The sequence below is a fragment of the Phytohabitans kaempferiae genome (assembly GCF_042433955.1).
Classification (GTDB): Bacteria; Actinomycetota; Actinomycetes; order Mycobacteriales; family Micromonosporaceae; genus Phytohabitans; species Phytohabitans kaempferiae.
The window spans coordinates 115,344-172,189 of sequence record NZ_JBHLUH010000005.1; the positions used below are offsets into that span (position 1 = coordinate 115,344).

Sequence of the window (56,846 nt, forward strand, 5' to 3'; positions counted from 1 at the left end):
TGATCAGCGTCATCGCCGTCGGCGAGGGCCACCAGCGGGCCGGTGTCGACGACAACGACCGGCCGGCTCACGCCGCGCGCCCGCCGAGCTCCTTGCGGACGATCTCCTTCGCCCGACGACCAAGATCACCATGACCGCTGTGTCCCATCCCCACGAAGCCGGGCAGCTCGCGCTCGGCGGTGCGCTCCGGGAACCGGGCGGCAAGGAGATCGAGCACCTCGGCCGCCTGGGCCTCATCAAGGTGCTCGACCAGGTCGAGGAGCTGCTCCTTGCTCGTCATGTCCACCAGTCTAGGCCGGTCGGAGGCCGCTGGGCGCCCCAGTGACTCAGCCGGTGATGTGTTCGGGGCGGATGGGGACCCGGGCCAGGGCCTGGCCCGTCGCCGCGCGCACCGCCGCCACGATCGCGGGCGTGGAGGAGATCGTCGGGGGCTCGCCCACCCCGCGCAGGCCGTACGGGGCGTGGGGATCGGCCATCTCCAGCACGTCGACCGACATCGGGGGCACGTCGAGGATCGTCGGGATCAGATAGTCGGTGAAGGAGGGGTTGCGTACGACCCCGTCCACGACCTGGATCTCCTCCATCAGCGCCAGGCCCAGCCCCTGTGCCGTACCCCCGTGGATCTGGCCCTCGACGGCGAGTGGGTTGATCGCCCTGCCCACGTCCTGTGCGGTGGCGATCTCCACCACCTTGACCAGCCCAAGCTCCACGTCGACGTCGACCGTGGCCCGGTGCGCCGCGAACGCGTACTGCACGTGCGCGTCGCCCTGCCCCGTCTCCGGATCGATCGGATGCGTGGGGCGGTGCCGCCACTCCACCGTCTCCTCGACCGGCTCGTCGCCGATCGCCTCCACCAGGTCGGCCAGCACCGCGCCGCCCGGCGAGAGCACCTTGCCGCCCGCGATCTCCGCGCCGCCGACCCGGGCGAGCAGCGTGGCCCGTACGGCCTGGCAGGCGGCCCGCACGGCGCCGCCGGTCACGTACGTCTGCCGCGACGCCGACGTCGACCCGGCGCTCCCCACGCCGGTGTCCGCGGTGGCGACCGTGACCCGCTCGACGCCCAGCTCGGTGCGGGCGATCTGCGCCTGTACGGTCACCAGCCCCTGCCCCACCTCGGCCGCCGCGGTGTGCACCAGCACGGCCGGCTCGCCGCCGATCACCTCAAGGCGCACGCGGGCGGTGGAGTAGTCGTCGAAGCCCTCGGAGAAGCCGACGTTCTTGATGCCGATCCCGTAGCCGACGCCGCGCACCACGCCCTCGCCGTGCGTGGTGTTTCCGACGCCGCCGGGCAGCGCGCGCAAGTCCGGAGTGGACGGTGGTGGTGGCGCGGGCCGGTCGCGTACGCGGGCGAGCAGCTCGGCGACCGGCGCCGGCCCATCCACCAACTGGCCGGTGGGCATGCGCGAGCCGGACGTCATCGCGTTGCGGATGCGCAGGTCGAGCGGATGCATTCCGAGCGCGCCGGCGAGCTTGTCCATCTGCGACTCGTACGCGAAGCACGCCTGCACCGCCCCGAAGCCGCGCATCGCCCCGCACGGCGGGTTGTTGGTGTAGTAGACGCTCGCCTCCACGTCCACATTGGGCACCTCGTACGGCCCGACGCCGAGCGTGGCCGCGTTGGCCGCGACGGCGGTGGAACTGGAGGCGTAGGCACCGCCGTCGAGCACGATGCGCGCCCGCACGTACACCAGGTCGCCGTCGCGCGTGGCGCCGTGCTCGTACCACAGCTTCGCCGGATGCCGGTGCACGTGGCCGTAGAAGGACTCCTCCCGGCCGTACACCATCTTGACCGGCCGCCGCGTGCGCAGCGCGAGCAGGCTGGCGTGCACCTGCATCGAGAGGTCTTCGCGGGCGCCGAACGCGCCGCCCACGCCGGCGAGGCTGAGCCGCACCTTTTCCTCGGGCAGGCCGAGGCAGGCGGCGACCTGCTTGCGGTCCACATGCAGCCACTGAGTCGCCACGTAGAGGTCGACCCCGCCGTCCTCGGCCGGTACCGCGAGCCCCGACTCCGGGCCGAGGAAGGCCTGGTCCTGCATGCCCACCTCGTACTCGCCGGTGACCACCACCTCGGCCGTCGCTCGTGGATCGCCGGTGCGCACCGGTACGCGCCGCAGCAGCCGGCCCCGCTCCGGCACGGTGACCGGCGGCAGCTCCGCGTAGTCGACCGCGATGTGCCCGGCCGCCCGCCGCGCCGTCTCCGGATGGTCGGCGGCGACGATCGCGACCGGCTCGCCCTGGTAGCGCACCTCGCCCATGGCGAGCACCGGCTGGTCGGCGATCTCCAGCCCGTACCGCTTGGCGCCCGGCACGTCCTCCTGCGTGAGGACGGCGTAGACCCCCGGCAGCGCGAGGGCCGCGGTCAGGTCGATGCCGCGGATCCGCGCGTGGGGGTACGGGGCACGCAGCGTCGCGCCCCACAGCATGTCCGCGTGCCACAGGTCGGAGGAGAACGCGAACTCGCCCCGCACCTTCAGCGTGCCGTCGGGGCGGCGAGTGCTCGCGCCGACGCCCTCCCGCACCGCGTTGTCCACAGTGGTCATCGGCGGAGCCTCTCGTGCGCGCGTACCCCCCGGCGGGCCAGCTCCCGCTCGTCGGCGGTGCGCAGCTCGCCCCGCTCGACCACGCGCCGGCCGCCGACCAGCAACAGCTCCACAGTGGCCGGCGGGCCGAAGACCAGCGCCGCCACCGGGTCGTCGATGCCGGCGTGGCCCAGGTCGTCGACGCGCCACAGCGCCACGTCGGCGAGCTTGCCCACCTCCAGCGAGCCCAGCTCGCCGGCCCGCCCGAGGCACCGCGCCCCGCCGGTCGTCGCGAGCGACAGCGCCTGGCGGGCGGTGAGCGCGGTCGGCCCGCCGCGCAGCCGCGCCGCGTAGAGCGCCATCCGCAGCTCGGCGCCGAGCTGCCCGCCCTCCTGCGACGCGGAGCCGTCCACGCCGAGACCAACCGGCGCGCCGGCGGCCAGCAGGTCGGGTACGGGCGCGATGCCCGCGCCCAGCCGCGCGTTGGAGCTGGGGCAGTGCGCCACGCCGGTACCCGTCTCGCCGAAGCGGGCCACCGCGCCGGGGTCGAGGTGCACCGCGTGCGCCAGCCACACGTCGTCGCCGAGCCAGCCGAGCCGCTCCGCGTACTCCGCGGGAGTGCAGCCGTGCGTCTCCCGGCAGTACTCCTCCTCCTCGACCGTCTCGGCCAGGTGCGTGTGCAGCCGTACGCCGCGGCGGCGGGCGAGCGCGGCCGACTCGCTCATCAGCTTTCCGGTGACCGAGAAGGGCGAGCAGGGCGCCACCGCGATCCGCACCATCGCGCCGGGCGAGGGGTCGTGATACCGGTCGATCGCCTCCTCGGTGGCCACCAGCGCCGCCTCGGTCTCCTCCACCACCTCGTCGGGAGGCAGCCCACCGGCCGAGCGCCCAAGGTCCATCGAACCCCGGCACGGATGGAAGCGCAGCCCGATCTCGCCCGCCGCGGTCACCTGCGCCGCCATCAGGTCGCCCGCGCCCGCGGGGTACACGTAGTGGTGATCGGTGCTCGTCGTGCAGCCCGACAGGGCCAACCAGCCCAGCCCGGCCGCCGTCGTGGCGGCCACCACCTCGTCGTCCAGGCGTGCCCAGACGGGGTACAGCTCCGTGAGCCAGCCGAAGAGGTTCTCCTGCTGGGCGAGGCCGCGCGTGGCCCACTGGTACAGGTGGTGGTGAGTGTTGACCAGGCCCGGCGTGGCGAGGCAGCCCCGCCCGTCGACCCGCTCTCCCTCGCCCGGGTAGGTGCCCGCCCCCACCGCGACGATCCGGTCCCCGTCGACGGCGACGTGACCGCTGGCGTACTCCGTGCCCTGGCCGTCCACAGTGGCGACCGCGCACCCCTCGACGACGATCATCGGGCCGCCGCCCCGCTCGGCGCCTCGGCCCCGGCGGCCAGCCGCACGGCGTCGAGGATCTTCTCGTATCCGGTGCACCGGCACAGGTTGCCCGCCAGCGCCTCGCGGATGTCCGGGTCGCTGGGCTTCTCCTCGCGCGCCAGCAGGTCGTGCACCGCCACCACGAGCCCGGGCGTGCAGAATCCACACTGGACCGCGCCGGCCTGGAGGAACGCCTCCTGCACGCGCCCGAACGCCAGCCCCTCCACCGTCACCACGTCACGCCCCTCGGCCTGCCCCGCGGCGACGAGGCACGAGCACACCGGCGTGCCGTCGAGGTACACGGTGCACGAACCGCACTCGCCCTGCTCGCAGGCGTTCTTCGAGCCGGGCAGCCCGAGCCGCTCGCGCAGCACGTAGAGCAGGCTCTCGCCGGGCCACACGTCGTCGGCCTGCCGGGCCTCCCCGTTCACGGTGCAGTTGACCCTCATCGCCCCTCCTACCACCTGTGTGGACTCACGACCGCTCGGTTGTCAGGTCGGCCCAGGCCCAGCCGAGCGTGCGGCGGGCGAGCACCGAGAGGGCGTGCCGCCGGTACGCCGCGGTGCCCCGCACGTCGTCGATCGGCGCCGCCGCCTCCGCGACCAGGCGCCCGAACTCCGTCGCCACCGCCGGCGGCACCGGGTCGCGCGACGTCCAGTCCAGGGCCTCGGCCAGGAACGCCTCCGCCGCCGTGGCGCGCACCGGCGTGGGCGCCGCCGAGCCGATCCCGGTGCCCACTGTCCGGCGGGAGGCGTCCAGCGCCAGCGCGAACGAGCAGACCGCGATCACCATCGCGTTGCGAGTGCCGATCTTCGCGAACTGCTCCGCGACGCGCGGCACGCCAGCGCCACCGGGGGTGGTGACCGCGCGGACCCGGACCGCGGCGATCAGCTCGTCCGGCTCCAGGACGCTCCGCTTCGGGCCGGCGAAGAACTCCGCGACCGGCACTCGCCGCACGCCGCGTACCGATGCCAGCTCCACCTCGGCCCCCGCGGCCAGCAGGGGCGGATGAGCGTCGCCCGCCGGGGAGGCCGAGCCCAGATTGCCGCCGACCGTGCCGCGGTTGCGGATCTGCGGAGAGCCCACCGTACGCGCGGCCATCGCCAGCCCGGGGAGCAGGCCGCCAAGCTCGTCGATGATCCGGCTGTACGGCACGCCCGCCCCCACGCGCAGCACCTCGCCGTCGAACGCCCACTCGGTCAGCGGGGCGACCCGTGTGAGGTCGAGTAGCACCGGCGGGCGGCGGCGGTCGAAGTTGAGCTCCACCATCACGTCGGTGCCGCCCGCGATCGGTGTGGCCTCGGGGTGGTCGGCCTTGGCGGCGAGTGCCTCATCCCATGTGGACGGTTGCCGGAAGTCCATCAGAACGCCCCGTCGTACGAAGGTGCGTCGGAGCGCAGCACCGTCCCCTCGATCAGGCCGTACGGCCGGTCGGCGGCGACGAAAACCTCATTCGGATTGTCCAGCCCGAACGGCGCCAGGTCGACCAGCAGGTGGTGCTTGTTGGGGAGGGCCAGCCGCACCTCCACCACCTCGGGGCGCTCCTCCAGCACGCGCCGCCCCATCGCGTAGAGCGTCTGCTGGAGCGAGAGGCTGTACGTCTGCACGAACGCCGCCACCAGCGCCGCCCGCACCCCGGGGTAGGAGTCGGCCCAGTCGGTCGGGGCGGCGAAGCGCCACCGCGCGTCGACGGCGGTGGCGAGGATGCGGTCCCTGGTCTCGGGGAGTGTCGTGTAGCCGTCCTTCGCGTACCCCCAGAACTCCGAGTCGGTCGAGTTCAGCAGCACGAGACCGGCGAGCCCGGACACGACCCACTCCCCGGCGGTGTCCACTGTGACCGTGGTGGTGCGCGTCTCGCCGCCGTCGCGCTGGAAGGAGTGGGGTCCGAGGCGCTGCCACGAATGCTGTTCGATGTGGACACGCGCGCGGTGGATGGTGGGTTGCGAGGCCACGAAGTGGCGGGCCAGCCGCAGCGCGAAGTCTTCCGGCTGGTCGATGCCGTGCTCCTTGGCGAAGGCGTACACGGTGTTCTTCTGCGTGTCGGTGGGGAGCACGCCCGCGTTGTCGCCGGCGAGGTGGGTCGCGTCGAGGTCGCCGGAGAGCGACACGCTCACGTTGAGGTCGCGCAGCTCGTGGCGCTGGCCGTCGCGCACGACGCGCACGACGCGGGTCTCCGCCTTGCCGTACCGGTTGGGTCCCAGCACGATCCCCATGTCCTCAGCTCCCCCGGTAGGTCGTGTAGCCAAAGGGGCTCAACAGCAGCGGTACGTGGTGGTGGCGGCCCGGATCGGCCACCTGGAAGACCACCGACACCTCGGGAAAGAACGCGTCCGGCCCGATGTGGGCAGCCGTGTCGAAGACGAGGCGGTACGCCCCGGCGCCCCACGCCCCGTCCGGCAGCCAGTCGCGCAACCGCCCGTCAGAATCGGTGCGGCCGGCGGCGACGGTCGTCCAGCCGGCACCGTCCCGCCGTTCCAGCCGCACCGGCACTCCTCGCGCGGGCTCGCCCGTCGCGTTGTCGAGTACGTGCGTCGACAGGCTCACGGCACCAACCTCTCCAGCCGCAGCAGCGCGATCTTCCGAAGCTCCTCGCGCACCACCGGACGCTCGGTCGCCTCGTCGTGCGTCAGCCGCTCGCGTGCCACGGCGAGCATCTCGGCCGCGCTCCTGCCGCTCGCGAAGATGAGGAAGACGTGGCCGAAGCGCTCCTCGTACTCCCGGTTGGCCGCCACCAGCGCCGCCGCGAGCGACGGGTCGTCGGCCCCCGCCTGCTCCCGCCGCGACCAGGCCGCCTCCCGGCCCGCGCCGGCCGGGCGCTCGCCGATGCGCGGATGGGCGGAGAGCGCCTGGAGGACGTCCGCCCAGGTCAGGCTCTGCGCCGCGGCGTCACCCGCCGCGTGGAGTGCCATCCGGTCCGGGTACGGCCGGCCGGCCGCGACCGCCTCCGCCCAGGCCGGCGCCGCGCAGCAGGCGAGAAGTAACCGCTCGGCCTCGGCGGAAGGGAGGGCGTTGAAGTCGGCGACGCCCGCCATGCTCTCGCTCATTCGGCCAGTAGACCAGTCCGGCAACCGGACATGAACCGGCTTCGACACCGAAACCGCAACATGGGCGACGTAGGGTTTTCGTAGGTTCCTACAACCGGCCCCGGGAGAGGAGAGCGATGCTGCTGCGCGAGGTGCTCGACCAGCCTCGGCTGAAGCTTGCCCTGCTCACCGGCGCCGAGGGGCGCGACCGCCCGGTCACCCGTGTGTACGTCACCGACCTGCCCGACCCCAGCCGCTACCTGGCCGGCGGCGAGATCGTGCTGACCGGGATGGTGTGGCGCCGGGGGGCGGGCGACTCCGAGGCGTTCGTGGCCGCGTGCGCCGCCGCCAGGGTCACCGCGATCGGTGCGGGCGACGCGATCTTCGGCACCGTGCCGCACGATCTGGTGGCGGCGTGCGCCCGCCACGGCGTCCCGCTCTTCGAGGTGCCGGTCGAGGTGTCGTTCCGGGAGATCGTCGACGCGGTCAACCCGTCCCTGTGGGCGCAGCGGGCCAGCGGGCTCGCCACCGTACTCGGTCGGCAAAGGGGCCTGGTGGCGGCGATGGCCGCGGGCGCCCGGCTGGCCGACCTGCTCCCACCTGTCGCGGCCGACCTTGGCCTGGCCTGCTGGGTCTACTCGCCGACTGGGCGGCCCATCGCTGGCACCGAGGCGGCGCCGCCCGGCGACGTGCTGGCCCGCGCGTTCCTCGCGGCAACCCGGCTCCCCACGACGGTGGCCGGCGGGCGCTACGCGCTGGTGGGCGTAGCGGGGCGGCCGGAGCACCGGCTGGCGTCGTGGTTCGTGGCGTTCGCGGCGGACGCGGAGGCGCCCTCGGGGCTGCCCGACGGCGCCGACGAGCTGGTCAGCCTGGTCGCGCTGGAGCGGGCCCAGCTCGACGAGGTTGTCCGTGTGGAACGCCGCCTCGCCGACGGCCTCGGCCGCCAGCTCGCCAACGGCGCGGGCGTGGCCGACCTGCGGGCGGGCGTGCTGTCGTGCGGGCTGGAGCCGGAGTCGACGTTCGTGGCGTTGGTGGCCGGCCTCTCCGGCCTGCGCACTCCCCCCGACCTCACCGTGGCCGTCCTGGAGGAAGCCCTCCGCGCGGTCTCCCCGCACGCCGCGGTCACACCGCTCGCACCGTCCGGGCCCGATCCGGCCGTGCTCGGCATCGTCGCGGTGCCGCCCGAGGTCGACGTGCCGGCCGTGCTGCGGGCCGCCCTCGACACGCTCGGCCGCGGGCTCGGCTCGGGGCGGCTGGCGGTCGGCGTGAGCGCGCCCGCGGTCGGCGTGGCCGCCCTCCCCGGCGCGGTCGCCGAGGCCCGCCACGCGCACCACTCGGCCCACGGCCGCTCGGCGGTGGTCTGCTCGACCGAGCTGGCCTCACACCAGCTGCTGCTCGCGCGAGTGCCGGCGGAGGCGCGCGAGGCGTTCCGGGAGCGGCTGCTCGGCCCGCTGGTCGCCTACGACGCGGCGCACGACGCCGCCCTGGTCCGCACGCTCGCCGAGTTTCTCGACTGCGGCGGCTCGTGGGCCCGCTGCGCCGAGCGGCTGCACGTCCACGTCAACACGCTGCGCTACCGGATCAGCCGGGTGGAGGCGCTGACCGGCCGCGACCTGACGAGGTTCGAAGACCGGGTCGACTTCTTCCTGGCGCTGCGCGTGACCCGCTAGCACTGACGCTGACCGGCTGACCAGCGGCCTTCGGCCGCTGGTCGGCCGGGGCTGGCGAAGCCGGCAAGGGTTGGTGGTCACCGCACTGGGCGGTGGGGCACGCGGGGGCAGTCACGCCAGCCGAAGACGGGGCCAAGCCACAAGGCGTGGCGTGGCGACCGCCGAGTCGCCACGCCACTCTCCCATCGAGGAGTGCCTGTGGGGCCGGCGCCAAATTGACGCCGATGGATAGCGAGTATCACACCGGGACCGAAACGGCGTCAACACTTTCCGGAAAGATGTCGGTATCTGCGACACGCCGACACGCGGCCACAACACGCCGGCAGACCAGCACAAATACAAGATCGCAACGAAGTATCGGAGGCACGGATTCCGCAAGTATTACGGAATCGCAACGGCCTAACGGTGGATCCGCCCGGTCGTCTCGGAGAGCCGGACCCCTCGCCCGCCCCACCGGCTCGCGATGATCTCGGCGGCGATGCTGACGGCTGTCTCCTCGGGCGTACGCGCGCCCAGGTCGAGCCCGATCGGCGAGGAGAGCCGGGCCAGCGCCTCCTCCCCCACACCGGCCTCGCGGAGCCGGGCGAGGCGGTCGTCGTGAGTGCGACGGGAGCCCATCGCGCCCACGTACGCCAGTGGCATGTCCAGCGCGGCCTGGAGCACCGGCACGTCGAACTTCGGGTCGTGGGTCAGCACGCACACCACCGTGCGCTCGTCGAGCCGCCCGCCCTCGGCCTCGCCGGCGAGGTAGCGGTGGGGCCAGTCGACGACCACCTCGTCCGCCTCGGGGAAGCGCCGCGCCGTCGCGAACACCGGCCGCGCGTCGCACACCGTCACGCGGTAGCCGAGGAACGCGCCGATCCGCGCGACCGCGGCGGCGAAGTCGATGGCACCAAAGACGATCATGCGGGGGCGCGGCGCGTACGCCCGCACCAGCACGCTCAGCCCGCTGCCCCGGCGCTGACCATCGGGTCCATAGTGGAGGATGTCGGTGCGGCCGGCGGCGAGCAGCCCGAGGCCGTCGTCGGTGGCCGCGTCGTCGAGCCGGGCGGAGCCGAGCGTGCCGCCGCGCTCGCCGGGGCCGATCACGAGGTGGCGGCCCAGCCGGTCGGGCGGCCCCTCGATGCAGGTGAGCACCGCGACCGGCACGCCCTTGTCGATCGACTCGGCCACCTCGGCCAGCCGGGGGAAGCTCTCCCGGTCGACCCGCTCCACGAAGAGCTCGATCGTGCCGCCGCAGGTCAGCCCCACCGAGAAGGCGTCGTCGTCGCTCACCCCGTACCTCTGGAGGCGCGGAACCCCGTCGGCGACGACCTCCTCGCAGAGGTCGTAGACCGCGCCCTCGACGCATCCGCCGGAGACGCTGCCCACCGCGGTGCCGCCGGGGCCGACCAGCATGGTGGCGCCCGGCGGCCGGGGCGCGCTCTTCCACGTGGCGACCACCGTCGCCATCCCCACCGGCTCACCCGCCTGCCACCAGCGCAACAGGTCGTCCAGGACGTCACGCATGCGATCCAGTGTGCTCCTCGGGCGTGTCCACGTCACGATCATCTGCCACGTCGTCGCAGGGGACGACCCGCACGGCCGATGCGTGTGCGGCCAGGTAGGGGCGTGCCCCCACGTCGCCGGTGGCCGACGCCGCGACGCCCGCCCAGTGCTCCCGCCCGAGCAGCACCGGATGCCCCCTGCGGGGGCCGTAGCCCGCCATCACCAGCGCGTCGGGCGAGGCCAGCGCCGCGATCCGGCGGACCGCCTCCGCCGTCACCCCAGGAAGATCCACCAGGAGTACGAGCGCCGCGTCCACGCCCAGGTCCCGAGTCGCCCGCAGCCCGCTCCCGAGGGACGAGCCCATCCCGGTCGGCCACTCCGGATTGTCGACCAGGACGGCGGTGCCCAGCCGCGCCTCGGCCCGTACCCGATCGGCGGCGGCACCGAGCACCACCACCACCGGATCGCACCCGCCCTCGCGCAGCGTCTGCGCGGCCCGCTCCACCAGCAGGCGGCCGCCGAGCCGGACGAGCGCCTTCGGCATGCCGTATCGCCGCCCCGCGCCCGCGGCCAGCAGGAGCCCGGCGACGGTCATCGCTCTACTGTATTCCCGTGGAACCGTTCGAGATCGACGTCGACGAGGCTGTCCTCAACGACCTGCGTCACCGCATCCGCGCCACCAGGTGGCCCGAGCCGGCGCCCGGCGAGCCGTGGTCACAGGGCACCGACGACACCTACCTGCGGGACCTGCTCGCCTACTGGGCGGACGGCTACGACTGGCGGGCACGGGAGCGGGAGCTCAACCGCTTCGCCCACTTCCGCACCACGCTCGACGGCGTGCCGATCCACTTCGTACACGCCCGCGCGGCCACCGGCGACGGGCTGCCGCTGATCCTCACCAACGGCTGGCCGAGCACGTTCGCCGAGTTGCTGCCGCTCGTGCCGCTGCTCACCGACCCGGCCGCGCACGGCATCGACGGCCCCGCCTTCGACCTCGTACTCCCCTCGCTGCCCGGCTACGGCTTCTCCGGCCGCCCGCACCGCACCGGCGTCACGTACCGCTACGTGGCCGGCCTGTGGCACCGGCTGATGGGCGAGCTGGGCTACCGGCGCTACGGCGCGGGCGGCAGCGACTTCGGCGCCGGCGTCGCCACGTACATGGGGCTCGACGACCCCGCCCCGCTGATCGGGCTGCACCTGAGCACGCCCGAGATCCCGCCGTACACCGGCCCCGGCTCCCGCCCGCTCAGCGACGCCGAGCGCGCCTACCGGGAGGGGTTCGCGCGGTGGGCCGTGACCGAGCGCGGCTACCAGGAGATCCAGTCGACCAGGCCGCAGACCCTCGCGTACGGCCTCGCCGACTCCCCCGCCGGCCTGGCCGCCTGGATCCTTGAGAAGTGGCGCGCGTGGTCCGACCCGCGCGGAGAGATCTCGCGCGACCTGCTGCTGACCACCGTGACGCTCTACTGGGTCACCGGCACGATCACGTCCTCGATGCGCGACTACTACGACAACCGGTGGTTCCGCGAGCCGCTCGGCATCGACGACTTCGTGAGCGTGCCGACCGGCTTCGCCTCCTTCGCCCACCACCTGGCCGACGAGGGCGACATGCCGCGCGAGTGGCTCGAACGCCTCTTCGCGATCCGCCGCTGGACCGCCATGCCCCGCGGTGGCCACTTCGCCGCCGCCGAGGCGCCCGACCTGCTGGCCGGCGAGATCGCCGCGTTCTTCGGGTCGCTCTGAGCCGGCCGTACCCGCGTGTGAAGCTGAGCCGCGTGGTGGTATGCGGCTTCCTGACCCCGTCCCGCTACGTGGCCGCCCAGCGCGCCGCGTTCACTCCGGACCTGGCGGCGCCCGGCTTCGTGCCGGAGACGGGCGCCGATGTGAAATCCGTCCAAGACGCGGGGCCGGAAGGCCGGGCACGCTCACGTCCGTGACCACAGCCTTTACCGCGACCACCACCATCGAACGGCCCGCGCCCGAGGTCTGGGCCCGGCTGACCGACTGGCCCGCCGCGCCGGCCTGGATGCCGGGGCTGGAGAGCGCGCGAGTGGAGGGTGCGCGGCTGACGTTCCGGGCCCGCGGAAAGGAGCGGACCAGCCGCGTCGAGGTGGTGGAGCCGGGGCGGACGGTGGTGTTGCACTCGGCGCAGGGCGGCGTCACGGCCGCGTACACCTACACGTGCGTGCCGGACGGCGACCGTACGCGGGTCACCGTGACCGTCGACTGCCGCGCTGGCGGCATGTGGCGCCCCTTCGCCGGACTGCTGCGCGCGGCGATCCGCCGGGCCGACAGCGGCCAGCTCACCGCCCTCAAGCGAGTGGTCGAAGCCGCCAGGTAGCGCGCAGCGCACGTAACCGCTGATCGAATCAGCCCCTTTGGCGATCAAATGTCCAGGTCAGGCCGTACTGTGTGGCTATGCTGGTCTGGCCTGGGCGCCGATACCCCTTGGGCGCGACATATGACGGTGTGGGCACCAACTTCGCGATCTATTCGGAGGTGGCGGAGGCGGTCGAGCTGTGTCTCTTCGACGCCGACGGCACCGAGCAGCGGATCGAGCTGCGCGAGGTCGACGCCTTCGTCTGGCACGTCTTCCTGACCGGCGTCGAGCCGGGCCAGCGCTACGGCTTCCGCGTGCACGGGCCGTACGACCCCGGTCGCGGGCTCCGCTGCAACCCCAACAAGCTGCTCCTCGACCCCTACGCGAAGGCGGTCGACGGCGACGTGCGCTGGGATCCGGCGCTCTACGGCTACGACCTGGCGCACCCCGAGCAGATGTCCGATGTAGATTCCGCCAGCTTCATGCCGAAGGCGGTCGTGGTCAATCCGTACTTCGACTGGGGCAACGACCGCCCGCCGCGCACGCCCTACCACGACACGCTCATCTACGAGGCGCACGTCAAGGGGCTGACCTGGCGCCACCCCGGCATCCCGGAGCAGCTGCGCGGCACGTACGCCGGCATCGCGCACCCCGTGATGATCGACCACCTCACCCGGCTCGGCGTGACCGCGATCGAGCTGATGCCGGTGCACCAGTTCATCCACGACCACCACCTGGACGAGCACGGGCTGCGCAACTACTGGGGCTACAACACCATCGGCTACTTCGCGCCCTACCACGGATACTCCGCGATGGGCCACCTCGGCCAGCAGGTGCAGGAGTTTCGCGGCATGGTGCGGGCGCTGCACGCGGCCGGCATCGAGGTCATCCTCGACGTGGTCTACAACCACACCGCCGAGGGCAACCACCTCGGGCCGACGCTCGCCTTCAAGGGCATCGACAACGCCGCGTACTACCGGCTCGCCGAGACCGCCCCGCAGCAGTACCTCGACTACACCGGCTGCGGCAACAGCCTCAACATGCGCGGCCCGCAGACGCTCCAGCTCATCATGGACTCGCTGCGGTACTGGGTCGAGGAGATGCACGTCGACGGCTTCCGCTTCGACCTCGCGGCCGCGCTGGCACGGGAGTTCTACGAGGTCGACCGCCTCTCCACGTTCTTCGAGGTGGTGCAGCAGGACCCGGTGGTGAGCCGGGTCAAGCTCATCGCCGAGCCGTGGGACATCGGGCCGGGCGGCTACCAGGTGGGCAACTTCCCTCCCCTGTGGACGGAGTGGAACGGCAAGTTCCGCGACACCGTCCGCGACTTCTGGCGCTCGCAGCCGGTGCTCGCCGAGTTCGCCAGCCGGATCAGCGGGTCGGCCGACCTGTACCAGGACGACGGGCGGCGGCCGTTTCACAGCATCAACTTCGTCACCTGCCACGACGGCTTCACGCTCAACGACCTCGTCTCCTACAACGACAAGCACAACGAGGCGAACGGCGAGGACAACCGCGACGGCGAAAGCTACAACCGCTCGTGGAACAGCGGCGTCGAGGGGCCGACCGACGACGCCGACGTCCTCGCGCTCCGCGCCCGGCAGCGGCGCAACTTCCTCGCCACGCTGCTGCTCTCCCAGGGCGTGCCGATGATCAGTCACGGTGACGAGCTGGGGCGCACGCAGCGGGGCAACAACAACGTCTACTGCCAGGACAACGAACTGTCCTGGGTGGACTGGGACAACGTGGACGAACGGCTGCTCGACTTCGTACGCGGGCTGACCGCCTTCCGCGCCCGCCACAAGGTCTTCCGGCGCCGCCGCTTCTTCACCGGCGACCCGGTCAAGACGCGCGACGCCACCACGCCGGTGGCCGACATGGAGTGGTTCACGCCGGACGGGCGCCAGATGCAGGGCACCGACTGGGACAGCGACATCGGCGCGCTGGCGGTCTTCGTCAACGGCGAGGGGATCCGCGAGCGCGGGCGGTACGGCGAGCGCCAGTCCGACAGCTCCTTCCTGCTCTGCTTCAACGGGCACCACGAGCCGGTCGAGTTCGTGCTGCCGCCCGGGGAGTACGGCGAGAAGTGGCAGACCGTGATCGACACCTCTGAGGCGGTGCCGGCCGGCCAGGAGACGCTGGGCGCCGGCGGGCGGCTGCGCGTGCTCGAACGTTCGCTGGTCGTACTGGATCGGGCGCTGTAATGGACGGGCCGCTCGGGGCGCGCAGCGAGCGAAGCGACGGGGGCGAGCCGCGCCGCCGGCCGCGACCCACGTACCGCGTCCAGGTGCGGCCCGACTTCGACCTGCACGCCACCGCCGAGCAGGTGGACTACCTCGCGGCGCTCGGGGTGGGCCAGCTCTACACCGCGCCACTGCTCGCCGCCGTGCCCGGCTCCGCACACGGGTACGACGTGGTCGACCACTCCCGCGTCAACCCGGAGCTGGGCGGGCCGGCGGCGCTCGACCGGCTGCGCGAGGTCCTGCGCGAGGCCGGGCTGGGCCTGGTCGTCGACATCGTGCCCAACCACGCCGGCATCGCCGTCCCCTCGGCCAACCCGGCGTGGTGGGACGTCCTGCGCCGGGGGCCGGAGTCGGCGTACGCGAGCTGGTTCGACATCGACTGGACCCAGGAGCCGGCGTCCGGCCCGAGGAGCGCGGCGACGAGCACGGACGGCGCCGGCTCCCGGGTACCGCGCGAGCGAAGCGAGTGCCAACCGGCGCAGCCGCGCGGGCGCGTGCGGCTGCCCGTGCTCGCCGACGACCCGGCCGCGCTCGACGACCTCAAGGTGGTCGGCGAGGAGCTGGTCTACCAGGAGCAGTGCTTCCCGATCGCCGACGGCACCGGCGGCGGGGAGCCGCGCGAGGTGCACGACCGCCAGCACTACCGGCTCGTCTCGTGGCGCGAGGGGCCGAACTACCGCCGCTTCTTCGCGGTCTCCACGCTGGCCGGCCTGCGGGTCGAGGACCCGGCGGTGTTCGAGGCGACGCACGCGGAGATCCTGCGGTGGGGCGCCGACGGCATCCGGGTCGACCACCCCGACGGCCTCCGCGACCCGAGCGGCTACCTGGCCCGGCTGCGCGCCGCGGCGCCCTCCGCGTGGCTGCTGGTGGAGAAGATCCTGGAACCGGGCGAGCGGCTCCCCCGCTCCTGGCCGGTGGACGGCACGACCGGGTACGACGCTCTCGGCGAGGTGTGCGGGCTCTTCGTCGACCCCGAGGGCGCGGAGACGCTCAGCCGCCTGGCCGGGAACGCGCGGTGGGCCGAGGTGGCGTACGCGGCCAAGATGGAGGCGGCCACCACGCTGCTGGCCGCCGAGCGCGACCGGCTGGCCCGGCTGGCACCGGAGATCCCGCGGGCCGCCGAGGCGCTCGCCGAGCTGGCCGCCGGTTTCGAGGTCTACCGCTCGTACCTGCCCGGCGGCGCCCGCCACCTCGCGGCCGCCCGGATCGAGGCCGGGCACCGCCGCCCCGACCTCACCGAGGCGCTGGACGCGCTCTGCGCCCGGCTCGGCGACCCGGACGACGACCTGGCGGTGCGCTTCCAGCAGTACACCGGCGCGGTGATGGCCAAGGGCGTCGAAGACACCGCCCACTACCGGTTCACCCGCTTCGTGGCGCTCAACGAGGTGGGCGGCGACCCGAGCCGCTTCGGCGAGACGCCCGAGGCGTTCCACCGCGCGGCCGCCGTGCGGGAGCGGGACTGTCCACACTCGATGACCACACTCTCCACACACGACACCAAGCGCTCCGAGGACGTTCGCGCGCGGCTGGCCGTACTCGCGGAGATGCCGGCGGAATGGGCGGCGACGCTGCGCCGGTGGACGGAGGCCGCGCCGCTGCCCGACGCGTCCTTCGCTCTCCTGCTGTGGCAGACGGTGGCCGGCACCTGGCCGATCGAACGCGAGCGGCTGCACGCCTACCTGGAGAAGGCGGCGCGCGAGGCGGGCGTCTCGACCTCCTGGGCCGACCCCGACGGCGAGTTCGAGGCGGCGATGCACGCGGCCGCCGACCGGGCGTACGACGACGAGGCGCTGCGCGCGGACATCGGAGCCTTCGTCGCCACCATCACGCCGCACGGCTGGTCCAACTCGCTCGGGCAGAAGCTCGTGCAGCTCGCGATGCCGGGGGTGCCGGACACCTACCAGGGCACCGAGCTGTGGGACAACTCGCTGGTCGACCCGGACAACCGGCGGCCGGTCGACTTCGCCGTACGGCGTGAGCTGCTGGCCCGGCTCGACGCCGGCTGGCTCCCGCCGGTGGACGCGACCGGCGCCGCCAAGCTGCTCGTCACGAGCCGCGTGCTGCGGGCCCGGCGCGACCGCCCGTTCACCGGCTATTCACCAGTGCCGGTCGAGGGCCCGGCGGCGGAGCACGCGGTCGCGTTCGACCGGGGTGGTGTCGTGGCGGTAGCCACCAGATTGCCAGCGAAGTTGGCATTTCGTGGAGGCTGGGGCCGCACTAAGCTTGCGTTGGCTCCGGGGCGCTGGACCGACGCGTTGACAGGACGCACATGGCAGGCCCGGCAGGTGCCGCTGTCCGAAGTGCTGTCCGCCTATCCAGTAGCTCTCTTGGTGGTGGCTGCCGCATGACCATGACGCGTTTCAGTGTGTGGGCGCCCGAGGCCGCTCGGCTTCGCGTGCGCATCGACGGGGTCGACCATCCCATGGCGCTCGACGCCGGGGGGTGGTGGCGCACCAATGTCGAGTGCGCCGCGCACGGCACCGACTACATGTACCTGCTGGACGACTCCGACGAGCCGCTGCCCGACCCGCGTTCGCGCTGGCAGCCGTACGGGGTGCACGGCCCCAGCCGCACCTACCACCACGCCGCCTTCCCCTGGACCGACCAGGAGTGGACCGGGCGCGACCTGGCCGGCGGCGTCGTCTACTCGGTGCGAGTGGGCGCGTTCACCCCGGACGGCACGTTCGACGCCGCGATCGCCCGCCTCGACCACCTCGCCGACCTCGGCGTCGACGTGGTCGAGCTGCATCCGGTCAACATCGAGCGGGGCTCCGCGCACCACAGCGCGTGCTGGTACACGCCGCATCCGTCGTACGGCGGGCCCGACGGGTTGAAGCGCTTCGTCGACGCCTGCCACGCGCGCGGTATCGCGGTGGTGCTCGACCTGGCCTACGACCACCTCCAGCCCGGCGCCGGCGCGCACCGCATCGGCCCCTACCTGGCCGAGGTCGCCAACACGTGGGGGCACACGCTCGCGCTCGACGGGCCGCACGGTGCCGGCATGCGCAGCTTCATCACCGACAACGTGCTGATGTGGCTGCGCGACTACCACGCCGACGGGGTGCGGCTGGACGCCGCGCACACGCTGATCGACCGCGACGCGATGCGGCTGCTCGACGAGCTCTCCGCCGCGGTCTCCGCGCTCTCCATCGACCTCGGCCGCCCGCTGGCGCTGATCGCCGGGTCAGGGCTGGCCGGTGCCCGGTTCATCCCGGGGCCCGGCGCCGACCTGGCCGAGCTGCTCGCCCCCTCGGCCGGCGGCGCCGCCGGCATCCCGGCGCTCGACCGCGACCACCGGGCCGAGTTCGGGTCACTGGAGCAGCTCTTCGGCATCCTGCGCGCCGGCTTCTCCACCGTGCTCAGCACCGACCGCCCCACCACAGCCTTCTCCCCCGGCCTGCTCCGGATCGGGGCGACGCTGCTGCTCACCGCGCCATCCACGCCGGTGCTCCAGATGGGCGAGGAGTGGGCCGCCCGGATGCCCTTCCCACCGGAGTGGGCCGGGGTCAAGACGCCCACGCTCGGCGCGCTCGACTGGTCCGAGCTCGACAAGGCCGAGCACCGCGACATGCTCGACCTGCACCGCCGGCTGATCGCGCTCCGCCGGAGCCAGCCCGACCTCGCCTCGCCGGTGCTGCGCCGCTCCGACGTCTGGCACGGCGGCAGCTTCCTCGCCATCCGCCGGGGCTGCTGCGTCGTGGTCGCCAACCTGCGCCGCACGCCCCAGCGGGTCAACCTGCACGGCACCGCCCGCACGGTGCTGGCGGCGACCGAGCCGGGGCTGGTGCTCGTGCACGACGCCGCCGACCTGCCCGGCGAGTCCGCGGCGGTCATCGCCTGCTGCCGCTTCGACCGCTAGAGCATCCGTTCCCACAAGATTTGGGCTACCGCGATGTCCGCCGGGGTCGAGGCCGCCGCTCCCGCGGCCTCACCCTCCGCGGTCCGGTCCGCTTTTTCCGCAAGCCGTCCGCTGCCGGCTCAGGGCACCTGCGCCTGCCAGGTCAGCAGGTGCTCCGCCGGGTCCGACCGGTAGCCGAAGAGCGTGGCGGTCTGGCGCGACACCGCGACGTCCATCAACGGCCAGGCCGCGTCGAAGCCGTGCTCCCGCACCGGCATCCGTGACCAGCTGGCGCCGTCGGCCGAGTGCCACACCATGCCGGCCCTCTCCTGCCCCTCCTCCCCGAAGGTGTTTCCGACGGCGATGAATCCGGCGCCCCAGGCGCGCACGAGCTGGACGCGGCGCTGGTCGGCCGGGACCACACCGGCGTCGGGAAGGCGGCCGGGGTCGAGGGTCGCCGGTCGCCACTCGCCGTCGCGCCGGTGCCAGACCTGCGGCTCACTCGGCGACAAGGGGTAGGGAAAGGCCACGACCGTGGCGCCGTTCGCACTCAGGTGCTGGATGCCCCCGACGCCGGGCGGCCCGGCGCCGGCCTCCCGCCAATCCGTACCGTCCCGCGACGAGAACAACGCCGTGCTCCCCTCGCCGGCGCTCATGCCCAGCAGGAAGCCGGCGCCGATCGCCTCGACCACGAAGTTGAGCGGCTGCCCGTCGCGCTGACCGGGAAGCCTCGCCATGGCCCCGAAGGACCGTCCCTCCGGGGAGTGCCAGACGTAGACGCCGTCGAAGCTGGGAGGGGCGTAGGCGTCCTTGGCCGCGACGAGCACTCCGTCCGGGCCCGCCGTGATCGTGGCTTCGAGGTCGACGGAACGCTTCAGCCCGAGGTCGCGCAGGTCTAGCGGTGCCGCCGTCCACCGCTCGCCGTCTTCGGTGCGCCACACCACGAGCTCCTCGCGGGAGTTCCAGCCCAGGAGGTACGCCGCAGCGCCGTGCCCGGCCACGACACGGCCGCAGCAGGAGCTGGCGCGCATCCCGCTCTCCGGCACGGCGGCACGCCAGTCGCGGCCGTCCGCGGACGTGTACACCTCCGGGTCGCGCCCGTCCGGGCCACCGCCCGTGCCTCGGGCCAGGACGAGGCCGCCGTCCCACCCCGCGGCCTGCTGGTCCACGCCGCTCATGAGCGCCGGTATCGCCGGCGACCCGGTCCATCGCGGCGGCTGGAGCGGGTCGACCGGCGGTGTCGGGGGCGCGGGATCGGCGCCGCAGGAGGTGAGCAGCAGGGCCAGCACGGCGGCCATCCTCAGACGCACGAGGGCCTCCACGTCGAGGTGTGCGGATCCAGGCAGAACTCCCGCGCTGCCGTGGGCGCGGTGACCCGAAACGGCGGCTTCCCCGCTTCGGGCAGGACGAGCACCCCCTCGTCCGCGCCGGAGGTCCAGTTGAGGAGCAGGCGAAACTCGACGTCTCCGCCGGTGACCTCGGGGGTTATCAGAAACTGCTCCGGCTCGCTCTCGTCGACCTTGTACGGGAAGGTCCTGCTCTCCGCCTCCGGCACGACCTCGGGCGCCGACGCGTCCAGATCGAGGCGGAACTTCCTCGGCGTGACCTCCCCCTGGCAGCCCAGCGGCAGGTAGGTGCCGGCCAGAGCCGGGGACCGGCGTACGACCTCGGTCGACATCGACTGGAGCACCACCGACCGTCCGCTGAGTCCCTGCACAGTCACGGTGATCTGACCGCCGCTGGCCAGGATCGCGCCGGCGGGAGCTCGACGCGGCGTGTACGGGACCGGGTCGGTGCCTCGGCTGGGCAGCATCCAGCCGGTCGACCGGCAACTGACCGCCTCCCACGAGGTCACGGCCGCGAGCCGCGGACCGGGCGCGGCTTCCCCGGCGGCGCCGTCAGCGGGCGGGCGCGGCCACGGTCCCACGGCGTACAGCAGGACGCCCACCACGGTGGCGAGCCCGACCACGGCACCGCCGAGCTTGAGTCGCAGGTGCCTCGCCGGTGCCGGCCGGAGCCGCGCCTCCAAGGCGTCCCGCAGCCGGGCCAGTTGGGCCTCGATGATCTCGAACTTCTCGTCGACGGGAGCCGTGGCCGCCGGTGCCGGTGCGGTGAATGGGTGCGCGACCTCCTTGCCCGTCTCGGTCCGGTACCACCAGGCGCCGAGCGTGAAGCACGTGGCGACCGCGGCAGTCGCCTTCTCCCGGTCTCGGGGATAGCCGTGCACCGCCTCGTTGCCGGCCCGCCGCACCGAGTGGAACGCCTGCCGGATCTCCTCGGGGATCGCTCCGGCCGTGGCCAGGGCCTCGATCCGGCTGTTCTGGTCGCCGATCTTCCTGGGGTTGAGGCCCGCCCGCTGGACGAGCATCTTCGCCAGGGTCTCGCTGAACCGGCGTGCCTTGGCCATCGCCGCGTCCGGATCGGCGTTGATGTACGACTCGGCCGCCGCCGCGTCGCCGGCCAGGAGCAACGCGGGCTCGGCGAGAAACCGGAAGTTGTCGGAGCCGTCCACCAGCCGCGCCAGCTGATCCGTCATCCGTCCCCTCGCAGATCCGGTCCACAGGAACAGGACAGAATAGCGAGGCACCGATGCGAGGTCCACAGTGGTGGATGACCCCACCGCGGACGGCGTCAGGGCACGAGCGGGCGGACCTCCTCGCCGACGAAGCGCACGAAGCCCTCCGGATCGGGCTCGTCGACCGTCGGCTGGAGCACCACCGTGTCGGCGCCGGCCGCGACCCAGCCGGCGATGGCCTCGGCGAACCGCTCGGCGTCGCCGGCGATGGCGCGACCCTCCATCGAGTCGTAGCCCCACCTCGCGCGCTCGGCCGCCAGGCGCTGGGCGGCGGTCGGGCCGGTGGCGGCGTGCACGTACACCACGATGGTGTGCGGATCGCCGGCGCCGGTGGCCCGCCGGTCCCGGCCCTCGTCGACCAGCGCGCGGACCCGCCGCAGGTCATCCGGGCTGCTGCCGCCGGTGACGATCGTGCCGTCGGCGATCTCGCCGCAGAGTCGCAACGAGCGGGGTCCGATCCCGCCGGCGAAGATGGGCGGCGTCGCGGGCGGCGGCCAGTCGAGCCGCACGCCGTCGAGCGACACGTAGCGGCCCTTGACGGTCACCCGCTCGCCGGAGAGCAGGGCGCGGAGCGCGTCGGCGTACTCCCGCAGGAGGGTGACCGGCGACTCGACCCGCGCGCCGACCTGGCCCATCCAGTCCTGGACGCCGTGGCCGATGCCCACGCACGCCCGGCCGGGGAAGTAGCGGTCGAGCGCGGCCACCTCCATCGCGGTCGCCGCGACGTTGCGCAACGGCACGGGCAGCAGCCCCATGCCGACCCGGACCCGCTCGGTCCACGCCAGGGCGGCGGCCATGGTGGCGATGCCGCCCTGGAGGAAGCAGTCTTCCCACAGCCACAGCTCCTCGAGGCCGGCCTGGTCAGCGGCGGTGGCCACCGAGCGCAGCCGCTCAGGCGGAAACTGGGGCAGGTAAACGGCGCCGAGTGTCGTCATGCCGCGATCCTGCCTCACTCCTCCGATCGGGTCACGATCAGTTCGCGCTCGCGCGCCGGGCTCAGGCCGGCCTCGCGCCGCCGGTCGAGGCCCCGCTCCCGTTCCCAGGCGAGCGTGTCGGCGAGGACCTCCTCGCGCGGGCGGTGCCGCAGCCCGGCGGCGACCGCGGCGGCGCCGGCACGCCCCATGAACGACTCCCAGCCCGGCGTGCTCACCCACATCGGGATCGACTCCTCGCCCATGAACTCGGCGACCTCTTGCGAGCGCAGCCAGCCGGGGTCGGCGGCCACCACCGGGCCGGAGTGCCCGCCAACCGCCCGGGACAACGCTATCCACTCGCCGAGCGGGAGCACCGGGCCCACCGCGTCGTACGTGCCGGTCGTCCCCGCCTCGGCCGCGTCCAGCAGCCACGCGGTCAGGTCGCGCACGTCGACCACCTGCGTCGGCTGGTCCGGCGCGTCCGGTACGAGCAGCGGCGCCTCCCGGTCCCGCGCGGAGCGGGCGACCCAGTAGCCGGTGCGGTCGGTGTGGTCGCCGGGCCCGCCGATCAGCCCGCACCGGGCGACCAGCAGCCGGTCGCCGGCAGCCGCGACGGCCGCCCGCTCGCAGGCCACCTTCGCCTCGCCGTACAGCTCGCGGTCGACCGTGTCGAGGTCGGTCGGCGGAAGCAGCGGCGCCGACTCGTCCGCGCCCGGCGTGCCGTGGTCGGCGTAGACGTTGCCGGACGAGACGTACGTCCAGTGGCGGGCGCGGCCGGCGAGCGCGTCGAGTGCCCCGCGGACGAAGCCGGGCTGCCAGGAGACATCGAGGACGGCGTCCCAGTCGCGGCCGCGCACCGCGTCGTACGCCCCGGGCGCGCCCCGGTCGGCGGCGACCAGCGTGGCGCCCTCCGCGACGCCGCCGCTCTCACCTCGCGCCAGGCAGGTCACCGCGTGCCCCCGCCGCAGCGCCTCCCGCGCCAGCTCCCGCCCCAACCATGCCGTACCGCCCAGGACCAAGATCTCCATGCCCCCACTGAACCAGCGGTGCGCCGGGCGGCCCAGCCCTGTTCACCCAGAGCGCAAGCGCTGCACCAGGATCTGACCTGGCCATTCGCCGACAGCGAACGGATCGGTGGCGGTGAACCCCTGCCGCTCGTAGTAGCCCACCAGCGCCCGGTCGTCGCCGCCGTAGCAGTCGACCCGCAGCAGGTGGGCGCCGCGCTCGCGAGCGAGGGCACGGGCGTGGTCGAGCAGGGCGGCGCCGACCCCGCGACCCGCGTACTCCCGGCCGGTGACCAGGAGGTTGACGTACAGCTCGGGCTCGGTGGCCGGCGGTACGTACGGCATCGCGTCGCCGACCGCCAGCGCGCCCGCGACCTGACCGTCGAGGTGGGCCAGGTGCAGGCGCCCGCTCTCGGCCCACTCGCTGACCCGGGCGATCCGGCGCGGGTTGGTCGAGTGCGGCTCGGTGCCCCACTGCCCGGTGCGGCCGAGGCCGACCAGCCAGGCGGTGGCGCCGTCGAGCAACTGAAGGACGGCGCCGACGTCGCCCGGCCCGCCAGGGGTGATATCCACGTGTCCCTTTCTACAGGCGTGCGATCAACAGCGCCGCCACGAAGAGGGAGAACCAGTGCAGTGCCTGGTCGGCGACGTACATCCCGCAGACCGGCGAGGTCTGCTGGGCGAAGACCGGTGACCGGGTCGCCCGCAGCAGCCGCCGGACCGGGGTCCGGCGGTCGACGATCCCATGGCTGACAATGCTGAAGCCGAAGCCTGCCACGAGCCCGGTGGCGGAGAGCGGCAGCTCGAGGACGATCGCCGTGCCGGCGAGCACGGCGCCGACGGTCAGGTGATAGCTGAGCAGGTGACCGGTCATCGCCCGGAACCCGGCCCGCCCCTTGGCCGCCTTGTTGTCCGCCTGCTTGTCGGTCTGCGCGATGTGGTCGCCGAGCTGGTGCCCGATCAGTAACGCGAGGAGGACCACCGCGAAGGTGGCCTGGAGGGTCAGTTGCTCGGCGCTCATCCTGGCATCCTGCGTGACGGCTCAGCTTCCATCAGCGTGGTAGCCGACAGTTCCGGGGATTGTGGCAAACCTCGCCCAGGTTTCAACCGTGCGGCGAGTGGGGACAGGGCCGCATGACACAGACGGCGGCCGATCGATTTCCGACCCGGCACCTGCCCGGGGTGACCGTCCGCGAGCTGCCGGACCCGCCACGGTCGCCGTGGCGGATCATCGGGCCGGGCGTGATCGCCGCCGGTGTGGGGCTGGCGTCGGGTGAGTTCGTGCTCTTCCCGTACATCGCGTCACAGGTCGGGCTGGTCTTCCTCTGGGCGGCGGCGGTCGGCATCGTCACCCAGTACTTCCTCAACATGGAGATCGAGCGGTACACGCTCGCGACCGGCGAGACCGCGCTGACCGGCTTCTCCCGCTTCTGGCGGCACTGGGGCCTGGTCTTCGCGATCATGGTGTACTTCGCCAACCTGTGGCCCGGCTGGTCGACCAGCTCGGCGACCATGGTCACCTACCTCTTCGGCGGCGACGCCACCTGGATCGCGGTGGGCATGCTGCTGGTCATCGGCGCCACGCTCACGCTCGCGCCGGTGGTCTACAACGCGCTGGAACGCGTCGAGTTCGTCAAGGTCGCGCTCGTCGTGATCTTCATCGTGGTGGCGATCGCGTTCGCCATCTCCGCCGACGCCTGGGGCGAGCTGCCGAGGGCGGCCACCGCTCCCGAGTTCCCCGCCGAGCTGGGCTTCGCGCTCATGCTCTCCGCGCTGGTCTTCGCCGGGGCCGGTGGCGGGCAGAACCTCTGCCAGAGCAACTGGATCCGGGACAAGCGCTACGGCATGGGCGCGTACGTGCCCCGCCTGGTCAGCCCGGTCACCGGCCAGGTGGAGGCGGCCGCGGGCGGCGGCGGGTACGTCTTCGAGCCGACCGAGGAGAACCTCAGCCGCTGGCGCCGGTGGTGGAAGCTCGCCAACCAGGAGCAGCTCGCCACGTTCGTACTGATCTCGTTCGTGACGATCGTGCTGATGTCGCTGCTCGCCTACTCCACCGTGTACGGCGTGTCCGGCCTGGAAAACAGCGTCTCGTTCCTGGAGGTCGAGGGCGAGCGGCTGAAGGAGGTCGTGGGCGGCTGGTTCGGCACGCTCTTCTGGGTGATCGGCGCGCTCTCGCTCTTCGCCGCCGCGATGGGGATCGTCGACTACACCAGCCGGCTCGCCGCGGACGTGCTCAAGACCTCGTACCTGCGCCGGACCTCGGAGAACAAGCTCTACTTCGGACTCGTGTGGGGCCTGGTGGCGATCGGCTGCGGCATCCTCGTCGCCGGCTTCGACCAGCCGCTGCCGCTGCTCGTCATCTCCGCCTGCGTCGGCGGGCTGATGATGTTCTTCTATTCGATCCTGCTGCTGGCGCTGAACCGCAAGGTGCTGCCAAGGCAGATCCGGCCGCGCGCCTACCGCGTCGCGGCTCTGATCTGGTCGGTGCTCCTCTTCGGTGTCTTCTCCGCGCTCACGGTCTGGCAGCAGGGCGAACGGCTGCTCGACTGGCTGCGCTGAGCGTGCGACCGGGGGCACGCCCAAAACGCGCCCCCGGTCGCGTGCCTCAGCCGGCTAAACGATCTCCTCGGGGCGTGGTTTGCGGACCACCTCCCGATACTTCGGATGGCTGGCGCCGTACAGCGCGAAGTTGAGCTTGGCCTCGCTCAGCGTGAGGTCGCCATTGGGACCTCCCACGGCGACGAACGCTCCCGGATCCGCCTGAGCCGGATCGGTCCAGAAGCAGACCGGGCATGTCACGCACCCGGTCCGGTAACCACAACATGGACAGCGGCTTACGACCGATGCCTGACCCTTACCACCCACGCACCCTAGCCTTTCACGCCACCCGTCCCCGGCGTAACCCGGGGACGGGTGGATGAGTGGGCGATCTTTCAGCTACACGTGGCCCCATTCAGGGTGAAAAGGCCAGGTAGCGGGTTGGGTCCACTGGTCGTCGCGTTGAAGCCGAACGTCTTCGAGGCGCCCGGTTCGATGCGTCGGTTGTGCGACTGGTTCTTGGCGGTCACGGTGGCGCCGGACTGGGTTGTGTCCGCAAGCCACGACTGAGTCACCTTTTGTCCACCTAGGAACGCCCAGCGCAGCGCCCAGCCGTCGATCGCCGCGGTACCCGTGTTGGTCACCGTGGCCTGCGCGGTGAACCCGCCGGACCAACTGCCGTGCACGACGTAGCTGACCTGGCAGCGGGTCGCCGGCACGGGGCCGGCCGCGCCCTGGTCGGCCAGGAAGGAGGCGACCCAGGCCAGGGCCGAGTTCCAGTTGATCGCCACCTCGTTGGTCGCGTACGACTCGATGTGGTCGACGTAGCAGAACATCGGCTTGCACCCGTCGAGCAGCTGCTTGGCGTACGGGTCGTCGAGGCTGGCGTTCGCCCCGCCCGCGATCGAGCCGGCCGGCGGATGTGGCAGCGAGGCGTCCGCCTGGTTGGCGAAGATCCGGCTGTGCTGGTTCTCCGACGCCTTCTCGCCCCAGCCGGTCACGTACGACTGGTTGAGCGCGTTGCGGCCGAGGATGTAGTCGATCCCCCGCACCGCGCCATCCCGGTACTTCGCATCGCCGGAGAGGTCGAACGCGGTGGCCAGGACGACCATGTTGTTGAGGATGTTGCTGTTGGCGCCCCAGAAGTAGGCGCCGGCGTGGCCGGGCATCGGCAGCCCGTACGCCTGGCCCGCCTGGGTCGCGAGGTGCTGGTCCGCGGCGGCGAGCACCGAGGCGCGCAGCCGGGCCCGCTCGGCGGCCGGCAGTCCACTCGGGACGGTGGCCAGGTCGAGGCGGCCGAGCGCGGCGGTGCTGCCCCAGCCGAAGCCGTTCGCGCCGAAGACCTCGTCGCTCGTGTGGTGCGGCGACGCGGTGACATCCGCGAGGTACGCGGCCTCGCCGGTGGTCAGGTAGAGCTCGGCGGCCGCCCAGTAGAACTCGTCGGTCACGTCGTTGTCGCTGTAGGTCCCGCCGCCGTTGCCGTCCTGCGGGTCGGCGTACACGGCGGGGTTCGCCTTGGCGGCCGCGTACGCCGTCTTCGCCGCGGTCAGCGCGCTGGCCGCGAACGCCGCGTCGTACGGTGCGAAGAGGCGAGCGCCCTGCGCGGCCGTGGCGGCGAGGTTGAGCGTGGCGGCCGTGGACGGCGCGTGCAGCTCGCGCTGCTGCGGGTCGTCATGGGGCAGCATCGGGATGCCGGTCCAGTTGGCGTCGTGCATCTTGTGGTGCGCCATGCCGGCGCGCGGCTTGCCGGCCGGCACCTGCATCCGCATGAGAAACTCCAGCTCCCACCGGGCCTCGTCGAGCACGTCCGGCACGCCGTTGCCCCGCTCGGGCACGCGCAGGCTGCCGTCGCCGAGCGCCGCGCCGCCGCCGGCCGTCGGAGCGGTCTTGGTCCGCTCGAACGTGCTGAGCAGTTGGGCCGTCGCGATGCCGCCGTTGACGACGTACTTGCCGTGGTCGCCGGCGTCGTACCAGCCGCCGCGCACGTCCAGCCGGTAGTCGCAGACACCGGCCTGGCAGGGTACGTCGGTGTCGCCCTTGTTCGGCGCCACGCCGAGGTGGCCGGCCGGGCGGGCGTACTCCTCGCCGATCAGGTCGCCACGGATCTCGATGCCGCTGCGCTGGGCGTAGAAGAACTGGAGCGCGTCCGAGCGGAGCCGCTTGAAGACGTCCGCGGCGATGTCGAACGGATGGCTGGTCTCGCCGTCGGCGGTCAGCGTGTACCCGCTGCCGGCGGTGCCGAACGAGGTGAAGTCGACCGTGTGCACGGCCTGCCCGGAGGCCTGGTCGGTGCCGCGCGGCGTGGTCTGGCCGCTGGCCACGACGGTGCCGGCCGCGTTCTTGAGCTGCCACGGCAGCGCCCCGGTGGCGTCGGTGACGACCGTGGCGCCCTTCGGGCCGGTCGGGAGGTAGCCGACCTGGTTGACCCGCACGCGTGGGCCGGTCTCCGGCACGTACGGCGGCTCCTCCTCGCCGCCGAGCAGCGAGACGTTGTCGAGGCAGAAGGTGTACGCGCCCGCGTTGGCCCCCACCTGGAACGCCACCTGCGCCTGGTCGGTGTCGGCCGGCGCGGTGAAGGTGAACTCAAGCCGCTGGGTCTCCCCGGTCAGCTGCACGTCCCGGCTGAAGTACCCCGTGTACGGGTCGACGCCGAGCTGTACCGCCGCGCGGACGGTGGCGCCGGGCGCGGCCGAGGCGTCGAAGGCGAACGTGTACGCGGAGCCGGCGACCAGCGGCACGCCGTTCTGCCCCACGCCCGCGTCCCAGGGGTTGGCCAGCCCGCCGGGCACCTCGGAGCAGAGCTTGCCGTCGAGCACGGCGGTCGAGGTGGTGCCGTACGAGTACCAGCCGGAGGTGCCGTCGTCGAAGTCGCCGTTCTCGATCTGCTCGGGCGCCCCGCCGCTCCCGCCGGAGGTGTCGCTGGTGAGCGAGACGTCGTCGAGGCAGAACGTGAACGGCTCGGCCGAGCCACCGAGCTGGAACGTGAAGACGCCGTTGTCGGAGTCGAGCGAGCCGCTGAAGTCGTACTCGAAGGTCTGGGGCGTGGTCGTGAGGGCGACGTCGCGGGACAGGACCGTGGTGTACGGCACCTCGTCGAGCTGGACGTTCGCGCGGACGGTGACCGACGCGGTGGCGGAGGCGGTGAAGGTCAGCCGGTACGCGTCGCCGTCGACGAGCGGGATGCCGCCGTGGCCGATGCTGGCCTCCCACGGGTTGGCCTGGCCGCCCGGCACATCGGCGCAGAGGCGGTCGCCGACCGAGGCGATGGGCGTGTTGTCGGTGGCCCACCAGGGGGCGGTGGAGCCCTCGAACGTGCCGTTGTCTATGTGCTCGACCACCTCGGCGTGGGCCGTGGCGGTCAGCGCGGTGGTGGTCAGGAGGGCTGCGGCGGCGACCCCGAGGGCCCGTTTCCACAGTCTTGTCGAGGCGGGCCGGAGTCCACGCGGCGCGCGGCGCGTACTGGCGTTGGTGGGGCGTCGGGTCACGGCGGATCCCTTCGGATTCTGGGAGCGCTCCCAATTGGCCATCGATGTTGCCAGCGCGTTTCGCTGATGTCAATCGATGTCTTGGACGCCCGGTGAACCGCACCGCACTCTCCCGACCACCGCAGAAACAAATAGGAATTTAAGCTCATATCGGGCGGGACCGGTGATCTACTAGAGACATCCAAACGTCGCCCTGGCAGGCTCCCAGCCATGACCCTGAAGCTGCGCTACGCGGCGGTGAGCGATACCGGCCTGATCCGGAGCGCAAACCAGGACTCGGTGCACGCCGGGCCACGCCTGCTCGCCGTCGCCGACGGCATGGGCGGGATGGCCGCCGGCGACCTTGCCAGCCGCATTGTGATCGAGTCCGTGGCGCCGCTGGACCGGGAGATTCCCGACGACGGGTTGATCGACGCGCTGCGCGAGGCGCTCGCCACCGCCAACGGCCGCATCCGCGCCGCCGTCGCCGAAGACCCCAGCCGCGACGGCATGGGCACCACGCTCACGGCCCTGCTCTTCACCGGCACCGCCCTGGCGCTCGGGCACGTCGGCGACTCCCGCGCGTACCTGCTGCGTGACGGTCAGTTGCAGCAGATGACCAGAGACGACACGTTCGTGCAGATGCTGGTCGACGAGGGCGTGATCACCCCGGAGCAGGCCAGCCACCATCCGCGGCGGGCGGTGGTGACCCAGGCGTTGCAGGGCGGCGACGCCACTCCGGCGTACACGTTCATGCGCCCCACCGCCGGTGACCGGTGGATGCTGTGCAGCGACGGCCTGTCCAATGTGGTCAGCGCGGAGACGCTCGCGGAGACGCTGTCGGGCTACCCCGACCCGGGCGACTGCGCCCGCCGGCTGGTCGATCTCGCCCTGCGCGCCGGCGGCCCCGACAACATCACCGTCGTGGTGGCGGACGTGGCCGAGAAGGGCTGACCGGCGCCCGGTCGCTGGTGGTGGTCGCGCCCCCGCCCTGGCGCGTTTTTGGGGCGTAGCCGGGGATGCTCCGACCCGATACCGTTCCGTCCATGCATCCCGGCTCGCCACCCCGACCCCCTCAGCAGCCGCCGCCCCCGACCACCAGCAGCCAGGTCGGTGCCACCCTCCCGATCCTCGTCGGCGGGCTCGCACTGCTGCTGATCGCCGGCATCATCGCCGGTGCGATGATCGTGTCGTCCAATCTCGAAAACGACGGCGGTCCGCGTCTGCCGGTGGCAGCCTCCCCCTCCGCGACCGCCCTCCCGTCGTCCACGCTCTCGCCGGGCGACGCGATCTCGGAGTCGGAGTCCGCGGCGCCGTCCGAGTCGCCCTCGCCGGAGCCGTCCACTTCGGAGGATCCGCTGCACGACTCGTGCGTCATCGGCACCTGGCGGGAGACCTCGCACGACAGCGACACGACGATCGACGGCGTGCGCATGCGGCTGCACAGTTGGGGCGCGACCCAGCACTTCAAGGCAGACGGCACGCTCACCATCAACTACGGCAGTGGCGTCAACGCCCGCGCGAAGGTCAACAACCGCACGTACGAGGTCATCTCCTCCGGCATGCTCACGTACAACTGGCAGACCAGCCGTGGCCAGATCCTCTACAGCAACGCCAAGTCGCAGGGCACGGTGGTGTGGCGGCAGAGCGGCAAGGAGACCAGCCGCACGCCGCTGAGCGGCAGCATCGACCCGGAGCGCTACACGTGTACCGGCGACTCGCTGCGCCAGTTCGGCCCGACCTGGACGATCGAGCTCAAGCGGATCAACTCGTCACCGGTGTAAACGGTCGCCACTCCCGGACACTCGCGACGGCGACGCCGGGAGTGGCGAGGTACGGGTCCCGCTTCAGCAGCCGCTCCACGTCATCCCGACCCGGCACGTCGAAGACGACCACCGCGCCGGAGTCGTCGGCGAGCGGCCCCGCCATCCGCACGACGCCCCGCTCGCAAAGGCTGGCGAGCAACCGCCGATGGGCGGAGCGGGCCTGGAGGCGCTCGGCGGTCGGCGCCAGGCTGAGTTCCACGATCCACATGCCCCGGACGCTACGACCGTGCCCGGCTCGGTTGCTGTATCACTGGATACATGACCTCGCTCGGCACGATCCCCGCCTTCGGGACGCTGTCGCCGGCGACACTCGAGGCCCTGACCGCCGCCAGCCGCCCGGTGTCGTACCACCCCGGCGAGGTGATCCCCCGCGACGGCGACGTGCTCCTCCTGATGAGCGGCGCGGTGGTCAGCGCCCATGCGGACGCCTCCGGCACCAAGGTGTGGCCGGCACGCTCGCGACCGACGCCGCGCCCGGCGAGATCGCGTGGCGCGGCTCGCAGGAGGCGCTGGCCCGGATCCTCGGCCTGAGCCGCGTCACCGTCAACCGCACTCTCCGCCGCCTGACCGACTCGTCGGCGATCGCCATCACCCGGAGCGGCGTGGCGATCCGCGACCCGCGCGCCCTGCACGAGATCGCCGCACGCGGCGCCACCGCCCACGACGCCTGAACCGCAGACCCCGCCGCCGGCCTCCCGGCTCACCGTGCCTCGCGCCCTCGTCCGCGCAACGCAGTGATCCGGTGCGTGCCCGCCAATGCAAGGTCTGTCAGCCCGGACGCGCTTCGGCTTCGGGAGGTCTCCGTTCACGCGAGAGACCTCCCGATACGCGATCAACCGTCCGCCGGACGGTGGGTCGGAGTCAGCCGAGCTGCTCGTCGACCATGCACCACCGCCAGCTCTCGCCCGGTTCGAAGGACCGGATCACCGGATGACCGGTGGCGCGGTGGTGTGCGGTCGCGTGCTTGGCGGGCGACGAGTCGCAGCAGCCGACGCGGCCGCAGGTGAGGCAGAGCCGCAGGTGTACCCAGTCGTGGCGGCCGGACTCCAGGCAGTCCTGGCAGCCCTCCGTGCTCTGCGGCTCCACCGTGCCAGCCTCAGCGAGATGCGTACAGCTCATCGCAACCACGCTCCGCCGCTCGGCGCGCATCCGCCGCCGTAGCCGAGGCCCGTAGCCTCGCGACTCCCACTCATTAGTCCTCCGTCGTTCGCTGCAGCAAAGACTCCTCCAGGTCCAGGTCGCGCTGTGCCCGGCGGAGCACCTCTTCGGCGATGCGTCCCTCGTCTCGGGCGGACCGGAACACCTCGCGCTCGGCGTCGATCATCTCGCGGCGCAGCCGCCCGTACGCGCGGGAGGGCGTCTCCGACGGGCCGAGTCGCTCCCACGCCTTGTTGGCGCGGTGCTCGGCGAGTTCCCGCAACCGATCGACCGTACCCGCCGGCGCGCTTTCGGCGAGTTGGTCGAGCCGGTCGCGGGCCGCGCGGCTGGCCGCGTTCTGCACGGCGGCCTCGGCGAGCGTGTCCTCGTTGGGGTCGTCCGGCGGTATGCGCAGGCGGCGCGCGTACCAGGGCAGGGTCGCCCCCTGGAGCACGAGCGTCACCACGATCACCGCGAACGCGAGCCAGACGAAGAGCGCCCGGGGGTACGCCACCTCGTCCGGCCTGGGCAGGGCGAGCGCGGCGGCCAGCGTGACCACGCCGCGCATCCCGGCCCAGCCCACCACCGCCGGGTAGCTGGCCGGCGGGAGCGGGTCGCGGCGGCGCACGCGCGGGATGAGCCGAGCGAGGTACACGGTCAGGAAGATCCACAGGAAGCGGGTCCCGATCAGCGTCCCGACGACCGCCCCGGTGATCTCGATGACCTCGATCCACGGCGTCTTCATACTCCGCAGGACATCGCGCAGTTGTAGGCCGACCAGCAGGAAGACCATGCCCTCCAGCAGGAAGCGGGCGATCCGCCAGAACCCCTCGGTCTGCAACCGGGAGGCCGCCGACATCAGCTTGGGAATCCGGTGCCCCAGGTAGAGGCCGGCGACCACGACCGCGACCACGCCGGAGGCCCCCACCACCTCGGCGGGGAGCACGATGAGGAACGGCGTGAGCAGCGACAGTGCCGTGTCCATCAGCGGGTCCTTGATCCGCTTGTGCACGTACGCGAACACCAGCGCACCGACCACGCCGATCGCGATGCCACCACCGGCCGCGAGCGCCACCTCGGTGGCCACGTTGAAGAACCCCACCGCGGCGCCGGTCGCGGCCGCCACCGATACCCGCAGCAGCACCAGCGCGGTGGCGTCGTTGATCAGGCTCTCGCCCTCGAGGATCGTCACGACCCGCCGGGGCAACCGCACCCTCCGGGCGATCGCCGTGGCCGCGATCGCGTCGGGCGGCGCGACCACCGCGCCGAGGGCCACGCAGATGGCGTACGGCACGCCGGGCAGCATCAGGTGCAGCACGGTGCCGACGAGGAACGCGGTAACGACGACCAGCCCGATCGCGAGCAGCAGGATCGGGCGCAGGTTGAACCGGAAGGCCGGCACCGACGTCTCGACCGCGGCCACGTACAGCAGCGGCGGCAGGATGCCAACCAGCGCCAGGTGCGGATCGAGGTGCACCTCGGGCACGAACGGGAGGAACGACAGGCCGAGCCCGGCGATCACCAGCACGATCGGGGCGAGCAGCCCGAGCCTGCGGGCCAACGCGGTGCCGATCACCGCGATCGCCACCAGTCCGACGACCTCCGCCAGCCCGTCCATGGGCTGAGCTTAGGGCGGTGAGGGTACGCCCACCGCCAGCCCGCGAGGTTCGCTAGAGTAATCAGGCCGTTGCTGTCAGCCACCGAGACATCCGGGGATTGCCGCGATGCGCCGACGCTTGACGACCCTTCTGCTCGCCCTCACCGCGATCGTGGCCCTCGCCTGCGAGGAGGGCAGTGCGGGCGGGCGAGGGCGGGAGACGCCGAAGCCGTCCGACAGCGACCTACCGTCGTCCATGGCCGCGCTCGGCGACTCGATCTCCCTGGGCTTTGGCGCCTGCTTCACGATGAACCACTGCCAGCGGTGGTCCTGGTCGACCGGCGCGAGCCCGCAGGTCGACAGCCACTACCGGCGGCTGCGCGCGGACAACAAGGCGATCGACGACCAGGCGTCCAACTACTCCTCCCGGGGTGCCCGGGCCGCCGACCTGCCGGCCCAGGTCGACAAGGCGGTCGCCGCCAAGGTCGAATACGTGACCGTGCTGGTCGGCGCCAACGACATCTGCCGCGGCACGATCGACGACATGACGCCGGTCGCCGACTTCCGGCGAGCTGTCGACGCCGCGCTGGGCCGGCTGCGCAAGGGGCTGCCCAAGGCGCACCTGCTGGTGGTGAGCATCCCCGACCTCAACCGGCTCTGGGAGGTCGGGCACACCGAGCAGCGGGCGGTGCGGGCGTGGTCGCGCGGCATCTGCCCGGCACTGCTCGCCAATCCGACGTCGACCGCCGAGGCCGACGTGAGCCGCCGCTCAGCCGTGGCCACGCGGGTCGACGGATACAACTCGCAGCTCGGCGCCGCCTGCAAGGCGTACGGCAAGCTGTGCACGTACGACGGCGGCGCCGCTCACCGGGTCCGCTTCACGCTCAACATGATCAACCGGGTCGACTGGTTTCACCCCGACGTAGACGGCCAGCGCAAGCTCGCCGAGGTCACGTATCCTCGCCACTTCGCTGCCTAGGCACGCGCGGCGGCTGCCGGTAGAGCGCGGTGGTGCGCCGGGCCAGGTCCTTGGTCGCCGCCGAGTTGGCCCAGGTGCCGAAGACCACGCCGGCGCCCGGCACCACCTTGGCGACCATGCGCTTCGCGGCGCCGACGCCGGCCATCTGCGCCAGCTTGACGCCCAGCCGCAGGAAGGTGCGCCCGGCGGCGGTCGGCTGCCCGAAGAACGCGCCGGCCCGCTCGCGACCCGCCGCCACGCCCAGCGCCAGCCGCGCGGTCTCGGCGACCTTGTGCACCTTCTGGAGCACGAGCAGGTCGGAGGCGCGGTCGCCGTGCGTCGGGTCGACGCCGTACGCCGCGGCGAGGTGCAGCACCATGCGCGCCTGGGTCCAGGCGAGCACGCCCACGTCGACCACCGCGCCGGGCAGGCCGGCCGCACCGGAGACCGCGCCGGAGAGGCGGGCCAGGTTGACGAAGCGCCGCGTCGCGCGGCGGGCAAGCTCGTCCGGGGGTACGCCGGGCTGCCGCGCCCGGGACTGCTCGGCCCACCGCTTCGCCTCCGGGCCGAGCCGCCGCACCGCTTCGAGGGCGAGGTGCTCGGGCGCGTACTGCGGGTCGCTCTTCATGCGGTCCCACAGGCCGGCCGGTGGCTCGACCGGGCCGTCGTCCGCGGTGGGTTCCTCAGAAGCCGCCGCCTGCGGCTGAGGTTCGGTCACGGAGTCCTCCGGGGGGCGAGGGGGTCCTTACCATATTGCCCGGAAGTGACCACCCCTCGTCTCCCCGGAGGGCGTCGGCTCGTCCCCGCGCGGGTCAGCCGTTGCCGACGCCCTGGTCCAGCAGGCCCTGCACGATCGCGGTCGCGGCCGGCTCGTGCTTGGCGTACGCCTCGGGGTACGCCGAGACCTGCACCGCCTGGGCGGCGTACGTCAGCGGCATGCGGTCCCAGCCGGGCACCTGCAGCAGCCCCTGGTAGAACTTCATCGCCGCGTACTCCGGCTGCATCAGGCTCGCCACCGGACCCCAGCCGGTGCTGGTGCGCTGCTGGAAGAGGCCGACCGAGTCGTGGTCCCAGCCGGTGCCCTGGTGCGGATACTGCTTGGACTCGGGCAGCACCTCGCTGGCCCGGTTGAGCAGCGTGCTCTCCTGCATCGCGGTGGCGACGGCGATGACCATGCCGCGCTCGGGTACGCCGTGCTTCGCGCCGGTCCGCACGATCGCGGCGGCGTTGTCGGTCTGTACCTGCGAGAGGCCGGCGACGGGGGTGACCTTGGCGGGGGCCTTCTTCGGCGCCGCCTCCTCCTTGGCCGGCGCCTTCTCCGGGGCCTTTTCCGGAGCCTTTTCCGGGGCCTTCTCCGGAGCCGCCTCATCCTTGGCGGCGGGCTTCTGCTCGGCACCGTCCTTCGTGGACTCCTTCTGGTCGGCGCCGGTCGCGTCGGCCTTGTCGGCGTCGAGGGCATCGGCCGAGCCGACGTCTGCGCGCTCGGCCCGGGAGGCCGGCGCCTCGGCCGCCCTGTCCCGCTCCGCCTGCGCGTGGGCGGCGATGACCGGGGAGACAACGGTCGCCGGGCCACTCGTCGCGGCGCCGGTCTCGGCGAATGCGGCGAACCCGAGGACGCCGATCACGCCGGTGGCGACTGTGAGCCGCACCTTGCGGGCGTTGAGCTGGGACCTGATCTGCGTCCAGTCGCGGGCGCGGAGCCAGGCGGGCACGTCGGTGGCCCACTGCTTCGCACGCCCCTCAACTACGGAGGGCAATGTCCGCGCCCAGGACGTCGTCTGCGCCCATGACGGAACGTGAAGGTGGCGAGGTACCTGGTGCCGGTCGGGGGATGCGCCATCAGCCGAACGGTCAGTGGGGGCTGCGGCGCCGGACTGGGGGATCTTGGTGTCGTCGTCACGCATCCAGCGAGGTTAGACATGCCCTCCCGCGATCACACACAGTGATTTTGTGAGCCGCACCACTTTGCTGGTTCCTAAATTCGGTCACCCAGCGTCACCGACGCGTGCGAGGGCGACAACCTCGCCAGACCGGCAAGTCGGGTATGCACTGAGAGTCATGACAAGACAGGAGATATCCTCTCCCGTCAATGATCAAAAAGCGACATGCCTCTACCTCCACCGTTCGGGGGATGCAACCTAGACCTCCCGCAACCCGTACGGAGGAACGGATCCAACACGCAGTAGTCGTATGTAGACACAGAGTAGTGGTGCCGTCGGGGCTAGGGTCGGGCGGTGCGTGACCTCCGCCACCTGCCGAAGGCCAACCTCCACCTCCACCTGACCGGCTCGATGCGCCCGGAGACGCTCACCGAGCTGGCCGACCGGTACGGCATCCCCGTCCCCCCGCCCCTCGCCCCCGGCGTGACGCACGGCTGGGCCGCGTTCCAGACCCGCTACGACGCGGCGCGCGCCGCCCTGCGTACCGCGCAGGACATCGCCCGGGTCGTGGCCGAGGCCGCCGCGGACGACGCGGCCGACGGTGCGGGGTGGCTGGAGATCCAGGTCGACCCCACCTCGTACGCCGAGCGGCTCGGCGGTCTGGAGCCGGTGGTCGAGGCGGTACTCGCCGGCGCGCGGGGCGGCCCGACCGGTGTGGTCCTGGCGGCGAGCTGGGCCCGCCCGCCGGAGGAGGCGGTACGGATCGCCCGCCTCGCCGCCCGGTACGTCGGCGCCGGGGTCGTGGGCTTCGGACTCTCCAACGACGAGCGTCGCGGGCGCGTGGCCGACTTCGCGCCCGCCTTCCGGATCGCGGCCGAGGCGGGGCTGCTGGCGGTGCCGCACGGGGGCTTCTACGAGCCGTCCTGGCACGTACGCGACTGTGTGAACACGCTCGGCGCCACGCGGGTCGGCCACGGCGTGACCGCCTGCACCGACCCCGGCACGCTCGACCTGCTCGCCGCGAAGGGCGTCGCGCTGGAGGTGTGCCCCACGTCATACCCGCCGCTGGGCGTCATCGCCGAGTTCGCCGCGCTCCCGCTGCGTACCCTGCTCGACGCCGGCGTCCGGGTCGCCCTCGGCAGCGACGACCCGCTGCTGTTCCCGGGCGGCCTGCACCGGCAGTACGAGATCGCCCGCGACGAGCTGGGCTGCACCGACGACGACCTGGCGGTGCTTGCCCGACATTCGGTCGAGGCGTCCGCGGCACCGCCGGAGGTACGGCGGCGGCTCGCGGTGGGAATCGACCGCTGGGTCGCCGGGGTTTAATTACGGAGTAGCAGTTTCTCTTCACGAGGAGGACCGGTGCTCGATCCGCATGGCCTGTACGAGCTGGCCGAGGACGTGCCCGAGCTGGGCCGGCCGGTGCTGGTGCAGGCGCTGAGCGGCTTCGTCGACGCGGGCAACGCCGTCCGGCTGGCGCGTGAGCACCTCCTGAAGACGCTCGAGTCCCGTTCCGTGGCCACGTTCGACATCGACCAGCTGCTCGACTACCGGTCCCGCCGCCCTCCGATGATCTTCATAGAGGACCACTGGGAGTCGTACGAGGCGCCCAAGCTGGAGCTGCACCTGCTGCACGACGACGCCGGCACGCCCTTCCTGCTGCTCACCGGCCCCGAGCCCGACCTTCAGTGGGAGCGGCTCGTGGCCGCGCTGACCGCGGTGGTCGAGCGGTTCGGCGTGCGGCTGACCGTGGGGCTCAACGCGATCCCGATGGCCGTCCCGCACACGCGCCCGACCGGCATCACCGCCCACGGCACGCGGCGCGAGCTGGTCGCCGGCTACGAGCCGTGGCTCCAGCGCGTGCAGGTGCCGGGGAGCGCCGGCCACCTGTTGGAGTTCCGCCTCGGGCAAAAGGGGCACGACGCGATGGGCTTCGCCGCGCACGTGCCGCACTACCTCGCCCAGGCCGAATACCCCGCGGCCGCCGAGCAGCTGCTGACCTCGGTTTCCAAGTCGACCGGGCTGCTGCTCCCCACCGAAGGGCTGCGCTCGGCGTCGGACGACGTGCGCGCCGACATCGACCAGCAGATCGCCCAGACCGCCGAGGCGGCCGAGCTGGTGCGGGCGCTGGAAGAGCAGTACGACGCCTTCACCCGTGGCCGCCAGCGCGGCGCCAACCTCCTCGCCGACAGCGGCCCGCTGCCGACCGCGGAAGAGCTCGGCGCCGAGCTGGAGCGCTTCCTCGCCGAGCAGGGCAAGTCGGGAGACTCAGGGCCGGGTCAGTGACCATGCCCGCACGCCGCCGATGATGCCGGCGGTGTTGGGCACCACGACCACGTCGTCGCCCATCTTGGCGAGCTGCTCGGGGCGGATCCGCCGGGCGTTGCCGCCGCCGATGTAGAGCCGGTCCCACAGGAAGACCGGCCGCAGCCCGTCGACGATCGTGCGGATCCGGCGCGACCAGAAGGCGTCGCCCAGGCGCCGCCGCTCGTGCTCGCCGATGTACGTGTCGTAGCTCATCCCCCACCGCACCGGCGCCTGGGAGAACTCAAGGTGCGGCGCGAGGATGCCGCCGTCGAAGAGGGCCCAGCCGAGCCCGGTGCCGAGCGTCAGCACCAGCTCCAGCCCGGTGCCGGCGACCACTCCCGCGCCGTGCACCTCGGCGTCGTTGAGCACGAGCGTGGGCATGTCGAAGGCGCCGGTGAGGGCGGTCCGGGCGTCGAAGCCCGCCCACTGCCCGACGAGGTCCGGGTCCACCTTCGTGCGGGGGCCGTTGCGGGTCACGTAGTGCGGGGTCGCCACCACCACGCCGTGCCGGATCATCCCTGGCATCCCCACCGTGGCCCGCTCGGCGGTGGGCAGCTCGCCCGCGAGGTCGCTGAGGGTCTGCACGAAGAGGGAGGGCGGCAGGGGGTACGGCGTCGGCACGCGCACCGGCTGGGCCCGCATCGTGCCCGCCTCGTCCAGTACGGACGCCTTGATGCCGCCCCCGCCACAGTCGATCGCCAGCGTGGTAGTCACAGGGACAGTGTGCCCGCATCCGGGCCGCGATCATGCGCGTCGCGGCCCGGTCAGGTTGCCGGACCCCGCGGCCGGCCTGGACCGCGGGATCCGGCGCGGGTCAGGCGTTCGCGCACACCGTCCCGTTGAGACGGAACTCCGCCGGGCGGTTGTTGGTGCCGCTGTAGCTGGCCTGGAAGCCGAAGGTCGCGTTGCCGTTCGTCGGGATGGACGCGTTCCAGCCGACATTTCGCGCGGTCACGCCGGCGCCGCTCTGCGTGACCTGGGCGTTCCAGGCGTTGGAGATGACCTGGTTGCCGGGGAAGTTCCAGGTGAGCGACCAGCCGTTGACCGCCGAGCCCCGGTTGGTCACCGTGACGTTGGCGGTGAAACCGTTGCTCCACTGGTTCACCTGGTACGCCACCGTGCAACTGCCGCTGACCGGCGGCGTGGTGGGCGGCGTCGTCGGCGGGGTGGTGGGCGGCGTCGTCGGCGGGGTGGTGGGCGGCGTCGTCGGCGGGGTGGTGGGCGGCGTGGTCGGCGGCGTCGTGGGGGGCGTGGTCGGCGGGGTCGTGGGGGGCGTGGTCGGCGGGGTGGTCACCGTGCCCACCGGCGGGAAGCGCAACACGCGGTCGTCGTTGGCGGCGGGCTGGCCACGGCCGTCGCGGTTGCTGGTGGCGACCCAGAGCCAGCCGTCCGGACCGACGGCGACGGTGCGCAGCCGCCCGTACTGCCCCTGGAGCTCGGCGGTCGGGTTGCCCGCGGTGCCGCCGCTGCCGTTGAGCGGCACCTTCCACAGCCGGGCGCCGCGCAGCGCGGCCACGATCAGCGTGTTGCCGTCGACGGTCGCCCCGCTGGGCGATGCCTCGGCGGTGGTCCACTGCACGATCGGGTCGCGGAAGCGCGGGTCGCCGGCCCGCCCCTCGACCGTCGGCCAGCCGTAGTTTCCGCCCGGCACGATGTGGTTGACCTCGTCCCAGGTGTTCTGCCCGAACTCGCTGGCGTACAGCCGGCCGGAGGAGTCCCAGGCCAGCCCCTGTACGTTGCGGTGGCCGAGGCTGTATACGAGCGAGCCGGCGGTGGGGTTGTCCGGCGGGGTGCTGCCGTCCGGCCGCATCCGCAGGATCTTGCCGTTGCGGCTCTGCGCGTTCTGCGCGCTGGCGGTGTTGCCGGCGTCGCCGACGCCCGCGTAGAGCATGCCGTCCGGCCCGAAGGCGATCCGCCCGCCGTCGTGGATGCTCGCCCGCGCCAGCCCGGTGAGGATCGGCGTCTGGGTCTGCGGGTTGGCGAGCGTGAAGCGGACGATCCGGTTGTCCGAGGCGGAGGTGAAGTACGCGTAGACGAAGGCGTCCTGCGCGTAGGTCGGCGAGACCGCGAGCCCCAGCAGGCCGGCCTCGCCGGTCGCCGAGACGCCACTGATCGTGGCCACCTGCTGTGCCTGGCCGCCACCGGCCGGGATGCGCAGCACGCGACCGCTGTTGCGCTCGCTGACCAGCGCGCTGCCGTCGGGCAGGAACGCCAGCCCCCACGGCACGGTCAGCCCACTGGCCGCGGTCTGCGGGCGGCTGAAGTCGAAGTTTCCGTTGGCGAGTGTGGTTATCGGGTCCGCGGCGGACGTGGTCGCCGCCGCGGCCAGGCCGGCGCCGCCGGCGGTCGCCACGACGGCGGCAAGTGCGATGACGAGACGGGTACGCACGGCGATCTCCTAGCTGCTGAGCCGGTCCCCTCGGCTACCAATACAGCGATCACCGTCAATGTATCACGCGTTCTTCGTCTCTACGAGCGACGCGAATGCCACGATGTTGTCCTGGTATCCGGTGCTCCCGCCGACCCACCGGCCACCGCAGGTGATCAGGCGTAGGCCGGGGCGCGTGTAGTCGCCGTAGACCCGCTCGGTGGGGAGCTTGGACTTGCCGAAGCGCTCCACCGAGTTGACCTCGAAGATCGCCATCGACCGGTCGCGGCGGGTCACCTCGATCCGGTCACCGGGCTTGAGCTTGGGCACCGAGAAGAAGACGGACGGGCCGTCCTTGGTGTCGGCGTGCCCCACGATGATCGCCGGGCCGAACTCGCCCGGCGTCGGCCCCCGGTCGTACCAGCCCGCCTCGTTGTGCCGGTGCACCGAGGGCACCGAGATCGAGCCGTCGTCGGCGAGGCCCACACCGTGCACCGGGGCTCTCACGTCGATCGACTCGATCGCGATGCGGATCGGGCGGCTCGGCTCCATGACCGGGAACTCGCGTGGCGGCGGCTTGCTGTCGCCGGAGAGCGCCGCCCAGAGGCCGGTCTCCTCGGTCAGGCCGGCGCCCACCGCGAGCACGCCGGCGAGTGCCACCACGATGGCGACCGGACCGGTGAACCGGCTGGCGGCCATCGATCAGGTCGTCTCGGCGCGGCGCCGCCGCAGCGTGTACGCCCCCAGGAGCGCCCCGACCGCGATGGCGACCACGCCGCCACCGACCAGGAGGCCGCCGGAGCCGTCGCCGGCCATGCCGCCGAAGCCGGTGGCCGGACCCTCGCTCGGCCGACCGCCCGGGAGCACGTTGAGCCGGGCGGTGGCCGACCCGCCGCCCTCGCAGCTCAGCCGCACCTCGTAGCGGCGGGCATCCCGCTCGGCCGGCACGGTCACAGCCGCGGTCAGCACGTCGAACTGCGGATAGACCCTGACCTCGCCGAACGCGCCAGACTCCACAGTGGCCGGTTTGGTGTTGTCGTCGCAGCTCGCCCGGATCCCGACCAGGTATCCAGCCTGGACGGTCTCCGGGTTGAGCTCGACGTAGGTGGCGGCCTTCATCCGGAGCGTGGTGCCGCCCTGCGGCACGGAGGCCGAACGGTGGGCGTCGGCGGCGTGCGCTGGCGCCGCTGTGGACAGGACCACGGCCATGATGACGGCGGCCGCTGCGATGGCGCCGCGTCCTCCCATGGTCAGATTCTCCCCGTGATCGACTCGTCCTTCAAGTCGCTCTCCCGGAGGGACGCGGCGCCGATGCCGTGCCGTTACGTGGCCACGCAGGTCGGCGTGGGCGCCGTGTTGCTCCCGGTCCAGCTTCCGATGAAGCCGAAGGTGGCCGAGGCGTTCGGCGCGATGGCGCCGTTGTAGCCCACGTTCGTGACGGTCACAGTGGACCCGCTCTGCGTGTACGAACCGCCCCACATCTGGTTGACCCGCTGCCCGTTGGGGAAGGTCAGGCGCACCGTCCAGCCGCTGGTCGCGGAGGTGCGGATGTTGCGCACGACGACCTCGCCCTGGAAGCCGCCCGGCCACTGCCCGACCGTACGGTAGGTGGCGGCGCACCCGTCACCGGTGCCCGGCGGCGGTCCGGTGGTCGGTGGGGCGGTCGTGGGCGGTGCCGTCGTCGGGGGCGCGGTGGTCGGCGGCGCGGTGGTCGGGGGCGGCGTCGTCGGGTTCACGCCGCCCAGGGCGGCCGCGAGTGCCGGGTACCACCGGTCCGCGATCTTCTGGTCGCCGGCGGCGTTGGGGTGCACGCCGTCGTACGTGTCGGTCGCGGTGTTGAAGCCGGTCCACTGGTCGACCACGGTGATCGGCGACTGGCTGGTGGTCTTGCCGGCGGCCCAGGCGGGGATCGCGTTGTTGAACGACACCACGCGCTGCCCGCACTCGGCGCACTGGCTGGTACCCATCGGGATGATCTTCGCGACCAGGATCCGCATCCGCGGGTTGCTGGCCCGCATCTGGTCGACAAGCTTGGAGAACGCGGCCAGGATGACGTCGTTCGACCGATTGCTCCACACGTCGTTGGTGCCGAAGTGCATCATCACCACGTCGGGGCGCGTGGCGGCGAGCCAGCCGACGAGCTGGTTCTGGTCGGCGACGTTGGTGGCGAGGAAGCCGCCGTGCCCCTCGTTGTCCCCGTCGTACGCCACGCCGCACCCCTGAGGTGGCAGAGTGCCGACGAAGTCGACGTCGGTGAGGCCGCCGCTCTGCAGCCGGTTCCACAGGATGGCGCGCCAGCAGCCGGGCGAGCCGGTGATCGAGTCGCCGAGCGGCATGACCCGCACCGGGGCGGCCGCGCTGGCCTCAGGGGCGGTCACCACCTGCTGGGCGGCGATGAACGCGATCGCGGCCATCAGGCCGGCGAGCAGGGACCTTTTCCACATGCACCGCATTGAAGCATGTGGATACATTCCAACTCAACCGGTTCAGGGACTAAGTTTGTCGTACCGTCGGATTAGAATGTGTGTACGAACACGGCTCGTCACTCTTCGTTAGGAGACTGCTGTGACCGGCGCCCCTCCCCCCTACGCCACCTTGCTCGCCTTCACCCGTTATGTCGGGCGCACCGGCCCGCGCAAGGCCACCTTCGTCTCGGGCCTGCGCCGCCAGCGCGAGTCCGGTTCCGGGTTCAACCCGCACGGCACGCTGGTCAAGGCACTCAAGGCCGACATCCAGTTCCGCACCGGCGGGGCGCACCTGACCGCCGCCATCGACCTGGTCCGACCACGCTGGCGCCCGCTCTACGAGGCGATCACCCCCGGCGCCCTCGCCTACCTGGGCTCACTCGGCGACCCGGCGGCGGTCGGGCTGGCACAGACCCGCGACGCGCTCGGCGTGCTCGGCGGTCTCTCCATCAAGGTCAACCCGCACCTCGGCCTGCGCTACGACGACGGCCGCGCCGAGGCGGTCCGCCTCCACTTCGACCCCGACCCGCCGGCCGACGAGGCGCTGGTCGCCACGCTGCACCTCATGACCCGCCATATGCGGCAGGTGTTGCCGCACGCCACGCCGGTCGTGGTCGACGTGCGCCGCGGCCTGGTCCACCGCCCCGACCCGGCGACGAAGCCCGAGGAGGTCGAGCGCTGGCTGACCGGCGAGGCCGCCGCCTTCGCCGCGATGTGGGGCGCCGTGGCCTGACCTCCCACCTTCCCGCCGGGACGGGACCCCCGGCGGGCCGGCGGCGCCGGTCGCGAAGCCGCGGCCGGCGCCGCCGTATCCTTGGCGGGCCATGAACTCACCCCGCACCTCCGCCGTCCACCACGCCCGGGTCCGCACCTTCCATCCCCGGCGCGGCCGGATGAACGGCCGCCACGCCGACGCGCTCACCCGGCTCTGGCCGCTGTGGGGCGTGCCCATCCCGGAGACGCCCACCGCCCGCCTCGACCTGCCCGCCCTCTTCGGCCGGCGGGCGCCCCTGGTGCTGGAGATCGGCTCCGGCATGGGCGAGGCGACGGTGGAGATGGCCGCCGCCGACCCGCACCGCGACTACCTCGCCGTCGACGTGCACACGCCCGGCGTGGCTAACCTGCTCGCGGTGGTCGAGGAGCGAGGGCTGACCAACGTACGGGTCGGCCTCGGCGACGCCATCGTGCTGCTGCGCCACATGCTCGCACCGGCCAGCCTGAGCGCGGTGCACGCCTTCTTCCCCGACCCGTGGCCCAAGGCGCGCCACCACAAGCGCCGGCTGATCCAGCCCGCACACGTCGCGCTGCTCCGCTCCCGGCTCGTGCCCGGCGGGGCGCTGCGGTGCGCCACCGACTGGGCCGAGTACGCCGAGGTCATGCTGGAGACGCTGGCCGCCGACCCGGAGCTGGTCAACGAGCACGAGGCGTACGCGCCGCGGCTGGCCGAGCGCCCGCTCACGAAGTTCGAGCAGCGCGGCGTCGAGGCCGGCCGGGAGATCTTCGACCTGTCGTTCCGCCGCCGCTGAGACGCGAGGCGACCGCGCGAGGCGGCCCGCGCGGGCCGCAGGAAGCCACAGTGGACTGTCCTATGTGAGCGCCACGGCCAGCCCGAGCCGGCGCAGGAGCGGGCCGTACGGACGTCCCCGGGGCGCGGGATCGACCGGCGGCGGCGCCTCCTCCCCGGCCCGCGCGGCCAGCACGTCGGTGACGAGCCCGGTCGACGGCGGATCGAGTACGAGGAAGCCGGCGGCGACCAGGTTGAGCACGGGCACCAGATGCTGCTCCACCTCGTTCGCCGGCACCAGGCCGAGGATGCCGTGCGCCACGGCCTCCACCATGCCCCGCCGGTCGATCGGCCCGGCGTGCACCAGCACGGCGGTCCAGCCGAGCGCCGCCCCGGCCCGCAGCTGGTCGATCGTGGGGTCGACCAGGACCCGTACGACCGGCCCTCGGTGCGAGCGGAGCCAGTGCACCTGCGCGACCGCCTCCGGCCCCTGCTCGCGGACGACCGCCAGCCGGTGCACGATCAGCGTCGTGACGACCCGGTCCAGCACCGGGCTCGGATTGCCCACCGTCACCGCCAGCACCGGCCGCCCCAGCGGCGCGGTCGGTTCGTCGCCGGGGTCGGCCGCCCGCTCGGCGGTCGCGGCCGGCGGCGCGGGCGCGCCCACCTTGGCGTAGACCCGGCGCCGGTGGTTTTCCACGGTGCCGGGGCTGATGGCGAGCAGGTCGGCGATCTCGGCGACCCGGTGCCCGGAGCGGAGCAGCAGGAGGATCTCGCGCTGGCGGGCGGTGAGCGCGCCGCCCGCCAGGGGGCCGGACGGGAGCCCGCGCAGCACGGCGAGGAGTCCGCCGAGACCGTGCGCGGACGGCACCAGCGCCACCACGCCGCACCTGCACACCGCGGCGAGATCCGCGGCCGAGAGCCGCTCGTACACCAGCACCACCGAGATCGCCGGCAGCCGCGTGTGGAGGGTACGGAGCACGGACAGCAGCTCGCCCGGTCGCGGACCCCCGTCGACGAGCACGATGTCGGGCCGCTGGTGCTCGGCCAGCGGCGCCAGCTCGGACCCGCGGTCGACCTGACCCACGAGCGTGTAGTCGGGCAGCGTGCCGAGGTACGCCGCCAGCGCGTCGCGCCGGAGCTGATCCGCGGAACACACCACGACGCGGGCGGGTCCCGGTGCACTTCCACTACCCATGGGGCCCCCTGGTGAGGAGCAGGGACAGCCATCGGTGGGGATGGATTTCCAAGCAGGATACCGAGTGGCGCCACGCCCGAGTCCCGCTGCGCCAAGCGGTACCTGGGACGCGACGAGCGGTACGACATCTGCGCCGAACGGCCAGAGTGGACGGTGCCGGTCGCGGCCGGCGGCTGGGGCGGAGGATGGCTTACGCCAGAAGAGGGCTCGGCCCCGGCCGGTCCGCTCGGTGGCCGCGATCAGCCTCACACTTGTCACCAGGGCGGTAAGGGATCTACGGTCAGCGCAGCTGCGCCATGTCGCAGATGCGTCAACGAGGGATGTGCACCGTGCTCGAAGCGGCCGGACTGAGCGCCGCGGAGGAGTCGACCTACCTGTCTCTGGTGCGCCAGGGCAGCGCCCCACTCCCCCAGCTCGCCGACCGCATCGGGCTCACCGCCGCCGGCACTCGACGGGCGGTCGCGGGCCTGCAGCGCAAAGGGCTGGTGCACCGCACGCCGCCACCGCAGGAGCGGGTCGTCCCGGTCCCGCCCGACCTCGCCGTGGAGCAGCTCGTCCGGCGCCGCATGGAGGAGCTGGAGCGCACTCGCGAGGCCGCGCTCCGCCTCGCCGACGAGGCCGAGCACCTGGTGGCCAGCCGCAGCACCGAGGAGCTGATCGAGATCGTCTCCGGGCGGGCGGCGGTGGGGCGCGCGTTCGACCGGGTCCAGCGCACCGCCCGCAAGGAGATGCGGGTGCTGGTCGCGCCGCCGTACGCGAAGCCCACCGGGGTCAACCGCACGCAGCTCGACCGCGAGGCCGCCGGCGTGAGCTACCGGGCCGTGTACGACGCGACCGCCCTCGCCGACCCCGGCGTGGCGGCCGCCGCCGCGACCCACCTGCGCGCCGGCGAGCAGGCCCGGCTGGTCGAGACGCTCCCCACCAAGCTCGCCATCGCCGACCGGGAGCTGGCGCTGCTGCCGCTGGCGTACGCCACCGCGGCCCACGACGCGGCCCTGCTGGTCCACCCCTGCGGGCTGCTGGACGCGCTGATCGCCCTCTTTGAGACCCTCTGGGCGGTTGCCACGCCGCTCGCGCTGGGTGACAACGACGAGCCGACCGCCGACGGGGGCCTCACCGCCGCCGACCGCCAGCTCCTCTCGCTGCTCGTCGCCGGGCTCACCGACGAGGCGGCCGCCGCCCGGCTGGGCGTGAGCCGCCGCACGGTCGTACGCCGCGTGCAGCACCTGATGGAGCTGACCCATTCCCGCTCCCGGCTCCAGCTGGGCTGGCAGGCACGCGAGCGCGGCTGGCTCTGACCTCGCCCGCGTGGGGCGCCGGGCGACGCGACCTGGCATCCTTGAACGGCTATGACGCTCACCGACCTCGTACCCCGCGACTCCGGCCCCGACGCCACCTTCGACGCGTTCGCGTCCTGGGCCGCTGACCAGGGGCTCACCCTCTACCCCCATCAGGAAGAGGCGCTGATCGAGATCGTGTCGGGCGCCAACGTCATCCTGAGCACCCCCACCGGCTCGGGCAAGAGCATGGTGGCGCTCGGCGCGCACTTCGCGGCGCTCGCCACCGGCCGCACCACCTTCTACACCGCGCCGATCAAGGCGCTGGTGTCGGAGAAGTTCTTCGCGCTCTGCCAGGCCTTCGGCGCGGAACACGTCGGCATGCTCACCGGCGACGCCAGCGTCAACGAGGACGCCCCGATCATCTGCTGCACAGCCGAGATCCTCGCCAACATCGCGCTCCGCGAGGGCGCCGAGGCCGACGTCGGCCTGGTCGTGATGGACGAGTTCCACTTCTACTCCGAGCCCGACCGGGGCTGGGCCTGGCAGGTGCCGCTGCTGGAGCTGCCGCAGGCGCAGTTCGTGCTGATGTCGGCCACGCTCGGCGACGTCTCCTTCTTCGAGAAGGACCTGACCCGACGCACCGGCCGCCCCACCGCCGTCGTCCGCTCGGCCGCGCGGCCGGTCCCGCTCTTCTTCTCGTACGTCACGACGCCGCTGCACGAGACCATCGAGGAGCTGCTCACCACGCACCAGGCTCCGGTCTACATCGTCCACTTCACCCAGGCGGCCGCGTTGGAACGGGCGCAGGCGCTGATGAGCGTCAACCTGAGCACGCGCGCGGAGAAGGACGCGATCGCGCAGGCCATCGGCAACTTCCGGTTTACCGCCGGCTTCGGGCGCACGCTGTCCCGCCTCGTGCGGCACGGCGTCGGCGTGCACCACGCCGGCATGCTGCCCCGCTACCGCCGGCTCGTGGAGACCCTCGCCCAGGCCGGCCTGCTCAAGGTGATCTGCGGCACCGACACGCTCGGCGTGGGCATCAACGTTCCGATCAGGACGGTGCTCTTCACCGCGCTGAGCAAGTACGACGGCACGAAGACGCGGCTGCTCAAGGCACGCGAGTTCCACCAGATCGCGGGGCGGGCCGGGCGGGCCGGATACGACACGGTGGGCACGGTGGTCGTGCAGGCGCCCGAGCACGTCATCGAAAACGAGAAGGCGCTCGCCAAGGCCGGCGACGACCCGAAGAAGCGTCGCAAGGTGGTCCGCAAGAAGCCGCCGGAGGGCTCGATCGGCTGGGGCAAGCCCACCTTCGACCGGCTGGTCGAGGCGGAGCCGGAGCCGCTCACGTCGAGCTTCACGGTCAGCCACTCGATGCTGCTCAACGTAATCGGCCGTCCGGGCGACGCGTTCGCCGCGATGCGCCACCTGCTCACCGACAACCACGACGACCGGGCCACGCAGCGCCGCCACATCCGGCGAGCCATCGCCATGTACCGGGCGCTCCTCGCCGCCGGCGTGGTGACCCGCGCGCCGGTCAGACTCGCCGTCGACCTCCAGTTCGACTTCGCGCTCAACCAGCCGCTGTCGCCGTTCGCGCTGGCCGCCTTCGAGCTGCTGGACCGCGACGCGGTCACGTATCCGCTGGACGTCCTCTCGGTCGTCGAGTCCACCTTGGACGATCCGCGGCAGGTCCTCTCCGCGCAGCAGTTCAAGGCCCGCGGCGAGGCGGTCGCCGCGATGAAGGCCGACGGCATCGAGTACGAGGCGCGGCTGGAGCTGCTGGAGGAGGTGACCCACCCCAAGCCGCTGGCCGAGCTGCTGGAGGTGGGCTTCGAGGCGTACCGAAAGGGTCACCCCTGGGTCGCCGACCACGAGCTGCGGCCCAAGTCGGTGGCGCGCGACATGTACGAGCGGGCCATGACCTTCACCGAGTACGTGGCCTTTTACGGGCTTTCCCGCTCTGAAGGGCTGGTGCTGCGCTACCTCGCCGACGCCTACAAGGCGCTGCGCCAGACCGTGCCCGACGAGGCCAAGACCGAGGAGCTGACCGACCTGGTCGAGTGGCTCGGCGAGCTGGTCCGGCAGGTCGACTCCAGCCTCCTCGACGAGTGGGAGCGCCTCCGCCTGGGCACCGACGGCGCGGCCGAGGCCCCGGTCGACGAGCGCCCGCCCGCGGTCACCCGCAACGCCCGCGCGTTCCGCGTGCTGGTGCGCAACGCCCTCTTCCGCCGCGTCGAGCTGGCCGCCCTGCGCCGGTGGGACGAGCTGGGCGCGCTCGACGCCGAGTCCGGCTGGGACGCCGAGGCGTGGGCGGAGGCGCTGGAGCCGTACTTCGCCGAGCACACCGACATCGGCACCGGCCCGGACGCCCGCGGCCCGGCGCTGCTCATGATCGACCAGGGCCGCGACCGCTGGACCGTACGCCAGATCCTCGACGACCCCGCGGGCCACCACGACTGGGCCATCACCGCGGAGATCGACCTGGCCGAGTCCGACGAGCTGGGCGCCGCGGCCGTCCGCGTCGTCTCGGTGGGCTCCGACTGACCTCCGCCGAGGTCGGTCCTGCCGACCTTGGAGGATCCATTCCAGACAGATGTGGGCTACCGCGATGTCCGCCGCGCTCCAGACCGCCGCTCCCGCAGCCTCACCCTCCGCGGTCCACACAAATTCACCCTTTGGGGTCAACTGTGGAGTTTTCAGAGTCGAGGTGGTCGCGCGGCTGGGCTGGCCTCGGAGCTGCGGTCCTGTGTTGGAGAAGCTGTCGGGTTGGGCGCACCGGTGCGCCCAACCCGAACGGGACGCCCGATACCGACCTGCGGCGTGGACGCCAGGCCGGTGGTTGCCGTGCCGAACCCGGCAGGTGTGTGGGCGTTTGTCAGGGACATCGCCTCTTCAAACCGGCCGTAAGAGGGCTACGTCCCCGACAAAGCCCTCTTGCCCGGGCTGACCGGGCCGGGAGGCGGTCCGTCCGTGGCGACCAGTTGACCCCAGAGGGTGAACTTTTCGCCACGCACGACCTTGACCTCCAGACCGGGAGCACCCCCGCCCCCAAAAAAGGGGCACGCGGGCACGCCCTCGATCAACCAGATGCGGCCGGATCAAGAGAGTTTTCGGAGTCGGGGTGGAGGGCGTGATCGAGCGTCCGTGGCGACGCGTGGCGACAAAATCGGGGGACTTGCTGTTACGCCCGTAGCGGGAGGCAGCAAAAGTCAGGGATGTTGTCGGGATCTTGGCGGGAGGGCGCCCAGGATTCCGGGGCTTTAATGCCTACCGTCAGGTAGCCCCCCGGGGCCGGCGGCGACACGCGGCGGCGAGCAACCGGGGCGTCGTGCCTGCTTTCGGGCTTGCGGTGAGCCGACAAATCGGCAGAATGCGGCGGTCTGTGGTGACCATTGTGGACGGGGCCAAGAGCCTGACTCCGAAGCTCTCAAAGACGGCTTGTGGCGCCAATAGCAGCCATGAATAGCAGCCATGACTCGTCTTGACCCGGAGGCTGCCTGCCCGGTGGGCAGTCCGATCGCGAGGCTGAGGAAGTGTGCCGGCGGCAGACCGTGCGCCGCACGCGCGCCGGTGATACGGCGCGAGTTGGCGCGTTGACGCGCCCAACGCGACAGCTCCGCCCGGGCCGAGGCCCACGTCGGGCCAGGTCGCGATCGCGAGGACGCGGAGGGTGAGGCTGCGGGAGCAACGGTCAGGAGCACGACGGGCATCGCGGCAGCTCCCCTCTGTCACACCAGGGGCGAACCGCAACGGACAGAGCACACTCATGGCGCCCTCGCGGCCGGTCCGAAGGCTCTCCAGGGCGAGGGGCCCGCGCTCTCCGCGCGGACCCCTCCACTGTGGAGCGTGTGGCTAGCCGAGCAGGTGTGCCAGCGAGCGGTCCACCAGCTGGTCACGGGCGGCCGGTGCGAGGCCCTCCAGTCCGAATCCGGTGTAGACGGTGTCCGGGGTGACGACGATGCCGCCCTCGTCGAACGCCGTCTGCGTGCGGGCCCAGTCGTTGCTGTTCGGGTTGGAGCCCGGCGCCGGGCCGGCCACCGTCCAGCCACCGAGGTCGGCCTCGAACGAGGTCTCCGCGATCTGCGCACCGTTGGCGAAGAGTCGCACGTCGTCGAGGAAGACACCGAGGCCCTGAGTGGCCCAGTCGCTCACGTACGAGATGGAGAGCTCGACCTGCTTGCCCGCGTACGCGGTCAGGTCGACCGACCACTCCGCCCAGCCGCCGGACGGGCCGGTGGCCGCGTTCCACGTACCGGTGGTGCCCGTCGGCGAGCAGTCCGCGCCCTGGTAGTGGGCGAGGAACGGATGCAGCTGCGAGACCCAGCCCGAGGTGCAGCTGGAACCGGTCTCGGTGCCGGTGTGCCCGTTGGCGTCCGGCAGCGTGGTCCACGCGTCGGTGCCCACCTCGTGCGCCTCGACGATGAGGAAGTCCCACTCCGTCTCGATGTCGTACGAGGCCCAGAAGCGCAGCTCGCCACTTGTCGCGCCGGTCAGGTCGACCGTGCGGGTCAGCCGCTTGTACGCCTGGTCGGCCTGGCCGCTGAAGGCGTACCAGTCACCGGTCAGCGGGTCGAACGGCGCCGCGCCCGGCCGATCCCAGTCGCCCGCGATCTCGCTGCGGAACTGCGGGAACTCCCCGACCGGCAGGAAGCTGGACGTGGGCAGGAACGAGGCCGTGTGCGCCTGGTTGGCCGCCGAGCCGTCGGCGTTGAGCGTGCCACCGGCCCAGCCGGCGAGCTGGCCGCGGCCGGTGAGCGGGTAGTGCGTGCCGTCGGCCCCCGTGCCGCCGCCGCTGACGTACGTGTGCGCGCCGAGCCAGTACTGCTGGAAGTCGTTCAGCAGCGGCAGGCAGGCCAGGTCGTCGGGGTCGGTGCACTCGGGCGGCGCGGCGGGGTTGTAGAAGTACGACCCGTTTGCCCCCTGAGCCAGCAGCGCGTTCTGCCCGCCGACGAAGAGCTTGCCGCCCTCGTTGAGGTAGTCGCGCACGTGCAGCTCGGTGTCGAGAGCCGCCTTGGTGGTCGTGCCCGGCACCTGTCCGGCCGAGCGCTGGATGACGTCGTCGCCGGTCTCCCAGAACACCGCCTTGTAGTGCGAGAGCACGCCGAGGTGGTGGGGCGCCTCGCGGCCCTGCGTGTCGAAGTCGTACACGTCAGTGCTGTAGCCGGCCTTGTTGATCGCGGCCACGTGCTCGTCGGCGTACTTGGCGGAGGTGCCCTCCTGCACCGGGCTGAGGCCGGTCACGTCTTCGGCCGCGAACACGAGGACCTCGCCGCCGATGTCGCTGTTGACCGTGTACGTGAAGTGGTCGCTCGCGACGACGCCGACCTTCGGCTTGCGCCCGGTGAACCAAACCTCGACCCGGTCGCCCGGCTTCGCTCCGGTCACGTTGCCGCGCAGCTCGGCGAAGTAGTCGTGGTGCGTGTCGCCGTAGCGCTCGCCGCCCTTCCACTCCTTGACGCCCACCGTCTTGGGGCGGCCGCCGTTGATCGTGTAGTGCATCCGCACGTCCTTGAGCGCGCGGCGGGCGATCGTGGCGACGGGCTGGTTGCGCCCGAACGAGACGTCGAACGCGTCGATCACGAAGTCGGGCGTGCTGCGGCCGATCACCGAGACCGGCTCGTCCGGGTCGAGAGCGGACTTGCCGACCGCCAGCGCGAACGGGATGTTCTTGGCGACCTCGGCCGCGATCAGCTCCTCGTCGTCGGGGAAGATGAACGAGCTGACGCAGTCTTCCGGCTCCCACTCGTCGTCGGGCACGGAGGCGGCGACGGTCTGGCAGGTCGACATCTCCGGCGTGAAGCCGAGCGTGCCGTACTTGACGGTGGCGTGCGTGTCGGTGTCGCCGTTGGTGATGTAGAGCTCGGCCGAGATGTCGGGGTCGTAGCCGGGCACCGCCGGGTTGGCGTCGTCGCCGGCCATCACCTTGTAGATCTCGTCGTCGGGGGTCGGCGTGCTCTGCTGCCAGCCCACGCCGTAGAGCAGCAGCTCGGCGGCGGAGTGGTAGTTGATCATGAACTCGAAGCCGATCCGGCGGAACAGCCGGTCGAGCGCCTGGGTCTCCGGCTCGGAGTTGGGCCCGGAGCCACGGAACGTGTCGCTGGCGATATCGGTCGAGGAGCCCTCGTTGTCGAAGCCCCACTTGTAGCCGAAGTTGCGGTTGAGGTCGACGCCGTCGAGCGTGGTGATCTGGCCGTCACCGTCGTTGTCGCGCAGGTTCTTGCGCCACAGGCGGTTGCCCTCGGTGAACGTGTAGTCGTAACCGTCGGGGTTGGCCACCGGGATGAACCACAGCTCGGTGGTGTCGACGAGCTTGGTGAGCTCGGCGTCGGTGCCGTATCCGGTGAGCACGTGGTGCATCAGCCGGCGCACCATCTCAGGCGTGATCCACTCGCGGGCGTGCTGTGCGCCGAGGTAGAGGGTCGAGGGACGCTTGCCTTCCGGCACGTTCTTCGCGCCCTTGGTGACCCGGACGGCGAGGATCGGCTGCCCGTTGACCGACTTGCCGATCGACACCAGCTTGGTGATCTTGGGGTAGCGGGCGACGGTCGCGGTGAGCTCGTCGCGGATGCCGCCCGGCTCGCTGTACGAACGGAAGGCCGACCAACCCCGCGCCGACTGCTCGCGCAGCGCCTGCGTCGCCGACTTGCCCTCCACCTGCTTCGGAGACAGCTTCACGCCCTTGGTCGCGAGCTTCTCCGCCTGGAATCCACTGAGCACCAGCTCGACCGTGGTGTTACCGGACTTGTCCGTGGAGGCCGGGGCCTCCGCCAGGTCGACGCCGGCTGAACGGGTCACGTCGAGCTGCTGCGGCGTGAGCGTCCCGACATACACCCCCAGCTTGTCGGTGCCGCCGCCGGGTCTCGACGGCGCCTGAGCGCCCGCCGGTATGGCTGGTGCCAACGCACCCACCAGAGTGAGCACGCAGGCGGTCGCCAACCGTGCTGTCCTCATTGCGCCTCCTCTATGTTGAAGGTCGTCCACGCGTGAGCTTCCTGTTACGGGCCGTAGGTGTCAATCACCTCTTCGGCCGTGGCGCGAAATGAACGCCCGATGAGCCGTTGGGTCTGTCCCCGGTGCGACCGCGAGTTCGGGCGGAGACGCCAGTCCCATGTGTGCGTTCCCGGTATGACCGTTGACGAGTACTTCGCCCCGTGGCCACCGGCATATCGCGAAATCTACGATGCCCTGGCCTGGCTCCTTCAGAACCAGACCCCAGCGCGGCACCGCCTGGGGCCCACTGGTGGTCGATTTTCTGTCCACTTTGGGCGATGCCCACGCCGATGCCGTCACTGTTGGTGTTTTCCTCGAACGGGAGCGCACGCTCGCCGAGATCCGCCCCCACGGTGCCTCTCACTCGAGCCGGTGCTCCCCCACCGTGCGGGCGGCCCGCGGATGGTCGACGTCGCGGACCTCGACCGGCCGGTGGAGGTCGACGGTCAGGTGCGCGCATGGCTCGCCGAGGCGTACGACGCGGTGGGCTGAGCCGCCGCCAGCCGGCGCCCGTAGAATCGCGGGGTGGCTCCCGCTGTAGATCTTGAGACCGAGGCGCTCCGCGTCCTGCGCCGGGTCTTCGGCTACGACTCCTTCCGGGGCGACCAGCGCGAGATCATCGAGCACGTGACCGGGGGCGGCGACGCGCTCGTGCTGATGCCGACCGGCGGCGGCAAGTCGCTGTGCTACCAGATCCCCGCCCTGGTCCGCGACGGTGTTGGCGTGGTGATCTCCCCGCTCATCGCGCTCATGCAGGACCAGGTCGACGCGCTGCGTGCGCTCGGCGTGCGGGCCGGCTTCCTCAACTCGACGCTCGACTTCGACGGGCGGCGGGCGGTCGAGGCGGCGTTCGTCAGCGGCGACCTCGACCTGCTCTACCTGGCTCCCGAGGCGCTCGGCACGCCCGGCGTCCAGCGGCTGCTCGACCGCGGCCGGATCGCACTCTTCGCCATCGACGAGGCACACTGCGTGTCGCAGTGGGGACACGACTTCCGCCCCGACTACCTGGCGCTGTCGATGCTGCACGAGCGCTGGCCGGACGTGCCGCGCATCGCGCTGACCGCCACCGCGACCACCGCGACCCGCACCGAGATAGCCACGCGGCTCCAGCTCGAGGGCGCCCGCCACTTCGTGGCGAGCTTCGACCGGCCCAACATCCAGTACCGCATCGTCCCGAAGAACGAGCCCCGCCGCCAGTTGCTCCACCTGTTGCGTACGGAGCACGCGGGCGACGCCGGCGTCATCTACTGCCTCTCCCGCGCCTCCGTGGAGAAGACCGCCGAGTTTCTGGTCGACAACGGCATCACCGCGCTGCCCTACCACGCCGGGCTCGACGCCGCGACCCGCGCCGCCAACCAGGCCCGCTTCCTGCGCGAAGACGGGCTGGTCATGGTCGCCACCATCGCGTTCGGCATGGGCATCGACAAGCCCGACGTGCGCTTCGTCGCCCACCTCGACCTGCCCAAGTCCGTGGAGGGGTACTACCAGGAGACCGGCCGCGCGGGTCGCGACGGGCTGCCCTCGACCGCCTGGTTGGCATACGGTCTCCAGGATGTCGTGCAGCAGCGCAAGCTGATCGACGGCTCCGAGGGCGACCTGGCGCACCGGCGCAACCTCTCCGCCCACCTCGACGCGATGCTGGCGCTCTGCGAGACCGTCGAGTGCCGGCGCGTGCAGTTGCTCGCCTACTTCGGCCAGCCCAGCGCCCCCTGCGGCAACTGCGACACCTGCCTCGCGCCGCCCGAGTCGTGGGACGGCACGATCGCCGCGCAGAAGCTGCTCTCCACCGTGCTGCGCCTGCACCGCGAGCGCGGGCAGCGGTTCGGCGCCACGCAGTCGATCGACATCCTGCTAGGGAAGAAGACCGACAAGGTGGTCCAGCACCGACACGACGAGCTCACCGTCTTCGGCATCGGCACCGAGCTGAGCGAGAGCGAGTGGCGGGCGGTCGTGCGGCAGCTCCTGGCACAGGGCCTGCTCGCGGTCGAGGGTGAGTACGGAACGCTCGCGCTCACCGAGGGAAGCAAGGGCGTGCTCAGCAAGCAGCGCGAGGTGAAGCTCCGCCGCGAGCCCGAGCGCGCCGCCACCGCCAAGGCCGCCAGGTCGCGCGGGGGCGCCGCCGCGGCCGTCGAGCTGCCGCCTGGTGCGGCACCGGTCTTCGAGCGGCTGCGGGCCTGGCGCGCCGCCACCGCGAAGGAGCAGGGCGTCCCGGCGTACGTCATCTTCCACGACGCCACCCTCCGCCAGATCGCCGCCGAGTCGCCGAAGACTCTGGCGGCGCTGAGCACGGTGAGCGGTGTCGGCGAGGCGAAGCTGGCGAAGTTCGGTCAGCAGATCCTCGACACGCTAGCGGCTGGCGAGGAT

Annotated in this window: 50 protein-coding genes (3 of these 50 running past the window's edge); 18 read left to right on the top strand and 32 right to left on the bottom strand. The window is 72.4% G+C overall.

Translation table 11 applies throughout. The annotated features are described in order from the left end of the window. The 9 genes in view from ACFFIA_RS04965 to uraD are tightly spaced (at most 46 nt apart) and all read right to left on the bottom strand, a layout consistent with a single transcriptional unit that may run on beyond the window. A protein-coding gene (locus ACFFIA_RS04965; RefSeq protein ID WP_377246041.1) for a type II toxin-antitoxin system VapC family toxin crosses the window boundary here: on the bottom strand, nt 1–71 show its beginning. The gene continues 358 nt to the left of window position 1, outside the view; the window shows 71 of its 429 coding nt (coding positions 1–71); its start codon is at nt 69–71; its stop codon lies off the left edge, out of view. Continuing rightward, nucleotides 68–280 carry a hypothetical protein gene (locus ACFFIA_RS04970; RefSeq protein ID WP_377246044.1) on the bottom strand — a complete coding sequence of 71 codons (213 nt, stop codon included), beginning with the start codon at nt 278–280 and terminating at the stop codon, nt 68–70. The genes ACFFIA_RS04965 and ACFFIA_RS04970 overlap by 4 nt, the downstream gene beginning before the upstream one ends. 46 nt (nt 281–326) lie before the next feature. Next, nucleotides 327–2,540: a xanthine dehydrogenase subunit D gene (pucD, locus tag ACFFIA_RS04975; RefSeq protein ID WP_377246047.1), complete on the bottom strand. Its 2,214-nt coding sequence runs from the start codon at nt 2,538–2,540 to the stop codon at nt 327–329. Then, on the bottom strand, nt 2,537–3,871 hold the full coding sequence (locus ACFFIA_RS04980; protein WP_377246050.1) for an 8-oxoguanine deaminase: 1,335 nt from the start codon (nt 3,869–3,871) through the stop codon (nt 2,537–2,539). Before ACFFIA_RS04980 ends, pucD begins: the two co-directional genes overlap by 4 nt. After that, nucleotides 3,868–4,341 carry a (2Fe-2S)-binding protein gene (locus ACFFIA_RS04985; protein ID WP_377246053.1) on the bottom strand — a complete coding sequence of 158 codons (474 nt, stop codon included), beginning with the start codon at nt 4,339–4,341 and terminating at the stop codon, nt 3,868–3,870. Before ACFFIA_RS04985 ends, ACFFIA_RS04980 begins: the two co-directional genes overlap by 4 nt. A 25-nt stretch (nt 4,342–4,366) precedes the next feature. Then, nucleotides 4,367–5,254: an FAD binding domain-containing protein gene (locus ACFFIA_RS04990; protein ID WP_377246056.1), complete on the bottom strand. Its 888-nt coding sequence runs from the start codon at nt 5,252–5,254 to the stop codon at nt 4,367–4,369. After that, nucleotides 5,254–6,105: a factor-independent urate hydroxylase gene (gene pucL / locus ACFFIA_RS04995; protein WP_377246059.1), complete on the bottom strand. Its 852-nt coding sequence runs from the start codon at nt 6,103–6,105 to the stop codon at nt 5,254–5,256. The genes ACFFIA_RS04990 and pucL overlap by 1 nt, the downstream gene beginning before the upstream one ends. A 4-nt stretch (nt 6,106–6,109) precedes the next feature. Further along, nucleotides 6,110–6,436, bottom strand: coding sequence for a hydroxyisourate hydrolase (gene uraH / locus ACFFIA_RS05000; protein ID WP_377246062.1), 327 nt, complete (start codon nt 6,434–6,436; stop codon nt 6,110–6,112). Then, the gene (gene uraD, locus ACFFIA_RS05005; protein WP_377246065.1) at nt 6,433–6,936 is read right to left on the bottom strand and encodes a 2-oxo-4-hydroxy-4-carboxy-5-ureidoimidazoline decarboxylase; all 504 of its coding nucleotides are present in this window, start codon (nt 6,934–6,936) and stop codon (nt 6,433–6,435) included. The genes uraH and uraD overlap by 4 nt, the downstream gene beginning before the upstream one ends. Nucleotides 6,937–7,052: 116 nt before the next feature. Between uraD and ACFFIA_RS05010 the strand changes: the two genes are divergently transcribed. Next, nucleotides 7,053–8,585: a PucR family transcriptional regulator gene (locus tag ACFFIA_RS05010; protein ID WP_377246068.1), complete on the top strand. Its 1,533-nt coding sequence runs from the start codon at nt 7,053–7,055 to the stop codon at nt 8,583–8,585. A 399-nt stretch (nt 8,586–8,984) separates the two neighbouring features. Here ACFFIA_RS05010 and ACFFIA_RS05015 read toward each other — a convergent pair whose 3' ends face one another. Together ACFFIA_RS05015 and ACFFIA_RS05020 are read right to left on the bottom strand one after the other, a co-directional pair. Beyond that, complete coding sequence (locus tag ACFFIA_RS05015; RefSeq protein ID WP_377246071.1) at nt 8,985–10,094, bottom strand: XdhC family protein; 1,110 nt, start codon at nt 10,092–10,094, stop codon at nt 8,985–8,987. Beyond that, nucleotides 10,087–10,668: a nucleotidyltransferase family protein gene (locus ACFFIA_RS05020; protein ID WP_377246074.1), complete on the bottom strand. Its 582-nt coding sequence runs from the start codon at nt 10,666–10,668 to the stop codon at nt 10,087–10,089. Before ACFFIA_RS05020 ends, ACFFIA_RS05015 begins: the two co-directional genes overlap by 8 nt. 17 nt (nt 10,669–10,685) lie before the next feature. Between ACFFIA_RS05020 and ACFFIA_RS05025 the strand changes: the two genes are divergently transcribed. From ACFFIA_RS05025 to ACFFIA_RS05045, 5 genes are all read left to right on the top strand, one after another. After that, entirely contained in the window at nt 10,686–11,816 is a 1,131-nt protein-coding gene (locus tag ACFFIA_RS05025) for an epoxide hydrolase family protein (RefSeq protein WP_377246077.1), read from the top strand. A gap of 190 nt (nt 11,817–12,006) precedes the next feature. Next, complete coding sequence (locus ACFFIA_RS05030; protein WP_377246080.1) at nt 12,007–12,414, top strand: SRPBCC family protein; 408 nt, start codon at nt 12,007–12,009, stop codon at nt 12,412–12,414. A 77-nt stretch (nt 12,415–12,491) separates the two neighbouring features. Further along, nucleotides 12,492–14,597, top strand: a complete 2,106-nt coding sequence (glgX, locus tag ACFFIA_RS05035) for a glycogen debranching protein GlgX (protein ID WP_377246083.1) — start codon at nt 12,492–12,494, stop codon at nt 14,595–14,597. Continuing rightward, a complete protein-coding gene (gene treY, locus ACFFIA_RS05040; RefSeq protein WP_377246086.1) occupies nt 14,597–16,984 on the top strand; it encodes a malto-oligosyltrehalose synthase in 2,388 nt (795 codons plus the stop codon). The genes glgX and treY overlap by 1 nt, the downstream gene beginning before the upstream one ends. Then, nucleotides 16,981–18,495, top strand: a complete 1,515-nt coding sequence (locus tag ACFFIA_RS05045) for an alpha-amylase family glycosyl hydrolase (RefSeq protein ID WP_377246089.1) — start codon at nt 16,981–16,983, stop codon at nt 18,493–18,495. The genes treY and ACFFIA_RS05045 overlap by 4 nt, the downstream gene beginning before the upstream one ends. Nucleotides 18,496–18,614: 119 nt before the next feature. Here the strand turns inward: ACFFIA_RS05045 and ACFFIA_RS05050 are convergent, their stop codons facing one another. From ACFFIA_RS05050 to ACFFIA_RS05075, 6 genes are all read right to left on the bottom strand, one after another. Next, a complete protein-coding gene (locus ACFFIA_RS05050; RefSeq protein WP_377246092.1) occupies nt 18,615–19,784 on the bottom strand; it encodes a hypothetical protein in 1,170 nt (389 codons plus the stop codon). Beyond that, nucleotides 19,775–21,010 (bottom strand): DUF4145 domain-containing protein, encoded by a 1,236-nt coding sequence (locus ACFFIA_RS05055; protein WP_377246095.1) that lies wholly within the window; start codon nt 21,008–21,010, stop codon nt 19,775–19,777. The genes ACFFIA_RS05050 and ACFFIA_RS05055 overlap by 10 nt, the downstream gene beginning before the upstream one ends. A gap of 95 nt (nt 21,011–21,105) precedes the next feature. Further along, complete coding sequence (locus ACFFIA_RS05060; protein ID WP_377246098.1) at nt 21,106–21,984, bottom strand: LLM class flavin-dependent oxidoreductase; 879 nt, start codon at nt 21,982–21,984, stop codon at nt 21,106–21,108. Nucleotides 21,985–21,998: 14 nt separating this feature from the next. After that, a complete protein-coding gene (locus ACFFIA_RS05065; protein WP_377246102.1) occupies nt 21,999–22,991 on the bottom strand; it encodes a Rossmann-fold NAD(P)-binding domain-containing protein in 993 nt (330 codons plus the stop codon). A gap of 42 nt (nt 22,992–23,033) precedes the next feature. Continuing rightward, complete coding sequence (locus tag ACFFIA_RS05070) at nt 23,034–23,540, bottom strand: GNAT family N-acetyltransferase (RefSeq protein WP_377246105.1); 507 nt, start codon at nt 23,538–23,540, stop codon at nt 23,034–23,036. 10 nt (nt 23,541–23,550) lie between these two features. Further along, a complete protein-coding gene (locus ACFFIA_RS05075) occupies nt 23,551–23,988 on the bottom strand; it encodes a DUF3307 domain-containing protein (RefSeq protein ID WP_377246108.1) in 438 nt (145 codons plus the stop codon). A gap of 113 nt (nt 23,989–24,101) precedes the next feature. On the opposite strand from ACFFIA_RS05075, the gene ACFFIA_RS05080 reads away from it, so the two are divergent. Beyond that, complete coding sequence (locus tag ACFFIA_RS05080; protein ID WP_377246111.1) at nt 24,102–25,526, top strand: Nramp family divalent metal transporter; 1,425 nt, start codon at nt 24,102–24,104, stop codon at nt 25,524–25,526. Between the two features lie 54 nt (nt 25,527–25,580). On the opposite strand, the gene ACFFIA_RS05085 is transcribed toward ACFFIA_RS05080, so the two are convergent. Continuing rightward, nucleotides 25,581–25,832, bottom strand: coding sequence for a CPCC family cysteine-rich protein (locus tag ACFFIA_RS05085; RefSeq protein ID WP_377246114.1), 252 nt, complete (start codon nt 25,830–25,832; stop codon nt 25,581–25,583). A 68-nt stretch (nt 25,833–25,900) separates the two neighbouring features. After that, nucleotides 25,901–28,990: a glycoside hydrolase family 9 protein gene (locus tag ACFFIA_RS05090; protein WP_377246117.1), complete on the bottom strand. Its 3,090-nt coding sequence runs from the start codon at nt 28,988–28,990 to the stop codon at nt 25,901–25,903. 210 nt (nt 28,991–29,200) lie between these two features. On the opposite strand from ACFFIA_RS05090, the gene ACFFIA_RS05095 reads away from it, so the two are divergent. Both ACFFIA_RS05095 and ACFFIA_RS05100 read left to right on the top strand, forming a co-directional pair. Beyond that, nucleotides 29,201–29,923, top strand: coding sequence for a PP2C family protein-serine/threonine phosphatase (locus tag ACFFIA_RS05095; protein ID WP_377246120.1), 723 nt, complete (start codon nt 29,201–29,203; stop codon nt 29,921–29,923). A 92-nt stretch (nt 29,924–30,015) separates the two neighbouring features. After that, nucleotides 30,016–30,753 carry a hypothetical protein gene (locus ACFFIA_RS05100; protein ID WP_377246123.1) on the top strand — a complete coding sequence of 246 codons (738 nt, stop codon included), beginning with the start codon at nt 30,016–30,018 and terminating at the stop codon, nt 30,751–30,753. Here ACFFIA_RS05100 and ACFFIA_RS05105 read toward each other — a convergent pair. Beyond that, the gene (locus tag ACFFIA_RS05105) at nt 30,734–31,003 is read right to left on the bottom strand and encodes a YciI family protein (RefSeq protein WP_377246126.1); all 270 of its coding nucleotides are present in this window, start codon (nt 31,001–31,003) and stop codon (nt 30,734–30,736) included. The two genes, ACFFIA_RS05100 and ACFFIA_RS05105, sit on opposite strands and share 20 nt — an antisense overlap. Before the next feature lie 235 nt (nt 31,004–31,238). Between ACFFIA_RS05105 and ACFFIA_RS05110 the strand changes: the two genes are divergently transcribed. After that, nucleotides 31,239–31,466, top strand: a complete 228-nt coding sequence (locus ACFFIA_RS05110; RefSeq protein WP_377246130.1) for a helix-turn-helix domain-containing protein — start codon at nt 31,239–31,241, stop codon at nt 31,464–31,466. Nucleotides 31,467–31,656: 190 nt separating this feature from the next. On the opposite strand, the gene ACFFIA_RS05115 is transcribed toward ACFFIA_RS05110, so the two are convergent. Further along, nucleotides 31,657–31,914, bottom strand: coding sequence for a UBP-type zinc finger domain-containing protein (locus ACFFIA_RS05115; protein ID WP_377246133.1), 258 nt, complete (start codon nt 31,912–31,914; stop codon nt 31,657–31,659). A 73-nt stretch (nt 31,915–31,987) separates the two neighbouring features. Further along, the gene (locus tag ACFFIA_RS05120; RefSeq protein WP_377246137.1) at nt 31,988–33,550 is read right to left on the bottom strand and encodes a Na+/H+ antiporter; all 1,563 of its coding nucleotides are present in this window, start codon (nt 33,548–33,550) and stop codon (nt 31,988–31,990) included. 106 nt (nt 33,551–33,656) lie between these two features. Here ACFFIA_RS05120 and ACFFIA_RS05125 point away from each other — a divergent pair, with 106 nt between their 5' ends. Next, nucleotides 33,657–34,508 (top strand): SGNH/GDSL hydrolase family protein, encoded by an 852-nt coding sequence (locus ACFFIA_RS05125; RefSeq protein WP_377246140.1) that lies wholly within the window; start codon nt 33,657–33,659, stop codon nt 34,506–34,508. Here the strand turns inward: ACFFIA_RS05125 and ACFFIA_RS05130 are convergent. Further along, nucleotides 34,480–35,205 carry an EcsC family protein gene (locus ACFFIA_RS05130; RefSeq protein WP_377246143.1) on the bottom strand — a complete coding sequence of 242 codons (726 nt, stop codon included), beginning with the start codon at nt 35,203–35,205 and terminating at the stop codon, nt 34,480–34,482. The two genes, ACFFIA_RS05125 and ACFFIA_RS05130, sit on opposite strands and share 29 nt — an antisense overlap. A gap of 94 nt (nt 35,206–35,299) precedes the next feature. Then, a complete protein-coding gene (locus tag ACFFIA_RS05135; protein WP_377246146.1) occupies nt 35,300–36,244 on the bottom strand; it encodes a hypothetical protein in 945 nt (314 codons plus the stop codon). A 477-nt stretch (nt 36,245–36,721) separates the two neighbouring features. On the opposite strand from ACFFIA_RS05135, the gene add reads away from it, so the two are divergent. Together add and ACFFIA_RS05145 are read left to right on the top strand one after the other, a co-directional pair. Beyond that, nucleotides 36,722–37,693 (top strand): adenosine deaminase, encoded by a 972-nt coding sequence (gene add, locus ACFFIA_RS05140; RefSeq protein WP_377246149.1) that lies wholly within the window; start codon nt 36,722–36,724, stop codon nt 37,691–37,693. A 36-nt stretch (nt 37,694–37,729) separates the two neighbouring features. After that, nucleotides 37,730–38,653 (top strand): proteasome assembly chaperone family protein, encoded by a 924-nt coding sequence (locus ACFFIA_RS05145; RefSeq protein ID WP_377246152.1) that lies wholly within the window; start codon nt 37,730–37,732, stop codon nt 38,651–38,653. On the opposite strand, the gene ACFFIA_RS05150 is transcribed toward ACFFIA_RS05145, so the two are convergent. The 5 genes from ACFFIA_RS05150 to ACFFIA_RS05170 form a co-directional block, all read right to left on the bottom strand. Continuing rightward, entirely contained in the window at nt 38,636–39,388 is a 753-nt protein-coding gene (locus ACFFIA_RS05150) for an ROK family protein (protein ID WP_377246155.1), read from the bottom strand. The genes ACFFIA_RS05145 and ACFFIA_RS05150 overlap by 18 nt on opposite strands. A gap of 100 nt (nt 39,389–39,488) precedes the next feature. Further along, nucleotides 39,489–41,063, bottom strand: a complete 1,575-nt coding sequence (locus ACFFIA_RS05155; RefSeq protein ID WP_377246158.1) for a PQQ-dependent sugar dehydrogenase — start codon at nt 41,061–41,063, stop codon at nt 39,489–39,491. A gap of 63 nt (nt 41,064–41,126) precedes the next feature. Continuing rightward, the gene (locus ACFFIA_RS05160) at nt 41,127–41,741 is read right to left on the bottom strand and encodes a class F sortase (RefSeq protein ID WP_377246161.1); all 615 of its coding nucleotides are present in this window, start codon (nt 41,739–41,741) and stop codon (nt 41,127–41,129) included. 3 nt (nt 41,742–41,744) lie between these two features. Then, the gene (locus tag ACFFIA_RS05165; protein WP_377246164.1) at nt 41,745–42,290 is read right to left on the bottom strand and encodes a hypothetical protein; all 546 of its coding nucleotides are present in this window, start codon (nt 42,288–42,290) and stop codon (nt 41,745–41,747) included. 74 nt (nt 42,291–42,364) lie between these two features. Then, nucleotides 42,365–43,486, bottom strand: a complete 1,122-nt coding sequence (locus ACFFIA_RS05170; RefSeq protein ID WP_377246167.1) for a cellulose binding domain-containing protein — start codon at nt 43,484–43,486, stop codon at nt 42,365–42,367. Between the two features lie 121 nt (nt 43,487–43,607). Here ACFFIA_RS05170 and ACFFIA_RS05175 point away from each other — a divergent pair, with 121 nt between their 5' ends. After that, nucleotides 43,608–44,240 (top strand): hypothetical protein, encoded by a 633-nt coding sequence (locus tag ACFFIA_RS05175; RefSeq protein ID WP_377246170.1) that lies wholly within the window; start codon nt 43,608–43,610, stop codon nt 44,238–44,240. Between the two features lie 91 nt (nt 44,241–44,331). Further along, on the top strand, nt 44,332–45,033 hold the full coding sequence (trmB, locus tag ACFFIA_RS05180) for a tRNA (guanosine(46)-N7)-methyltransferase TrmB (RefSeq protein ID WP_377246173.1): 702 nt from the start codon (nt 44,332–44,334) through the stop codon (nt 45,031–45,033). Between the two features lie 60 nt (nt 45,034–45,093). On the opposite strand, the gene ACFFIA_RS05185 is transcribed toward trmB, so the two are convergent. Beyond that, nucleotides 45,094–46,173 carry a response regulator transcription factor gene (locus ACFFIA_RS05185; RefSeq protein ID WP_377246177.1) on the bottom strand — a complete coding sequence of 360 codons (1,080 nt, stop codon included), beginning with the start codon at nt 46,171–46,173 and terminating at the stop codon, nt 45,094–45,096. A 341-nt stretch (nt 46,174–46,514) separates the two neighbouring features. Here ACFFIA_RS05185 and ACFFIA_RS05190 point away from each other — a divergent pair, with 341 nt between their 5' ends. Then, complete coding sequence (locus ACFFIA_RS05190) at nt 46,515–47,507, top strand: TrmB family transcriptional regulator (RefSeq protein WP_377246180.1); 993 nt, start codon at nt 46,515–46,517, stop codon at nt 47,505–47,507. A gap of 51 nt (nt 47,508–47,558) precedes the next feature. Further along, entirely contained in the window at nt 47,559–50,036 is a 2,478-nt protein-coding gene (locus tag ACFFIA_RS05195; protein ID WP_377246183.1) for a DEAD/DEAH box helicase, read from the top strand. A 1,308-nt stretch (nt 50,037–51,344) separates the two neighbouring features. Here ACFFIA_RS05195 and ACFFIA_RS05200 read toward each other — a convergent pair. Then, nucleotides 51,345–54,443, bottom strand: coding sequence for a M14 family metallopeptidase (locus ACFFIA_RS05200; RefSeq protein WP_377246186.1), 3,099 nt, complete (start codon nt 54,441–54,443; stop codon nt 51,345–51,347). Nucleotides 54,444–55,007: 564 nt separating this feature from the next. On the opposite strand from ACFFIA_RS05200, the gene recQ reads away from it, so the two are divergent. Beyond that, on the top strand, nt 55,008–56,846 hold the 5' portion of the coding sequence (recQ, locus tag ACFFIA_RS05205; protein WP_377246189.1) for a DNA helicase RecQ. It continues 3 nt past the right edge of the window; the window shows 1,839 of its 1,842 coding nt (coding positions 1–1,839); it begins with the start codon at nt 55,008–55,010; the stop codon falls past the right edge of the window. Next, nucleotides 56,829–56,846 carry the end of a YesL family protein gene (locus ACFFIA_RS05210; protein WP_377246193.1) on the bottom strand. It continues 546 nt past the right edge of the window, so the window shows 18 of its 564 coding nt (coding positions 547–564); its start codon lies beyond the right edge, outside the window; it ends in the stop codon at nt 56,829–56,831. The two genes, recQ and ACFFIA_RS05210, sit on opposite strands and share 21 nt — an antisense overlap.

Coding starts and splice junctions, on each gene's coding strand:
- ACFFIA_RS04970 (WP_377246044.1), bottom strand. CDS start 280: ATGACGAGCAAGGAGCAGCTCCTCGACCTGGTCGAGCACCTTGATGAG.
- pucD (WP_377246047.1), bottom strand. CDS start 2,540: ATGACCACTGTGGACAACGCGGTGCGGGAGGGCGTCGGCGCGAGCACT.
- ACFFIA_RS04980 (WP_377246050.1), bottom strand. CDS start 3,871: ATGATCGTCGTCGAGGGGTGCGCGGTCGCCACTGTGGACGGCCAGGGC.
- ACFFIA_RS04985 (WP_377246053.1), bottom strand. CDS start 4,341: ATGAGGGTCAACTGCACCGTGAACGGGGAGGCCCGGCAGGCCGACGAC.
- ACFFIA_RS04990 (WP_377246056.1), bottom strand. CDS start 5,254: ATGGACTTCCGGCAACCGTCCACATGGGATGAGGCACTCGCCGCCAAG.
- pucL (WP_377246059.1), bottom strand. CDS start 6,105: ATGGGGATCGTGCTGGGACCCAACCGGTACGGCAAGGCGGAGACCCGC.
- uraD (WP_377246065.1), bottom strand. CDS start 6,936: ATGAGCGAGAGCATGGCGGGCGTCGCCGACTTCAACGCCCTCCCTTCC.
- ACFFIA_RS05010 (WP_377246068.1), top strand. CDS start 7,053: ATGCTGCTGCGCGAGGTGCTCGACCAGCCTCGGCTGAAGCTTGCCCTG.
- ACFFIA_RS05015 (WP_377246071.1), bottom strand. CDS start 10,094: ATGCGTGACGTCCTGGACGACCTGTTGCGCTGGTGGCAGGCGGGTGAG.
- ACFFIA_RS05020 (WP_377246074.1), bottom strand. CDS start 10,668: ATGACCGTCGCCGGGCTCCTGCTGGCCGCGGGCGCGGGGCGGCGATAC.
- glgX (WP_377246083.1), top strand. CDS start 12,492: ATGCTGGTCTGGCCTGGGCGCCGATACCCCTTGGGCGCGACATATGAC.
- treY (WP_377246086.1), top strand. CDS start 14,597: ATGGACGGGCCGCTCGGGGCGCGCAGCGAGCGAAGCGACGGGGGCGAG.
- ACFFIA_RS05045 (WP_377246089.1), top strand. CDS start 16,981: ATGACCATGACGCGTTTCAGTGTGTGGGCGCCCGAGGCCGCTCGGCTT.
- ACFFIA_RS05055 (WP_377246095.1), bottom strand. CDS start 21,010: ATGACGGATCAGCTGGCGCGGCTGGTGGACGGCTCCGACAACTTCCGG.
- ACFFIA_RS05060 (WP_377246098.1), bottom strand. CDS start 21,984: ATGACGACACTCGGCGCCGTTTACCTGCCCCAGTTTCCGCCTGAGCGG.
- ACFFIA_RS05065 (WP_377246102.1), bottom strand. CDS start 22,991: ATGGAGATCTTGGTCCTGGGCGGTACGGCATGGTTGGGGCGGGAGCTG.
- ACFFIA_RS05075 (WP_377246108.1), bottom strand. CDS start 23,988: ATGAGCGCCGAGCAACTGACCCTCCAGGCCACCTTCGCGGTGGTCCTC.
- ACFFIA_RS05080 (WP_377246111.1), top strand. CDS start 24,102: ATGACACAGACGGCGGCCGATCGATTTCCGACCCGGCACCTGCCCGGG.
- ACFFIA_RS05095 (WP_377246120.1), top strand. CDS start 29,201: ATGACCCTGAAGCTGCGCTACGCGGCGGTGAGCGATACCGGCCTGATC.
- ACFFIA_RS05100 (WP_377246123.1), top strand. CDS start 30,016: ATGCATCCCGGCTCGCCACCCCGACCCCCTCAGCAGCCGCCGCCCCCG.
- ACFFIA_RS05105 (WP_377246126.1), bottom strand. CDS start 31,003: ATGTGGATCGTGGAACTCAGCCTGGCGCCGACCGCCGAGCGCCTCCAG.
- ACFFIA_RS05115 (WP_377246133.1), bottom strand. CDS start 31,914: ATGAGCTGTACGCATCTCGCTGAGGCTGGCACGGTGGAGCCGCAGAGC.
- ACFFIA_RS05120 (WP_377246137.1), bottom strand. CDS start 33,550: ATGGACGGGCTGGCGGAGGTCGTCGGACTGGTGGCGATCGCGGTGATC.
- ACFFIA_RS05125 (WP_377246140.1), top strand. CDS start 33,657: ATGCGCCGACGCTTGACGACCCTTCTGCTCGCCCTCACCGCGATCGTG.
- ACFFIA_RS05160 (WP_377246161.1), bottom strand. CDS start 41,741: ATGGCCGCCAGCCGGTTCACCGGTCCGGTCGCCATCGTGGTGGCACTC.
- ACFFIA_RS05165 (WP_377246164.1), bottom strand. CDS start 42,290: ATGGGAGGACGCGGCGCCATCGCAGCGGCCGCCGTCATCATGGCCGTG.
- ACFFIA_RS05170 (WP_377246167.1), bottom strand. CDS start 43,486: ATGTGGAAAAGGTCCCTGCTCGCCGGCCTGATGGCCGCGATCGCGTTC.
- trmB (WP_377246173.1), top strand. CDS start 44,332: ATGAACTCACCCCGCACCTCCGCCGTCCACCACGCCCGGGTCCGCACC.
- ACFFIA_RS05190 (WP_377246180.1), top strand. CDS start 46,515: ATGCGTCAACGAGGGATGTGCACCGTGCTCGAAGCGGCCGGACTGAGC.
- ACFFIA_RS05195 (WP_377246183.1), top strand. CDS start 47,559: ATGACGCTCACCGACCTCGTACCCCGCGACTCCGGCCCCGACGCCACC.
- ACFFIA_RS05200 (WP_377246186.1), bottom strand. CDS start 54,443: ATGAGGACAGCACGGTTGGCGACCGCCTGCGTGCTCACTCTGGTGGGT.